This is a genomic window from Actinomadura sp. BRA 177, assembly GCF_013372625.1.
Classification (GTDB): domain Bacteria; phylum Actinomycetota; class Actinomycetes; order Streptosporangiales; family Streptosporangiaceae; genus Spirillospora.
In genome coordinates, this window is sequence record NZ_JABXFD010000386.1 from 1 (window position 1) to 48166 (window position 48166).

Annotated in this window: 33 protein-coding genes and 3 pseudogenes; 18 read left to right on the forward strand and 18 right to left on the reverse strand. The window is 71.9% G+C overall.

Annotation, left to right across the window (positions count from 1 at the left end; genetic code table 11):
* The 4 genes and pseudogenes from HUX53_RS22700 to HUX53_RS22715 all read left to right on the forward strand — a co-directional run.
* Nucleotides 1-190: pseudogene (locus tag HUX53_RS22700) on the forward strand (hypothetical protein); the annotation flags it as partial.
* Nucleotides 187-2826: a BREX-2 system phosphatase PglZ gene (gene pglZ, locus HUX53_RS22705; RefSeq protein ID WP_176405242.1), complete on the forward strand. Its 2640-nt coding sequence runs from the start codon at nucleotides 187-189 to the stop codon at nucleotides 2824-2826. The pseudogene HUX53_RS22700 and the gene pglZ, both read left to right, overlap by 4 nt.
* Nucleotides 2826-4175, forward strand: coding sequence for a BREX system ATP-binding protein BrxD (gene brxD, locus HUX53_RS22710; RefSeq protein WP_176405243.1), 1350 nt, complete (start codon nucleotides 2826-2828; stop codon nucleotides 4173-4175). Before pglZ ends, brxD begins: the two co-directional genes overlap by 1 nt.
* A 46-nt stretch (nucleotides 4176-4221) precedes the next feature.
* A complete protein-coding gene (locus tag HUX53_RS22715) occupies nucleotides 4222-6267 on the forward strand; it encodes a DEAD/DEAH box helicase (protein ID WP_309237376.1) in 2046 nt (681 codons plus the stop codon).
* 21 nt (nucleotides 6268-6288) lie between these two features.
* Here HUX53_RS22715 and HUX53_RS40115 read toward each other — a convergent pair whose 3' ends face one another.
* The 4 genes and pseudogenes from HUX53_RS40115 to HUX53_RS22730 all read right to left on the reverse strand — a co-directional run bounded on the left by HUX53_RS40115 (nucleotide 6289) and on the right by HUX53_RS22730 (nucleotide 10232).
* A complete protein-coding gene (locus HUX53_RS40115; protein WP_217919774.1) occupies nucleotides 6289-7971 on the reverse strand; it encodes a discoidin domain-containing protein in 1683 nt (560 codons plus the stop codon).
* A 342-nt stretch (nucleotides 7972-8313) separates the two neighbouring features.
* Nucleotides 8314-8433 (reverse strand): annotated as a pseudogene (locus tag HUX53_RS43120) (transposase); the annotation flags it as partial.
* A 182-nt stretch (nucleotides 8434-8615) separates the two neighbouring features.
* Entirely contained in the window at nucleotides 8616-8798 is a 183-nt protein-coding gene (locus HUX53_RS22725; RefSeq protein ID WP_176405244.1) for a hypothetical protein, read from the reverse strand.
* A gap of 642 nt (nucleotides 8799-9440) precedes the next feature.
* Entirely contained in the window at nucleotides 9441-10232 is a 792-nt protein-coding gene (locus HUX53_RS22730) for an SAM-dependent methyltransferase (RefSeq protein WP_176405245.1), read from the reverse strand.
* Nucleotides 10233-10451: 219 nt separating this feature from the next.
* On the opposite strand from HUX53_RS22730, the gene HUX53_RS22735 reads away from it, so the two are divergent.
* Nucleotides 10452-10868 carry an SRPBCC domain-containing protein gene (locus HUX53_RS22735; RefSeq protein ID WP_176405246.1) on the forward strand — a complete coding sequence of 139 codons (417 nt, stop codon included), beginning with the start codon at nucleotides 10452-10454 and terminating at the stop codon, nucleotides 10866-10868.
* Nucleotides 10869-10914: 46 nt separating this feature from the next.
* On the opposite strand, the gene HUX53_RS22740 is transcribed toward HUX53_RS22735, so the two are convergent.
* Nucleotides 10915-11694: an Fpg/Nei family DNA glycosylase gene (locus HUX53_RS22740; protein ID WP_176405247.1), complete on the reverse strand. Its 780-nt coding sequence runs from the start codon at nucleotides 11692-11694 to the stop codon at nucleotides 10915-10917.
* 22 nt (nucleotides 11695-11716) lie between these two features.
* Complete coding sequence (locus HUX53_RS22745; RefSeq protein ID WP_255205529.1) at nucleotides 11717-13012, reverse strand: salicylate synthase; 1296 nt, start codon at nucleotides 13010-13012, stop codon at nucleotides 11717-11719.
* A gap of 92 nt (nucleotides 13013-13104) precedes the next feature.
* Here HUX53_RS22745 and HUX53_RS22750 point away from each other — a divergent pair, with 92 nt between their 5' ends.
* The 4 genes from HUX53_RS22750 to HUX53_RS22765 all read left to right on the forward strand — a co-directional run bounded on the left by HUX53_RS22750 (nucleotide 13105) and on the right by HUX53_RS22765 (nucleotide 28019).
* Entirely contained in the window at nucleotides 13105-25410 is a 12306-nt protein-coding gene (locus tag HUX53_RS22750; RefSeq protein WP_176405248.1) for a non-ribosomal peptide synthetase, read from the forward strand.
* A 100-nt stretch (nucleotides 25411-25510) separates the two neighbouring features.
* Entirely contained in the window at nucleotides 25511-26530 is a 1020-nt protein-coding gene (locus tag HUX53_RS22755; protein WP_217919775.1) for an iron-siderophore ABC transporter substrate-binding protein, read from the forward strand.
* The gene (locus HUX53_RS22760) at nucleotides 26530-27822 is read left to right on the forward strand and encodes a lysine N(6)-hydroxylase/L-ornithine N(5)-oxygenase family protein (RefSeq protein WP_176405249.1); all 1293 of its coding nucleotides are present in this window, start codon (nucleotides 26530-26532) and stop codon (nucleotides 27820-27822) included. Before HUX53_RS22755 ends, HUX53_RS22760 begins: the two co-directional genes overlap by 1 nt.
* Entirely contained in the window at nucleotides 27822-28019 is a 198-nt protein-coding gene (locus HUX53_RS22765) for an MbtH family protein (RefSeq protein ID WP_303623176.1), read from the forward strand. Before HUX53_RS22760 ends, HUX53_RS22765 begins: the two co-directional genes overlap by 1 nt.
* 45 nt (nucleotides 28020-28064) lie before the next feature.
* On the opposite strand, the gene HUX53_RS22770 is transcribed toward HUX53_RS22765, so the two are convergent.
* The 4 genes from HUX53_RS22770 to HUX53_RS22785 form a co-directional block, all read right to left on the reverse strand.
* A complete protein-coding gene (locus HUX53_RS22770; RefSeq protein ID WP_176405250.1) occupies nucleotides 28065-28928 on the reverse strand; it encodes a PHB depolymerase family esterase in 864 nt (287 codons plus the stop codon).
* A 98-nt stretch (nucleotides 28929-29026) separates the two neighbouring features.
* Complete coding sequence (locus HUX53_RS22775) at nucleotides 29027-29527, reverse strand: MFS transporter (protein ID WP_309237377.1); 501 nt, start codon at nucleotides 29525-29527, stop codon at nucleotides 29027-29029.
* Nucleotides 29528-29657: 130 nt separating this feature from the next.
* Nucleotides 29658-30773, reverse strand: a complete 1116-nt coding sequence (locus HUX53_RS22780; RefSeq protein ID WP_176405252.1) for an RNA-guided endonuclease TnpB family protein — start codon at nucleotides 30771-30773, stop codon at nucleotides 29658-29660.
* A 121-nt stretch (nucleotides 30774-30894) separates the two neighbouring features.
* Nucleotides 30895-32580, reverse strand: a complete 1686-nt coding sequence (locus tag HUX53_RS22785) for an MFS transporter (protein WP_176405253.1) — start codon at nucleotides 32578-32580, stop codon at nucleotides 30895-30897.
* 324 nt (nucleotides 32581-32904) lie between these two features.
* Between HUX53_RS22785 and HUX53_RS22790 the strand changes: the two genes are divergently transcribed.
* From HUX53_RS22790 to HUX53_RS22800, 3 genes are all read left to right on the forward strand, one after another.
* Nucleotides 32905-33897 carry a phosphotransferase family protein gene (locus tag HUX53_RS22790; protein ID WP_255205532.1) on the forward strand — a complete coding sequence of 331 codons (993 nt, stop codon included), beginning with the start codon at nucleotides 32905-32907 and terminating at the stop codon, nucleotides 33895-33897.
* 322 nt (nucleotides 33898-34219) lie between these two features.
* On the forward strand, nucleotides 34220-34672 hold the full coding sequence (locus HUX53_RS22795) for a MaoC family dehydratase (protein ID WP_176405254.1): 453 nt from the start codon (nucleotides 34220-34222) through the stop codon (nucleotides 34670-34672).
* A 100-nt stretch (nucleotides 34673-34772) separates the two neighbouring features.
* Nucleotides 34773-36413: a long-chain fatty acid--CoA ligase gene (locus HUX53_RS22800; protein WP_217919776.1), complete on the forward strand. Its 1641-nt coding sequence runs from the start codon at nucleotides 34773-34775 to the stop codon at nucleotides 36411-36413.
* Between the two features lie 117 nt (nucleotides 36414-36530).
* Here HUX53_RS22800 and HUX53_RS22805 read toward each other — a convergent pair whose 3' ends face one another.
* Complete coding sequence (locus HUX53_RS22805) at nucleotides 36531-37136, reverse strand: TetR/AcrR family transcriptional regulator (RefSeq protein WP_176405255.1); 606 nt, start codon at nucleotides 37134-37136, stop codon at nucleotides 36531-36533.
* A 272-nt stretch (nucleotides 37137-37408) separates the two neighbouring features.
* Here HUX53_RS22805 and HUX53_RS22810 point away from each other — a divergent pair, with 272 nt between their 5' ends.
* The 5 genes from HUX53_RS22810 to HUX53_RS22830 are packed head-to-tail and all read left to right on the forward strand — an operon-like array spanning nucleotide 37409 to nucleotide 42152.
* Entirely contained in the window at nucleotides 37409-38152 is a 744-nt protein-coding gene (locus HUX53_RS22810) for an ABC transporter ATP-binding protein (protein WP_309237378.1), read from the forward strand.
* Complete coding sequence (locus tag HUX53_RS22815; protein WP_176405257.1) at nucleotides 38145-38852, forward strand: ABC transporter ATP-binding protein; 708 nt, start codon at nucleotides 38145-38147, stop codon at nucleotides 38850-38852. The genes HUX53_RS22810 and HUX53_RS22815 overlap by 8 nt, the downstream gene beginning before the upstream one ends.
* Complete coding sequence (locus HUX53_RS22820; RefSeq protein ID WP_176405258.1) at nucleotides 38852-39730, forward strand: branched-chain amino acid ABC transporter permease; 879 nt, start codon at nucleotides 38852-38854, stop codon at nucleotides 39728-39730. Before HUX53_RS22815 ends, HUX53_RS22820 begins: the two co-directional genes overlap by 1 nt.
* Nucleotides 39731-39733: 3 nt before the next feature.
* The gene (locus HUX53_RS22825; RefSeq protein ID WP_176405259.1) at nucleotides 39734-40918 is read left to right on the forward strand and encodes a branched-chain amino acid ABC transporter permease; all 1185 of its coding nucleotides are present in this window, start codon (nucleotides 39734-39736) and stop codon (nucleotides 40916-40918) included.
* A complete protein-coding gene (locus HUX53_RS22830; RefSeq protein WP_176405260.1) occupies nucleotides 40839-42152 on the forward strand; it encodes an ABC transporter substrate-binding protein in 1314 nt (437 codons plus the stop codon). The genes HUX53_RS22825 and HUX53_RS22830 overlap by 80 nt, the downstream gene beginning before the upstream one ends.
* Nucleotides 42153-42243: 91 nt before the next feature.
* Here the strand turns inward: HUX53_RS22830 and HUX53_RS22835 are convergent, their stop codons facing one another.
* Complete coding sequence (locus HUX53_RS22835) at nucleotides 42244-43005, reverse strand: DeoR/GlpR family DNA-binding transcription regulator (protein ID WP_176405261.1); 762 nt, start codon at nucleotides 43003-43005, stop codon at nucleotides 42244-42246.
* Nucleotides 43006-43026: 21 nt separating this feature from the next.
* Nucleotides 43027-43398 (reverse strand): annotated as a pseudogene (locus HUX53_RS22840) (putative PEP-binding protein); the annotation flags it as partial.
* 60 nt (nucleotides 43399-43458) lie between these two features.
* On the opposite strand from HUX53_RS22840, the gene HUX53_RS22845 reads away from it, so the two are divergent.
* Nucleotides 43459-44619 carry a transposase gene (locus HUX53_RS22845; protein WP_309237379.1) on the forward strand — a complete coding sequence of 387 codons (1161 nt, stop codon included), beginning with the start codon at nucleotides 43459-43461 and terminating at the stop codon, nucleotides 44617-44619.
* 97 nt (nucleotides 44620-44716) lie between these two features.
* On the opposite strand, the gene HUX53_RS22850 is transcribed toward HUX53_RS22845, so the two are convergent.
* Genes HUX53_RS22850 through HUX53_RS22870 form a run of 5 tightly spaced genes read right to left on the reverse strand, consistent with a single transcriptional unit; the run spans nucleotide 44717 to nucleotide 47443 of the window.
* A complete protein-coding gene (locus HUX53_RS22850; protein ID WP_176405262.1) occupies nucleotides 44717-45016 on the reverse strand; it encodes an HPr family phosphocarrier protein in 300 nt (99 codons plus the stop codon).
* 27 nt (nucleotides 45017-45043) lie between these two features.
* The gene (locus tag HUX53_RS22855; RefSeq protein ID WP_176405263.1) at nucleotides 45044-46084 is read right to left on the reverse strand and encodes a zinc-dependent dehydrogenase; all 1041 of its coding nucleotides are present in this window, start codon (nucleotides 46082-46084) and stop codon (nucleotides 45044-45046) included.
* Complete coding sequence (locus tag HUX53_RS22860) at nucleotides 46081-46560, reverse strand: PTS sugar transporter subunit IIA (RefSeq protein WP_309237380.1); 480 nt, start codon at nucleotides 46558-46560, stop codon at nucleotides 46081-46083. The genes HUX53_RS22855 and HUX53_RS22860 overlap by 4 nt, the downstream gene beginning before the upstream one ends.
* The gene (locus tag HUX53_RS22865; RefSeq protein WP_176405264.1) at nucleotides 46553-46852 is read right to left on the reverse strand and encodes a PTS lactose transporter subunit IIB; all 300 of its coding nucleotides are present in this window, start codon (nucleotides 46850-46852) and stop codon (nucleotides 46553-46555) included. Before HUX53_RS22865 ends, HUX53_RS22860 begins: the two co-directional genes overlap by 8 nt.
* Before the next feature lie 27 nt (nucleotides 46853-46879).
* Nucleotides 46880-47443, reverse strand: a complete 564-nt coding sequence (locus HUX53_RS22870) for a PTS transporter subunit EIIC (protein WP_309237381.1) — start codon at nucleotides 47441-47443, stop codon at nucleotides 46880-46882.
* Nucleotides 47444-48166 lie beyond the last annotated feature (723 nt).

The window sequence follows — 48166 nt, forward strand, 5'->3', positions numbered from 1 at the left end:
CGTCGCCCTCCTCATGGCCGACGGCCCGAAGCCGCCTCCGCCCCCGCCGCCTCCGAAGCCCCCGGCCCGCGTCTCGGGGGAGGCGCAGATCCTCGCCGAAGGGCTGGACCAGGTCGTCGAACGCATCCGGCAGGACATGGCGAACCACCCGGACGCCGAGTTCGAGATCACCTGGCGGAGCCTCCAGTGACCGGAACCGCGGCGGCCCCGGCACGGCGCCCCGCGCCGGTCGCCACCCCCGGGATCGTGACCGCCGAGATCCGGCGGGCCAGGCGCCGCCACCCGGACGGCGGCACCCTGTTCCTGCGCGCCGCCCCGCAGTGGCACGGCCCCGACACGTTCGAGGTCGACGGCGCGGCCGTTCAGGTCGCGCCGTGCGGGACGCTGCTCGCCGTCCTCGACGCCGTGTCGGCGAAGCACACCGACTACCTGGTGGTGCTGTCGCCCTTCGAACGGCGCGACCTCGGCGACTCCCTCCTTGCGCACGCGATCGGGCAGGACGTCGTCGCCGTCAACCGCTGGGACCTCGTCCGGCACGCGTTCGGGGCGAAAACGCTCGACCCGCGCCTCACCACACCCGACCACGGCTGGGTGTCGGACGCGCTGCTGGAAGCCCAGCCCGACGCCGGATGGCCCAAGATCAAGGGTGCGCTGCTCGACTACGACACCGCCCTCGGCGCGGCCGCCTCGGCGCGGCTCGGCACCGGCGGCGCCACCGACGCCGCGAGCCTGCTGGAGTGGGCCGAGGACATCGCCGCCGTGTCCCGCTTCACCGCGCTCGCCGCGGAAGAGCAGACCGGTATCGCCGACTGGCTCGCCCGCAGCGCCGGTCCCGTCGCGGACGTGCTGTTCCGGCTCGTCCGGGCCGGGCACGCCACCGATGCCGTCGCGGCCGGCCTCCTCACCGGGGTCCTGTTCGGCCGGAAGGAGCGGCGGCAGGCCGTGCTGGCCGCGCGGGTGCGGGCCGAGCGGCTGTTCGGCGGCGCGCTGCCCGCCGAACCGGCGCTGACCGCGTTCGCCGAGGCGTGCGAGTCGCTACTGCTGCGCCGGATCGAGGCCGACCTGGTCCGGGCCGACGCGGTCCTGGGGCGGGCCCAGGAACTGCTCGACGAACTGCAGGCCGGTGACCTCGCCGGGGCCAGCCGCGTCCTGGAGGCCGGATACCGGCTGCGGCTCCGGACCCTGACCGACGCCGTCTCGGCGGCCGTGCCCGACCCCCTGTCCGCCGACGTCGCGGAGGTGGACCGGGCGCTCGCCGAGCTCACCGACCACCATCTGCACCGCGCCCGCACCGACGAGACCCGGGCCGCCGAGATGGCGGCCCGCCTCGTCCGGTGGCTGGCGCGCGACCCCGAACCGGCCGGATCGCTGCGCGAGCACGTCGACCGTCACGTGCGCGACGGCTCCTGGGTCGACCGCGCCGTCACCGACATCCGCGACAACGGTGCCGACACGTACGGCGGGCTGCTCGACGCCGTGCAGGCCCGCCGCGACGCGTCCGACGAGGAGTTCGCCGAGCGGCTCGCCGCGTGGAGCGGCGTCTCCGGCGGCGCCGAAGAACTCGTCCTGGTGGAGAACCTCCTGGACGCCATCGCGCGCCCGGTCGCGGCGCGCGCCGCCCCGCTGATCGTCGTCGTGGACGGCATGACCGCCGCGATCGCGGGCGCGATCACCGCCGAGATCACCGAAGGCGGCCGCTGGACGGAGACCGGCCGGCACGCGCAGGGGCGGGAGGGGGCGCTCGCCGGCGTCCCGTCCATCACCGCCTTCTCCCGCACGACCCTGCTCAGCGGGGAGCTGCGCGCCGGGCAGCAGGCCGACGAGGAGCGCGGGTTCCGCGACTTCTGGGGCACCCGCCCGTCGCGGCTCTTCCACAAGGCCGACGTCCGGGACGGACTCAGCGGCGAGGTCCAAGCGGCCGTCGCCGACCGGGGCACCGTCGTCGGCGTCGTCCTCAACGCCGTGGACGACAGCCTCGACAAGGGACGCGCCGACGGCCGCGCCGACTGGCATCCGAGCGGCATCGCCGGACTCGACCGGCTGCTGGACGCCGCCTGGCGCGCCGGCCGCCCCGTCGTCCTCACCTCCGACCACGGCCACGTCCTGGACCGCGGCGACGCGGCGATCACCGTCCGCGCCGAGGCGGCCCGGTACCGGACCGGCGAACCCGGCGACGGGGAGGTCGCCGTCACCGGGCACCGCGTGCTCGCGCCCGGCGGCGCCGTCGTCGTGCCGTGGAACACGCGCATCCGCTACAACTCCCGCAAGGGCGGCTACCACGGCGGCGTCTCCCTCGCCGAGATGGTCGTGCCGATCGTGGTGCTCCTCCCGTCCGAACGGCTCCGCCCGGACGGGTGGGAGACCTACACCCCGGCCATGCACGAACCCGTGTGGTGGACCGCGTTCACCGCGCCCCAGCAGGCCGCGGCCCCGAAGCCGGTCAAGAAGCGCGCCGAGGAGCCACTGTTCGACGTCCCGGCCTCCGGCGGCCTTCCCGAGGCGGACAGGGCGGACGGCATCGGCGCCCGCGTCATCGCCTCCGAGCTGTTCGCCGCGCAGCGCGAGCAGGTCCCCCGCACGCCCGTCGACGACGCGGGACTCACCGCGCTGCTCGACGCGCTCGCCGGAGCCGGCGGGAAACTGCCGCTCCCGGTCGCCGCCCAGCGCGCCGGACAGCTGCCCGCCCGCATGCACGGATACGTTTCGACGGTGGCGAAACTCCTCAACGTCGACGGGTACCAGGTGCTCGCCGTCACCGACGGCGGCCGCACCGTCGCCCTCGACCTGCCGCTGCTGCGCGAGCAGTTCCTCGGAGGGGGAGGCTGATGGCGCCGGTCAGCGCCGCCCGGCGCCGCGAGGTCGTGGACGCGCTGCGCCGCGGCACCGTCCCGCAGGCCGGCCTCGACCTGTTCGCGGTCGGCCTCGGCCGGTTCGAGACCGCCATCGACGACGAACTCGCCACGGCCGTGTCCGGCGGCGCGGTGTTCAAGGCGGTCCGCGGCGAGTACGGGTCCGGGAAGACGTTCTTCGCCCGCTGGCTCGCCGAGCGCGCCAAGCGGCGCGGCATGGCCGCCACCGAGATCCAGATCTCCGAGACCGAGACGCCGCTGCACCGCCTCGAAACCGTCTACCGGCGGCTCGTCGAACGGCTGACCACCGCCTCCTACCCGCCGAGCGCGCTGCGCGACGTCGTCGAGGCGTGGTTCTTCACGCTGGAGGAGGAGGTCCTCGCGGCGGGCACCGTCCCTCTCGGAGCGGACGGCCAGCCCGACCTGGCGGCGCTCGCCGCCGGGGTCGACGAGTTGATGGAGCAGCGGCTCGCGGACGTCGCCCGCACCACCCCGCTGTTCGCGTCCGCGCTGCGCGGCTACCGGAAGGCGCGCCTCGCCGACGACCACGCCACCGCCGAGGCGCTGCTCGCCTGGGTGGGCGGGCAGCCCAACGTCGGCGCGTCCGCCAAGCACGCCGCCGGCATCAAGGGTCCCCTCGACCATTTCGGCGCGCTCGGCTTCCTGCAGGGGCTGCTGACCGTGCTGCGCGACTGCGGCCATCCGGGGCTCCTCGTCGTCCTGGACGAGATCGAGACGCTGCAGCGGGTGCGCTCCGACGTCCGGGAGAAGGCGCTCAACGCGCTGCGGCAGCTCATCGACGAGGTGGACGGCGGACGCTTCCCCGGCCTGTTCCTCGTCATCACCGGCACGCCCGCGTTCTTCGACGGGCAGCAGGGCGCCCAGCGGCTGCCGCCCCTCGCGCAGCGGCTCGCCACCGACTTCTCCACCGACCCGCGCTTCGACTCGCCCCGCGCGGTCCAGCTCCGCCTCGGCGGATTCGACCTGCCCAAACTCGTCGAACTCGGCGGCACCGTCCGCGACCTGTTCGCCGCCGGCGCCCGCCACCCGGACCGCGTCAGCGCCCTCGTCGACGACGCCTACATCTCCGAACTCGCCAAGGCCGTCACCGGCGGGCTGGGCGGGCAGGTCGGCGTCGCGCCCCGCGTCTTCCTGCGCAAACTCGTCGCCGACGTCCTCGACCGCGTCGACTATCTGGACGGATTCGACCCGCGCCGCGACTACCACCTGACGCTGGCGTCGTCCGAACTGAGCGAGGTCGAACGTAACGCCGCCGCGTCCACCGTCCGCGCCGGCAGCGCCGACGACGTGGAACTCGACCTGTGATGGACGGCCTGCACCCGTCCCTGACGCACCACATCGTCAACGTGCTGTGCTGGGCTGGCCGTCACTGCGCCCGCTCCAGGAAGCGGCGCTGGAACCCGTCCTCGACGGCTCCGACGCGCTGCTGCTCGCCCCCACCGCCGGCGGCAAGACCGAAGCCGCGGTGTTCCCGCTGCTGTCGGCGATGGCCGCACAGAACCGGACCGGCCTGTCGATCGTCTACGTGTGCCCGCTGAAAGCGCTGCTCAACAACCTGCTGCCCCGGCTGGAGACCTACGCCGCCTGGCTCGGGCGGCGCGTCGCGCTGTGGCACGGCGACGTCTCCCAGCCGCGCCGCCAGGCCATCATCGCCGACCCGCCCGACATCCTGCTGACCACCCCCGAATCACTCGAATCAATGCTGGTCAGCGTCAAGGTCGACCACGACCGCCTGTTCAAGGGCCTGCACGCCGTCGTCGTGGACGAGGTGCACGCGTTCGCCGGCGACGACCGCGGCTGGCACCTGATCGCCGTCCTGGAACGGCTCACCCGCGTCGCGGGACGGCCCCTCCAGCGCATCGGCCTGTCGGCCACCGTCGGCAACCCCGGCGACCTGCTGACCTGGCTCCAGGGATCGGGGACGCACCGCCCACGCCGGGTCGTCGCCCCCGAAGCCGGACCCGTCCCCGAACCCCACGTCGAACTCGACCACGTGGGCTCCGTCGAGAACGCCGCCAAGGTGATCTCCGCGCTGCACCGGGGCGAGAAACGCCTCGTCTTCTGCGACTCACGCCGGATCGTCGAGCAGCTCGGCGCCGCGCTGCGCGCCCTCGGCGTCACCACCTTCCTCTCCCACGCGTCCCTCTCCCTCGACGAACGGCGCCGCGCGGAAGAGGCGTTCGCGGAGGCGCGCGACTGCGTCATCGTCGCCACGTCCACCCTCGAACTCGGCATCGACGTCGGCGACCTGGACCGCGTCATCCAGATCAACTCGCCGCCCACCGTCGCGGCGTTCCTGCAGCGGCTCGGCCGCGCGGGCCGCCGCCCCGGCACCCGCCGCAACTGCCTCTTCCTCGCCCTCGACCGCGAGGACGCCCTGCGGGCCGCCGCGCTCCTGCTGCAATGGAGCCGCGGATTCGTCGAGCCGGTCGCCCCGCCACCCGAACCGCGGCACATCGCCGCCCAGCAGCTCCTCGCCCTCTGCCTCCAGGAGAACCAGGTGGGGGAGCGGCTATGGCCGGAATGGTGGGGCGGCCTCGGCCCGTTCGGCTCGGCCGCGGCACCCATCGTCCGCCACCTGGTGGAACAGGGCTACCTCGACTTCGACGGCGGCATGCTGTTCATCGGCCCGGAGGCGGAGAAACGCTTCGGCCGCATCCACTTCCGCGACCTCACCGCCGTCTTCACCGCCGCCCCCGAGTTCACCGTCCTCAGCGGACGGACCGAGGTCGGCCGCGCCGACCCCATGCTCCTCACCGAGCGCGTCGTGGGACCGCGCCTGCTGCTCCTCGGCGGTTACAGCTGGCGCGTCACCTGGATCGACTGGAAGCGCCGCCGCTGCCACGTCGAGCCCGCCGAGGGCGGCGGCAAGGCAGGCTGGATCGGCACGGGACCCGGCCTCGTCTCCTTCGAACTGGCCCGCGCCGCCCGCGACGTCCTCCTGGGGGCCGACCCGCCCGTCGCGCTGACCCGCCGCGCGACCGCCGCCCTCGCCGCCGTCCGCGACGACCTGGACTTCTCCGTCCATCCCGGCGGGACGGTGATCAGCCGCAGCCCGTCCGGCGACCTGCGCTGGTGGGCGTGGGCCGGTGACCGCGCCAACGCCACCCTCAAGGCGACCCTGGGCGACCTCGCCGACCAGTCCCAGCGCATCGACCCCGGCCTCATCCGGCTCCGCGGGGACCTGCGCCCCGACGGCTGGCGCGACGCCGTCCGGGAACTGGCGGAGCACCTCGTCCTGCCCGACGTGGACGACCGCGCCGTGCACGGCCTCAAATTCTCCGCCGCACTGCCCCGCCACCTGGCCGAGGCGACCCTCGCCGCCCGTCTCGCCGACCTCGACCACGCCGCCCAGGCCCTCACCGAACCGCACCGCTTCACAACCCTGGCGGGGTAGGCCCGGGCGGTGCGTCAGGTGTCAGGTGCCGTGGATCTGGAGTTCCCAGAGGGAGTAGCCCCATTGGGTGGCTCGGGTGGTGCCGTACATGCGCACGTATCGGCCTGAGCCGGTGACGGCGAGGGTTTGGGCGCCGCCGGTTCCGGATGCCGTGGAGTAGAGGGTCGTCCAGGTGTTCGCGTCGTTCGAGACCTGGATCCGGAATGCCTTTCCGTAGGCGGTTTCCCAGTTGAGCGTCACCCCGCAGATGGAGTGGGTGCCGCCGAGGTCGACCTGGAGCCACTGCGGGTCGCTGAAGGCCGATGACCAGCGGGTGCCGGTGTTCCCGTCGACCGCGTTGGGCGCGGGGAAGGCGCCGGATTCCTGTGACGACGCGGTGGCGGTTCTGCCCTGCGCGAGGTTGCTCGCCGAGCAGGTGTTTCCGCCGCCGCCGGACGGCAGGCTCCATTGCTGTTGCGGGGATCCGGTGCAGGTCTCGATGTCGAGTTGGGCGCCGGTGTTACCGCCCGGAACGGTCAGGCAGAGGCCGGAGTGCGGGTTGGCCAGTTCACCGTTGGGCTGAGGTTGCCAGACTTGGGCGTTGGTGCCATTACAGGCGTACCAGTCGACTTTCGTCCCGCTGGACGTTCCTGCGGCGACCACGTCGAGGCAGCCGCCCTGGACGCGCATGGTGTCGTCGCTATAGGTCGCCCAGGTCTGGCCCTCGGACCCGTTGCAGCCGCTGGCGCGGATCGGGTTGCCTTCGGTGTTCAGGGAGTTCTGGTTGGTCAGGCACTGGCCGTTGATCCCGGTGATCCGTCCCGTCGCGGTGGCCGTGGCGGTGGGTGTGGAGTTGCCGCCCTGCTCGTACACGGCCACGTAGTCCACGCTCATCGAGGCGCCGGAGGTGGTGGCTGACGTCGGCGTGGTGCAACCGCAGACACCGTCGGGGTAGTTACCGCCTACCGCCAGGTCCCAGATGATGAAGAACCCGTGGTCGATGGCCTGCTGCCAGGCGGACGTGCCGACCGACGCCTGGGCGATGGTGCTCGTCACCCTGCCGTCCATGAGGAACTGGAGCGTCTCGGCGCTGGTGTTGGTGCGGTCGATGATGACCGAGTAGGTGTGGTAGCCGGTCTGGCAGGACGAGGACGTGTCCGGGCACGCGATCAGCCCGTGTCCGGGGTTGGTGGCCGAAGTGTGCAGGGTCTGGGACGCCTGGTTCAGGCCGTTGACGTCCTCCATCATGTCGATCTCGCCCGAGGCGGGCCAGCCGCCGCCCGCACGCATCGGCGCGCCCAGTGCCCAGAACGCCGGCCAGTAGCCCAGGCCGTTCGCCGGATTCGGCTGCCTGATCGAGGCCGTCATCTCCATCTTGCCGCCGGGCGGGGCCTGGAAGTCGTCGCGCGTGCTCTCCAGCCGCGCCGAGGTCCAGGTGCTGCCGTTCTTGATGGCCTTGAGGACGAGGTTGCCGCTGCCGTCGAGGTAGGAGTTGGCGGTGGAGCTGGTGGTCTGCTCGATCTCGCCGGTGCCGTATCCGGTGCCGATGTCGTAGAACCAGTTCGCCGACGACGGCGGCGAACCGGCGGCCCCGGCGAAATCGTCGCTGAACACGGTGGTCCAGCCGGCCGGAGGCGGCGGAACGGTGGCGGCGCGCGCGGCGGGGGAGCCGATCGCGGACGCCGTCACCACCGCGGTCAGACAGGCGCCGAGCAGCGCCGTCACGGCGAGGAACGAAAGGCGTCTGAGCGAGTCCGATGAACGACCTAAGGGTGCTGGTGCTGCGGACATGAAGATCTCCAGAGCGGGGAGCGGGTGCCCCTCATGAGGGGCCTCTAGAGGCGTACAGTGATCTGATTCACACCTTATGTCAAGGCTAAATTTAAGCATCGGCATCCTGACCCGATCGAGCCGGTCGCACCCGCCGCCGCGAGGCCGAGTCCGGGCGCGGCCTGCGGACCGTGTCCCTCATGGCCGCCGGCTGGGGCTGGCTCGTGGGGCGGCGGTGGAGCATGAACCAGCCGAGGGTGCGCTCGACGACCCGGCGGCGTGGCAGTGGGGTGAAGCCAGGACTGTCAGCAGGAGTCCGAGGGTGTCGACCACGATGCCGCGTTTGCGGCCGATCTCATCGTCGCGCCAGAGGCTGAAGTAGCCGTACACAGTCTGCCAGGGTGGGTAGTCGTGCGGCCGCCTGCGAAATCAGACACGGGCGGCCATTTTGGAATGAGACAGAAGAACAGTCATAAACGTGGCCCCCGAGGTACTGCTCTTGCCTCGCCTGTCCCAACTGGCTCCTGTGTTGCTCTCCGAGTAAGGCCGCAGCACATAAGGATCCTCGCCTATCGCCATGCTTCAGGATCAAACGCTCTTTAGCGGCGACGCTGTCGCGCATATCTGGTCATTTTGTATCCGAGGTATGCGAGCCAGTATCCGCATATCGCCGAAATTCCGACGATGATGTCTATCACCACATTTGCGTGATGCGTCCAGCCGATGGCAGAGGCGATCAGGTAGCAGGTGAGCCCCACGGCGGCCAGGAGGAAGCCGGTCATGAAGATGGCGTACTGATAAGTAGGCATCAGCGCCGAGTCCGGCACATCCTGCCTAGCTCGCCGTAGGGGCATGACTCTGTCCTTTCGTCCGACGTCTGAACTGCTCGATCAGCCCAGCGGATTCACCCCGAGGGACAACGAGCCTGCGATGCCGATTCCACATCCGAGCGCCGCGGTACCAAGGAGGACCACGCCTTCGCCGACGCCTCCGACCGCGGCCCCCAAGGGTGCCTAGGGGCGGTGGTGAAGCCGCCGCTGATGCAACTGCTCGCGGCTCCGAGGGTCTCCGCCCAGGGGAACCGGCTGGTGGGGACGGTGAGTGCCTGGTCCTGTCGCATAATTTCGCCGGGTTGCCGGGCAGTTGCCGGGTGGCAAGGGAGCACGTCTGTGATCATGCGCCTCTTGTCAAGCCCGGTAAAGGCGTGCAGGGAACTTGCGGCGGGAATGTTCGGGTCGTGAGCGTGCGGGGCCTGCATGTCCTAACGGCCAACACTCACCAGTGGAGCGTGCGAATCGGCGGTCTGGCGCGCGACCGGCACACCAAGCCTGTCGGTCGTCGGGCGTGGCAGGCGGCTGGGTGCGGTGGCCGTGCGTCGTTCCGTGCGGGGACGCCGGCGCGCGGCTCGTGTTCCGGCGTGAGGCCTACGGTTTGCGGCCGATGGCGGCGTAGCCGTCGACCGGGGGGCCGGTCAGGTCGGGGTGGACGGGGCGCCACTGGGTGATCTCGACCAGGCCGGGGGCGACCAGGTCCAGGCCGTGGAAGAAGCCGGCGATCTGGGCCACCGGACGGGCCGTCATGGAGGCCGTGCCGTCCGCCTGGTTCCACATGCGGATCGCCTCGTCGGTGCGCTCGCCGTGTACCACGTTCGTGGTCGCATACAGCGCGAGGTGTGAGCCACGCGGTAGCGCAGACACGAGGTGGTCGATGATGCCGGACAGTTCTCCGTCGTCGGGGATGAACTCGGTGATGCCCATGAGCATTAGGGTGATCGGCTCGGTGAAGTCCAGGGTTCGGGCGGCCTGGTCCAGGATTGCGGCCGGGTCGCGCAGGTCGGCGTGGACGTAGTCGCAGGCGCCTTCGGGGGTGCTGGTCAGCAGGGCTCGGGCGTGCGCCAGCACCAGGGGGTCGCGGTCCGCGTAGACGACGCGGGTCCCGGGTGCGGACCGCTGCGCGACCTCGTGGGTGTTGTCGGCCGTGGGCAGCCCGGTGCCGATGTCGAGGAACTGCCGCATGCCCGCGTCCTCGACCAGGTACGACACGGCGCGGTTGAGGAACTGGCGGGACTCGCGGGCCAACTGGGCCACCTCGGGCAGCACCTCCATGGCCTGGTCGCCCGCCGCCCGGTCGACGGGGTAGTTGTCCTTGCCGCCGAGCAGGTAATTCCACACGCGGGCGGGGTGCGGAACCTCGGTGTCGATCTCTGGTTCGTCCATCGGGGCGGCCTCGATGCGGGGAGGGAGCGTGTCGGTTTCGACCGTACGGGCCGCCGGTGGCGCGCCGGTGCGGGAACGGGGATCGGGCGGCGGCCTAATGCGGCCGGGATGCCTGCCGGAGATGATTTAGTCATACTTCTTGACTGTCATTGATCGTTACTATAGCTTGAGTGCCAGTTGATCCCCCATCCGAGCGGGGATCGGACGAGGAGATCCGCCATGGGCACCACCGGTTTCGACTACGCCATCACCCGCACCCTGGACGCCCCGGTCGGCAAGGTCTGGGACGCCTGGACCGTCGCCGACGACTACGGCAAGTGGGCGAGCGCCGAGGACGTCGTCCTGGACGTCCGGCCCGGCGGTGCCTGGAGCGCGGTCATGGTCATCCCCGGCGGCGGCCGCGTCCCGCTGGGCGGCACCTACACCGAGGTCGTGCCGAACGAGCGGCTGGTGATGGGGATGAACGTCCCCGGCAGGGAGGAGCCCGTCCTGATGACGCTCGACCTGGCCGCCGACGGCGACCGCACCAAGGTCACGCTCTCCCAGACCTTCGACACCGCCGAGGACCGCGACCAGTCCGAGCAGGGCAGCAACATGCTCCTGGACGGCCTGACCGCCTTCCTGGCCTCGGCTTGAACCCGAGCCTGACGCCCGCGCGGACGTCCCGGTGTCCGCGCGGGCATCAGCGTTCCGGCTGGCAGTGGGGGCACCAGACGGTCCGGCGGCCGGAGACGCGGCGGCTGGACAAGGGGGTGCCGCAGCGGGGGCAGGGGCCTTCGGGGACGTCGCGGGCTCCGGTGAGCCAGGTGTCGCGGGGCGGGACGCGTTCGGCCTTAATCGAGTCGCGCAGGACGCGGCGCATCGCGCGGTGCAGGGCCGTGACCTCGGCGGCGTCCAGGTCGCCGGCGGTGCGGAGCGGGTTGATCCGGGCGCGCCAGCAGATCTCGTCGGCGAGGAGGTTGCCGAGGCCGGCGATGATCGACTGGTCGGTCAAGGCCGGCTTCAGGCGTCCGCGGCGGTGTGACAGGAGGTCGGTGAGGTCGGCGCGGGTGATCTCCAAAGCGTCTGGGCCGAGACCTTCTAGCGTCCTTTCGGCCTGTTCGTTGCTGCCGGCGAGATGGACGCCCTGGAGTTTGCGCATGTCGCGGTAGCGCAGTTCGCCCTCGCCGAGATGCCAGATGACGCGGTCGTGCCGGTGCCGGGGCTCGTCCGCCGCGTGCCAGGAGAGCGAGCCGGTCATGCCGAAGTGCAGCAGGAGGACGGGGCCGCCGGCCGGCGCGAGGAGCCACTTGCCGTGGCGGTGCGGCTCCTCGAACCGGTGGCCGCGCAGTGCGGTGCCCAGCCTTCGGGCGGTGACCCCGCGCAGGACGCCCGTGTCGAGCACGGACACCGAGGTGATCGGCTCGCCGGTGTGCTCGGCCAGCACCCGGCGGAAGCCCTCGACATCGGGAAGTTCCGGCATGGCGGGTTCCTACCCGCCGATATCAGCGGGGCACGACGTGGGGGGCGATGCTGGAGAGCTTCTCGCAGGTCTCCTCGTACTCGCGGTCGGGGGCCGAGGCGCTGACGATGCCGGCGCCGGCGCGGAGCCAGGCGCGGCCGTTCTCGCTGTAGAGGGCGCGCAGGACGAGGGCCGAGTCGAGGGCGCCGTCGTGGGAGACGGCCACCACGGCGCCGGAGTACATGCCGCGGCGGTCTTCGAGGCGGGTGATGGCCTCGATCGCCGCGGGCTTCGGGATGCCGGACGCGGTCACGCCGGGGAACAGGGCGTCCAGGGCGTCCCAGGGGGAGCGGCCGAGCGCGAGGGCGCCGGCGGCGCGGGAGCCCAGGTGCTGGACGCTGCCCCGCTCCTTGACCGTCATGAAGTCGGTGACCCGGACGGTCTCGGGGTCGCAGACGCGGTGCAGCTCCTCCACGGACGTCCGGACGGAGACGGCGTGCTCGAAGATCTCCTTCGGGTCGTTCTCCAGTTCGCGGCGGGTGCGGGCGTCCGCGTCGGCGCCCGCCCCGAACGCGCGGGTGCCCGCCAGGGGCTGGGTCATGACGCAGCCGTCGGCGTCCACGGTCGCGAGGACCTCGGGGCTGAACCCGGTGGCCTGGAAACCGCCGAGGTCGAGGAGGAACGAGCGGGCGGGGGTGTTGGCCTCGCGTCCGCGCGCGTAGGTCGCGATGACGTCGACGGGGTGCGGGATGTCCAGCCGGCGGGACACGATGACCTTCTGGTAGCGGCCCTCGTGGATCTCGGCGACCGCCTTGGCGACCTTGGCGCGGTAGGCGTCGCCGTCCACCCGGACGTCGACGGGGGAGGGGACGCCGGCGATCGGGGCCGCGCCGGCGAGGAGCTCGGCGACTTGCTCGGTGTCGGGGCCGGTGATGTGGGCGCGGCCGGCCTCGATGCGGACCTCGGTGCGCGGGACGATCAGGTGCGCGAGGCGTCCGGTGGGGCGGGTCGCGGCGAACTCGAACGCGATCCAGCCGTAGGCGTTCCAGGTGGGGAGCGGGGCCTCGGCGAAAGCGTCGCGGAGCGCGTCGGCGGGCCGGCCGGACCAGGGGCGGGTGGACGGGGCGCCGTCCGGCCAGCGGGTGCGGACGGTTTCGGAGTCGAGGACGACCTCGCCGAGCATCCCGCCCGCGAACGTCCACGAGCCGGGCCGCTCGTACACCACGTAGTCGCCGAACAGTCCGGATCCGGCGAGCCGGGCCATGGCGGCGAGCGGCTCCGAAGGGCATTCCAGCACGAGTTCTGTGGGGTTCGCATCAGTGCGCAGACCGATGGACAAGGCAGCCAACTCCCTTTCGCGACCGGAAGATCAAGTTAGGTAAGGCTAACCTTGTGCGCTTGTCATAGGCAAGGCTAACCTAACTCGCGATCATGAGGTCGGACGAGAGGGCGGGCGTGCAGACGACGGCGGAGCGGCGGCGCGAACTGATGCGGCGGATGATGGCCGAGGCCGGGCTGGGATCCGGTGATGCCGGGCTCGCTCCCCGAGAGTCGGACGGCCCGGCGCCGCTGTCCTACGCGCAGCAGAGCATGTGGCTGCACCACCGGACGTTCCCGGACAGCCCCGCCTACAACGTCTGTCTCCTCATCCGCATGCACGGTCCGCTCGACACCGCCGCCCTGCGGGATGCGCTGCGCGGGTTGATCCGCCGCCACGCCGTCCTCCGCACGACTTACTCGGACGCCGGTGACGAAATGGCGTCCGGTCCCTTGCTCAACGCGTCTGAGAGGACGGTGACCGGCACTCCTGCCCGGCCTCCGCAGGCCGCCACGGACGACGGTGCTTTCGGTCTCCTGCCCGTCGCGTCCCAGGACGCGGATGTGCGGGCGGTGCAGGTCGTTGGCGCGGACGACTCGGTGGGGCTTGAGCCCCGTGCGTGCGAGGACGCCGAGGCGCGGGCGGCGGAGTTGGCCGCAGTGCCGTTCGATCTGCGGAACGGGCGGCCGATCCGGCTTGAGCTGCTCAGGCTCGGTGCGGACGAGCATGCGCTGGTCCTGGTCGTCCATCACATCGCGTGGGACGGGATGACGTGGGGTTCGCTCTCGCGCGATCTCTCGGCGCTGTATCGCTCAGCCGTCACCGGGGAGCCGGACGGGCTGCCGGCGCTGAACGTCCAGTACGCCGACTACGCGGAGTGGGAGCAGCGGCGGCCCGCCGACGAGGGCGATCTCGCCTACTGGCGGGAGCGTCTGGATCCGCCGCCCGCGCCGCTCGACCTGCCCGCCGACCATCCGCGCGGCGCCGTCGTGGACGAGCGGGGCGGGCGGCGGTCGCGGCGGTTCGATGACGCCGTGACCGACGGGATGCGGAAGCTCGCCGCCGAAGAGAACCTCACCCCCTACATGGTCATGATGGCGGGCTACGCCGTCCTGCTGCACCGCTACACCGGCGCGGACGACGTTGCCATCGGTTCGGCGGTGATGAACCGGGAGCACGCTGGAATCGAGCGGCTCGTCGGCAACTTCGGCAACACGCTCGTGCTGCGCACCGACCTTTCGGGCTCGCCGACGTTCCGGGAGGCGCTGCGGCGCACCGGCCGGACGGTCACCGAGGGCTTCGCGCACCAGACGTTGCCGTATGACCGGATCGTCCAGGAACTGCGTCCCGCGCGTGGACGGGGACGGTCGGCGTTCTTCGACACGATGCTCCTGTTCCTCGCGCAGGAGATCGGCGAGCTCGACCTGCCCGGCGTCACGTCGAGCTGGACGCACATCCACAACGGGACGACACATTTCGACCTGTCGCTGGAGGCGTTCGTCCGGCCGCAGGGCATGACGGTCGAGGCCACGTTCCGGCGCGAGCTGTTCGACGACGAGCGCATTGACGCGCTGCTCGTCCACCTGGAGACGCTGCTCGGGGACGCGCTCGCCGACCCGGACCGTCCCATCGGCGCACTGAATATCCTGGACGACGGTGAGCGCGCCCTCATCGAGGACGCCAACGCCACCGACCAGCCGGTTCCCGACACGAACGTCGTCGCACTGTTCGCGGAGCAGGCCGCCCGCGCACCCGCCGCAACTGCCGTCGAGGCCGGGGCGCAGTCCCTCACCTACGCCGAACTGGACGAGCGGTCGTCGGCTCTCGCCGCGCACCTTCGCGCCCGAGGCGCCGGGCCCGAGACTGTCATCGCACTCGCGCTGCCGCGCACGCCCGATCTCGTCGTGGCGCTGCTCGGCGTCCTCAAGGCGGGGGCCGCCTATCTGCCACTCGACCTCGACCATCCCGCCGACCGGCTCGCCTACATGCTGGACGACGCCCAGCCCCTCTGCGCGATCGTCACACCGGAAACCGCGCGAATCCTCCCGGAGGAAACGAGCCTTCTCCTCCTCGACGGCCCCTTGGACTCAAGAACCGCGCCGCCGGTGGAGGTAAGTGCAGACCAGCTCGCCTACGTCATCTACACGTCGGGCTCGACCGGACGTCCCAAGGGTGTGGCGATCCCGCACGGCGCGCTGACGAACTTCCTGCTCTTCACCCGGTCCCAGCTGCGCCTGGATGCCGATGATCGCCTGGTCGCGGTGACGACGATCGCGTTCGACATCGCCGCACTGGAGCTGTTCGCGCCCCTGATCAGCGGCGCGACGATCGTCCTCGCGGACCGGGTCGCCGTCCGCGACCCCGCCGCGCTCGCCGGGCTGCTGGAGGACGCCACGATCGTCCAGGGCACCCCGTCCCTGCTCGGCACGCTAGACCCGGCCGCGCTCAAGCGACTCCGGGTGCTGGTCGGCGGCGAGGCGCTGCCCCCGGCGCTCGCCGAGACCCTCCAGGCGGAGGCGGCGCTCGCGACCAACATGTACGGTCCGACCGAGGCGACGATCTGGGCGACGTCCGCCGACCTTCCCGCGTCCGGCATCGGCGGCCCGTTCTGGAACACCCGCGCGCACATCCTCGACGCGAGCCTCCGCCCCGTTCCGCCGGGCGTGCCCGGTGAGCTGTACCTGGCGGGCGCGCAGCTCGCCCGCGGCTATGCCGGCCGCCCCGACCTCACGGCGGAGCGCTTCGTCGCCGACCCGTCCGGGCCGCCCGGTTCCCGCATGTACCGGACGGGCGACCTCGCGCGGCGCGCCCGCGACGGGTCGATCGAGTACCTCGGACGCACCGACGACCAGGTGAAGATCCGCGGATTCCGGATCGAGCCGGCCGAGACGCAGGCGGTGCTCGCCGCGCAGCCGGGCATCGCGCAGGCCGCGGTCGTGGTCCGCGAAGACCGTCCCGGCGAGCCCAGGCTCGTCGGCTACTACGTCCCATCGGACAACGCGGACGAAACGGCCCTCCGGAACGCGCTCGCCGAAGCACTGCCCGAGTACATGGTGCCGTCCGCCCTCATCGCCCTGGACGCGCTGCCCCGCACCGTCAACGGCAAGCTCGACCGCGCCGCGCTGCCCGCGCCCGAGGCCGAGGTGTCCGGACGCGCCCCGCGCGACGCGCGCGAGGCCGCCCTCTGCGCGATCTTCGCCGAGCTGCTCGGCGTCGAGGGGATCGGCATCGACGACGACTTCTTCGCGCCCGGCGGGCACTCGCTGCTGGCGACCCGCGTCGCGGCGAAGGCCCGCGCCGTCCTGGGCGCGGAGCTGTCCATCGCGGACGTGTTCGAGGCCCCGACCGTCGCCGCGCTCGCGCCCAGGCTCGTCACGACCGACATGGTGCGCGTTCGCGACGTCGGACGTTCCGACATCGTCCCGGCGTCGGCGGCACAGCGCGGGCTCTGGCTGGAGGAGCGGCTGCGCGGCCCGTCCGCGTCATACGCGCTGCCGCTGGGCCTCCGCCTCCATGGGCCGGTGGACGACGAGGCCCTCGGCCAGGCGTTCGCCGACGTCGTCGCCCGGCACGAGGCGCTGCGCACGCTGCTCGTCGAGGGGCCGGACGGCCTGCCCGTCCAGCGCGTCCTGGAACCGGACGCACCCGTGCACCTCTCCGTCATCGACGCACGGGGCGAGACCGGGCAACGGCAGGCCGACATCGAGCGGGACGCCACCGCGCACGTCTTCGACATCGGCCGCGACCTGCCCGTCCGCGGCACCCTCATCCGCACCGGCGACGACGACTGGTCGCTGATCCTCCTCCTGCACCACGCCGCCGCCGACGAGTGGTCGTTCACGCCGCTGCTCGCCGACCTGGCACGCGCCTACGAGGCCCGGCGGGACGGAAACGAACCCGCGTGGGAGCCCCTGCCCGTCCAGTACGGCGACTACGCGACTTGGCAGCGCGAAGCCGCGCCCGACCCGGCGCCCCAACTCGACTTCTGGGCGGAAACGCTCGCCGGCCTGCCCGAGGAGACGGTCCTCCCGTTCGACCGGCCGCGCCCGGCGGAGGCCACCCACCGGGGCGGGCTCGTGCCCTTCCGGCTTCCCGCCGCAGGGGTTCGGGAGCTGGCCCGCGATACGGGGACCAGCGTGTTCATGGTTCTGCACGCCGCCGTCGCCGCGCTGCTCCAGCGGTCCGGCGCGGGCGACGACATCGCGCTCGGCTCGCCCATCGCCGGACGCGCGGACGAGGACCTCGCCGACCTCGTCGGAGTCTTCGTCAACCCGCTCGTCCTGCGCACCGACCTGTCCGGCGACCCGACGTTCGCCGAGCTGCTCGACCGGGTGCGCGCCGCCGACCTCGCCGCGTTCTCGCACGCCGGCGTCCCGTTCGAGCGGGTCGTGGACAGGCTCGCCCCCGAACGCTCGCTCGCCCGCAGCCCGCTGTTCCAGGTGATGGTCGTCCACCAGCGGCTGGACGACGTGCGCCTCACGCTGCCGGACGTCCGCGCCGAGCCGTTCCTGCCGGAGACCGGCGGCGTGAAGTTCGACCTCGACCTCTACTTCGCCGAGGGCGCCGACGAGGTCGAGGGCTTCGCCGCGTTCGCCACCGACCTCTTCGACGCCGCCACCGTCGAGGGGCTCCTGGACGGCCTGAACGAGCTGCTCACCCAGGTCACCGCCGACCCCGAGCGGCGGCTCTCCTCCCTCGGCGCACCCGTGGAGCACCCCGACACCGCCCGCGAGTTCCCGATCCGGACGGTCGCCGCGCTTATCGAGGAACAAATCGCCCGAACTCCCGGCAAGACGGCCGTCGTCTTCGGCGACACCGCCCTCACTTACGCCGACCTCGACCGCCGCGCCGAGCTGCTCGCCGACCGGCTCGCCGCCGCCGGCGCCGGCCCGGAAGAGATCGTCGCGCTCGCCCTCCCACGCTCCGCCGACTTCGCCGTCGCCCTCCTCGCCGTCCTCAAAACGGGCGCGGCCTACCTCCCGATCGACCTGTCCTATCCGCCCGCCCGCATCAAGAAGATGCTGGAAACGGCCCGCCCCCTGCTGGTCGTCCACGCAGACGATCCGCCGGACCTCACGGGGACGGCGATCGGCGTGAACGCCCGGCTCGTGCGCGCACTGCCCGCACCAGGCCGGGACGAGGCGCCCGCGTCCCTCCCAGGCCTCACGGGGACGGCGATCGGCACGGACGCCCGGGCGCTGCCGGCATCCACCCGCACGCCTGCCGTCTCCGGCCGCGACGAGCCGCCCGTGGTGGCCCCACCCCGGCAGCGGGCCGGCATCGACCCGCGCCATCCCGCCTACGTGATTTTCACGTCGGGCTCCACGGGGACGCCGAAGGCCGTCGTCGGCACCCAGCGCGCTCTCGCCAACCGGCTTTCCTGGGGAGCGGACCTCGCGGCCCCCGGCGTGCGCGTTGCGAAGTCGTCGCCCGCGTTCATCGCCGGCACGACCGAGCTGCTCGGCGGCCTCGTCGCCGGTGACACGGTCCTCATCGCCGCCGACGCGACCGCGCCCGACGCCGTCGCGCTCGCCGAGTTCATCGAACGGCACGGCGCTGGCCTCGTCACGCTCGTCCCCAGCCTGCTCGCCGCGTTCGCGGAGAACGGGCTGCCGTCGTCCGTCACCACCTGGATCAGCAGCGGCGAGGCGCTGCCCGCCGCGCTCGCCGAGCAGGTCCCGACTCGCCTGGTCAACCTGTACGGGTGCTCCGAGGCAGCCGGCGACAGCCTCATCGCCGAAGCCGGCGGGCTGACGCCGATCGCCAACACCCGCGCCCACGTTCTGGACGCCGCGCTCCGTGAAGTCCCCGTCGGCGAGCTGTACCTGGCGGGGGACGGGCTGGCGCGCGGCTACCTCGGCGACCCGGCCCGCACCGCCGAGCGTTTCGTCGCGGACCCATTCGGCCCGCCCGGCTCCCGCCTCTACCGGACCGGTGACCGCGTCCGCCGCCGCCCGGACGGCGGCCTCGACTTCCTCGGCCGCACGGACGACCAGCTCAAGGTCCGCGGGTTCCGGATCGAGCCGGGCGAGGTCGAAGCCGTGCTCGGCGCGCTGCCCGGTGTCCGGCGGGCCGCCGTCGCCGCCCACGGATCCCGGCTCATCGGATACGTCGTCGGCGATGCCCGAACCGAAGCCCTGCACGAGTCGCTGCGAAGCCTGCTTCCCGACTACCTCGTCCCGGCCGAACTGGTCGTGCTGGACGAGTTGCCGCTCAACCCGAACGGGAAGGTCGACCGCCGCTCGCTCCCCGAGCCGGGGCGCCCCGCCGGCGGACGCGCACCCGAGACGGAGGCGGAACGCGTCCTGGCCGCGCTCGCTGCGAGCGTCCTCGGCCGCGACGCCGTGGGCGCTGACGACGACTTCTTCCGGACCGGCGGCGACAGCATCAGCGCGGCGCTCCTCGTCGCCCGCGCCCGCCGCGCCGGCCTGTCGTTCACCGTCCGCGACGTCTTCCGCCTCCGGACGGTCGAGGCCCTCGCGCGGACGGCCGCGCCCGCCACCGAGGCGGCCCCCGCCCAGCAGGCCGAACCGGCCGGTGAGCTGCCGCTCTCGCCGCTCCAGGAGGGGCTGCTCTTCCACCTGATGCTCGCCGGCGAAGGCCGCGACATCTACGTCCAGCAGGCCGTGGTGAAACTGTCCGGCCCCATCGACCACGGGCGCATGGCGGGCGCCGCACGGGCCGTCCTGACCAAGTTCCCCAATCTACGCGCCGGTTTCCGGACGGACGGCGACCGCGCCATCCAGTTCATCCCCGACGAGTTCGACCTGCCCTGGACGCACGCCACCGTGCAGCCAGACGAACTCGAAGCCTTCATCGACGCCCAGCGGGCCGAGCCGTTCGACCCCGGCGAGCCGCCGCTGATCCGGTTCGCACTGGCCAGCCTCGCCGCCGACGACCACCGCCTGATCCTGACGTCCGAGCTGATCCTCCTGGACGGCTGGTCAGGCGGCCTCCTCGTCACCTCCCTGCTTGACTCGTACACCGACGCCGCGGCGGAGGAGGCCCGCCCCGTCCGGCCGTTCGGCGCCTTCCTCGACTGGGTGAACACCCGCGACAAGGCCGCCGCCGTGGACGCGTGGCGCCGCGCGCTCGACGGTTTTGACGAGCCCGCCCTCGTCCGTCCCGGCCTGGTCGACAAGCCCGCCGACCTCGCGAACGCCGGCGAAGTGCACCGTCCGCTCCCGCCCGCCCTCGCCGAACGCCTCGACGCCGTCGCCCGCGACCAGGGAGTCACCCCGAGCACCCTCTTCGAGACCGCGTGGGGCCTGGCCCTCATGGGCCTCACCGGACGGGACGACGTCGTCTTCGGCGCCTCCGTCTCCGGACGCCACCCCGACGTGGACGGCGTCGAATCCATGGTCGGCCTGCTGTTCAACACCATCCCCGTCAGGGTCCAGGCAGGCCCGGCGGACGCGCTCGCGGCCGTGCTCGACCGCGTCCAGGCCGCCCAGTCCGAGCTGTTCGACCACTCGTACGTCGCGCTCGCCGACGTCCAGCGAGCCACCGGCCTCGGCACGCTCTTCGACACGCTGTTCGTCTTCCAGAACTTCCCCGGCATGCCGACCGACCGCGGCTTCGGACCGGACGGCGATCTCCGCGTCCTCGGCCGCGAGGTCCGCGACGCCACCCACTACCCGATCACCATGGTCGTCGAACCGGGCACCGGGCTCCGCGTCATGTTTCGCGGGGACGCGTTCACCGAGGCCGAAGCCGAACGCATCACCGACCGCTACCTCAAGGTTCTCCACCAGCTCGCCGACGACCCCGGCACGCCGTGCCACCGCCTCGACCTCCTCGTCCCCGAGGAACACGACCGGCTCCGCCGCGACTGGGACGAGGCGTGGCATCCCGTCCCCGAACTGACGGTCGCCGAACTGCTCGCCGAACAAGCGGCCGACCAGCCCGATGACCTCGCGCTGGTCTCCCTGCCCGACGTCCGCCTCACCTACGGGGAGCTGAACGCCGAGGTCAACCGCCTCGCCCGTCTCCTCATCGCGAACGGCGCCGGCCCCGAACGGGTCGTCGCCCTCGCGCTGCCCCGCTCCGCGCAGATGGTCGTGGCGCTGTTCGCCGTCCTGCGCACCGGTGCCGCGTACCTGCCGCTCGAACTCGACTATCCGGCCGACCGGCTCGACTACATGCTCCAGGACGCCGCCCCCGCCTGCCTGGTGTCGCACCGAGACATCGCCGCCGGCCTCACCCACTCCGGGACGACCCTGGCGCTGGACGATCCGGACACCGCCCGAACCCTCGCCGACCTCCCCGGCACCGACCTGACCATGGACGAACTGGGAGATTTCGCCCCGGGCACTCCCGGCCGGCTCGACCATCCCGCCTACGTCATCTACACGTCCGGCTCGACGGGGCGCCCCAAGGGCGTGGTGACGCCGTACCGCGGCCTCACCAACATGCAGTTCAACCACCGCGCCAACATCTTCGACCCGGTCGTCGCCTCCGCGGGACGGCGCCTCCGGATCGCGCACACCGTCTCCTTCTCCTTCGACATGTCGTGGGAGGAACTCCTCTGGCTCATCGAAGGCCACGAAGTGCACGTCTGCGACGAGGAACTGCGCCGCGACGCCGAAGCGCTGACCGCCTACCTCCGCCGGCACCGCATCGACGTCATCAACGTGACCCCGACCTACGCCCAGCAGCTCCTGGACGAGGGACTCCTGGACGGCGACCACCGCCCGCCGCTCGTCCTCCTCGGCGGTGAGGCCGTCCCGACCTCCGTGTGGGACAGGCTCGCCCAGGCCGACGGCGTCCTCGGCTACAACCTGTACGGGCCGACCGAGTACACGATCAACACGCTCGGCGGCGGCACCGGGGACAGCGCCACCCCGACCGTCGGCAAGCCGATCTGGAACACCCGCGGGTACGTCCTGGACGGCTGGCTGCGGCCCGTCCCGCCGGGCGCGCCCGGCGAGCTGTACATCGCGGGCGCCGGCCTGGCGCGCGGCTACCTCGGCCGCGCCGACCTGACCGCCGAGCGCTTCGTCGCCGACCCCTTCTGCGGCGGCCGCATGTACCGGACGGGCGACCTCGTGCGCGTCCGCGCGGACGGCAACATCGACTTCCTCGGCCGCACCGACGACCAGGTCAAGATCCGCGGCTACCGGGTCGAACTGGAGGAGATCGAGACCGCGCTCGCCGCAGAACCCGGCGTCGGGCAGGCCGCGGTCGTCGCCGCCGACACCGGCGTCCCCGGCGTGAAACGCCTCGTCGGCTACATCGTCCCGGACGGCACCCGCGAGAGCGCCGCCGACGAGCAGCTCGCCGAATGGCGGCAGATCTACGACGCCGAGTACACCGAGGTCGGCACCGTCGTCCACCACGAGGAGTTCGCCGGCTGGGACAGCAGCTACGACGGCGCCCCCATCCCGCTGGACGACATGCGCGAATGGCGCGAAACGACCGTCGAACGCATCCGCGCACTGCGTCCTCGCCGCGTCCTGGAAATCGGCGTCGGCGCCGGACTCCTCCTCACCCGCCTCGCCCCCGAAAGCGAGGAGTACTGGGGTACCGACTTCTCCGAACCCGTCATCGACAAGCTCCGCGCCGACCTCGGCCCGGACTCGCCCGTCCGGCTGAGCTGCCGCCCCGCCCACGACACCGCCAGCCTGCCCGAGGAGTACTTCGACACGATCGTGATCAACTCGGTCGTCCAGTACTTCCCGGGCGCCGCTTACCTTCAGGACGTCATCGCCAGGGCGATGCGCCTACTCGTCCCCGGCGGGATGCTGTTCATCGGCGACGTCCGCGAGCTGCGCACCGTCCGCTGCCTGCACACCGCGATCCAGCTCGGACGCGGCTCCGCCGACCTGGACACCATCGAACGAGCCGTCCGGATGGAAAAGGAACTCCTCCTGGACCCCGCCTTCTTCACCGCTTTGGACGGTTGCACCCGCGTGGACATCCTCACCAAACGAGGCACCCACCACAACGAACTAACCCGCCACCGCTACGACGCCATCCTCCACAAAACCACCCAACCCACCACCACCCCACCCACCCCGACCATCGACTGGACCACGCTCGACGACCTCGTTGACTTGCGGCGTGTTGTGGCTATGGAGGCTCCGATAACAACAACACGCCGCAAGTCAACGGGGGGGACCCTGCGGGTGCGGGGGATTCCCGACCCGAGGCTGGCTGGTGAGGTCGCCGCTTTGCGCATGCTCCGCGAAGGGGGATCGGCGGACGAGGCGCGGGAGGCGCTCGACGTCCTGGACGGGATCGAGCCGGAGACGCTCTACGCGCTGTTCCCGGATGTCGTTCTCACTCCGTCCGAGCAGGTCGGGTGCTATGACGCCGTGTTCGGTGGGGGAGTGGCGTGCCTTCCGGCGGAGCCGGGGCGCGCGCCCGCCTCGTATGCGAACAATCCGGTCGCCGCGCGTGATCACGGGGTGCTGGCGGCGCGCGTCCGGGAGAGCCTCAAGGGCAGGCTGCCCGGTTACATGGTGCCTAGCGCGATCATGACCCTGGACGCGCTGCCGCTCACGGTCAACGGCAAGCTCGACCGGCGTGCCCTGCCCGATCCCGGCCAGGACGGTCCGCGCAAGGCGGGCCGCGCGCCCCGCACACCCGTCGAGCGGCTGCTGTGCACGCTGTTCGCCGAGGTCCTGGACGCGCCGGGCGCAGGCATCGACGACGACTTCTTCGACCTCGGCGGGCACTCGCTGCTCGCGACGCGGCTGGTCGGCCGCGCGCGGGCCGTGCTGGGCGCCGAGCTGGCGATCCGCGACCTGTTCGAGGCGCCGACGGTCGCGGAGCTCGCGGAACGCGTGCACCGCAACGCGGACGCGGAGCCCCGGCCCGTCCTGGAGCCGAAGGAGAGGCCCGAGCGCATCCCGCTGTCGTCCGCGCAGCGCCGGCTGTGGCTGCTCGACCAGCTGCTCCGCGAGGACGACGGGCCGCGCGGCGCCTACCATCTGCCGCTCGCCGTGCACCTGCGCGGTGACCTCGACCTCGCGGCGATGGAAGCGGCGATCAGGGACGTCACCGCGCGGCACGAAAGCCTCCGGACGGTCTTCGCCGAGCACGACGGCACCCCCTACCAGCGGATTCTCGACCCGGAAGAGGCGCGTCCCGTCCTGGAGGTCGCCACCTGCGCGCCCGCGGACGTGATCGCCAGGCCGTTCGACCTCGCCAAGGACATCCCGCTGCGGGTCGCCGTGTTCCCCGAGGGTGAGCGCGAACATCTGCTGCTCGCCGTGTTCCACCACATCGCGTTCGACGAATGGTCGTTCGGGCCGTTCGCCCGCGACGTCGCCGAGGCTTACGCCGCCCGGCTGGACGGGGAGGCCCCGGCCTGGGAGCCGCCGCCCGTCCAGTACGCCGACCACGCGCTGTGGCAGCGGGAGCTGCTCGGCGACCCGCTCGACCCCGGCAGCGTCCACGCCCGGCAGCTCGACCACTGGGCCCGGACCCTCGCCGGCCTCCCGGAGGAGATCCCGCTCCCGGTGGACCGGGCCCGCCCCGGCACCGTCGGGCAGCGCGGCGGGACGTTCACCGCCGACCTGCCGCCCGGCCTGACGCGGCGCCTCCGCAAGGTCGCGCGCGACGCGAACGCCAGCATGTTCATGGTGTGCCAGGCCGCCGTAGCCGCGCTGCTGCACCGGACGGGCGCCGGCGACGACATCCCGCTCGGCAGCCCCGTCGCCGGGCGCACCGAGGAGGCCGCGCGCGACCTCGTCGGCTTCTTCGTGAACACGCTCGTCCTGCGCGCGGACGTGTCCGGCGACCCCGCGTTCGCGGAGCTGCTCGGCCGCGTCCGGGACGCCGACCTCGCCGGGCTCGCCCACCAGGACCTGCCGTTCGAGGCGGTCGTCGAGGCGTTGCGCCCGCGCCGCGTCCCCGGACGCAACCCGCTGTTCCAGGTGATGGTCGGCTACGAGAGCCAGGGCGTCGGCGACGTGCGGTTCCCCCGCCTGGAGCAGCGGGAGGCGCTGTTCGCGCCGGGCGCGGCGAAGTTCGACCTGGACTTCATCTTCCGCGAGGCGGCGGACGACCTCCGGCTGATCGTCGACTACTCCGCCGACCTGTTCGACCGGGACACCGTCGCCGCGATGGCGGACGGGCTGATCCACCTGCTGGAGGCCGTCGCTGACGATCCCGGTGTGAAGGTCGGCGTGCTCCCCGCCGTGCTGACCGCCCGCGCCGTGACGGAGGAGACCGCCCCGGCGGAGGCGAGAAGGGACGACGACCGGGAGGCGGTGCTGTGCCGCATCTTCGCCGAGGAACTCGGCGTCCCCGGCGTCGGCCCGGACGACGACTTCTTCGACCTCGGCGGCCACTCGCTGCTCGCCATGAGACTCGTCCGCCGGATCAGGAGGGAGCCCGGCTGCGCGGGACTGAAGATCGCCACGCTGATGTCCGCGCCCACCGTGGCGGGGCTGCTGGCCCGGCTCGGGTGAGAGGGCTCATACCGCCGCACCCATTGCGTGGTTAGGTGAGCCTAACCTAAGATCCTTGATCAGTAATCCCCCGAAGATCCTGGAAGGACACCGGTCCTCTATGCGCACCATGATGCGGCGCCTGGCCATCACCGCCGCGCTCGTCCTGAGCCTGGGCACGGTCGCCGCCTGCGGCGACGACGAACCCGCGGGCGGCTCCTCCGGCGGCGGCACGGCCGGCGGGGCGTTCCCGGTCACGATCACCCACAAGCTCGGCACCGCCACGATCGAGTCCGAGCCGAAGCGGATCGTCGCGCTCGGCGAGGTCGACCAGGACACCCTGCTCGCCCTCGGCATCACCCCCGTCGGCATGGCGGAGCTGACCGGCGTCCAGCCCGACGGCCTCGCCCCGTGGACCGCGCCCAAGCTGACCGGTGAGAAGCCGAAGCTGCTCAAGGCCGGCGAGGCCGGGTTCAACCTGGAGGAGATCGCCGCGCTGCGGCCCGACCTCATCCTCGCGGGCGGCGACTTCTACATCGACAAGGAGTACGACAAGCTCTCCAAGCTGGCGCCGACCGTCGCCTACGAGACGGGCCCGGCCGAGGACTCCTGGCAGAAGATCGCGATCCAGACCGCCAAGGCCGTCGGCAAGGAGGCCGAGGGGCGCAAGATCGTCGCCGAGGTCGACGGGGCGATCTCCGGAGTGCAGACCAAGTACCCGCAGCTGAAGGGCACGGGCTTCGCGTTCACCAGCGTCTTCCCCAACGGCAACATCGGCGTGATGAAGTCCAAGGACGACACCAGCGTGAAGCTGCTGGAGCAGTTCGGCCTGAAACTGCCCGAGCAGCTCGCGAAGCTGCCCGGTGACGGGTTCGCGGCCGAGCTGAGCATGGAGAAGATCTCCGTCCTGGACGTGGACGTCCTGATGAGCTACTACAACGACGACCCGGCCACGCAGAAGAAGATCGAGGGCAACAAGCTGTTCGAGGGCCTCGACGTCGTCAAGCGCGGCTCCTACGTGCCGCTCGACCTGAAGTCGTTCTGGCCGCTGCGCACCCCCACCCCGCTCGCCGTCCCGTACGTCATCGACAACGTCGTCCCGAAGATCGCCGAAGCCGCCGCCAAGGCGAAGTCGGCCTGATGCCGGAGGAGCGCATGCAGCCCCGCGTCCACGACGTGGTCGGGATCGGCTTCGGCCCGTCCAACCTCGCGCTCGCCGTCGCCCTCGACGAAGAGCACGAGGAGAACGGCACCGGCGTGGACGCGGTGTTCTTCGAGAAGCAGCCGGAGTTCGGCTGGCACCGGGGCATGCTGATCGACGGCGCCACCATGCAGGTCCACTTCCTCAAGGACCTGGTGTCGCTGCGCAACCCCGCCAGCAGGTACTCGTTCCTCGCCTACCTGCACGCACGGGGCCGGCTGGTCGACTTCGTCAACCACAAGACGATGTTCCCGACGCGGGTGGAGTTCCACGACTACCTCGAATGGACGGCCGCCGCGTTCGCCGACCGCGTCCGCTACGGGACGGAGGTCGTCGCGCTCCGCCCGCACGACGACGAGACCCTCGAAGTCGTCGTGCGCCAAGACGACCGGTTGGAGACGCACCTCGCCCGCAACGTCGTCATCGGCGTCGGGCTCGAACCCGTCCTGCCCGAAGGCGTGCAGGCGGGCGAGCGCATCTGGCACACCGAGGACCTCCTCACCCGGCTGGACGAGCGCGAGGAGTGGAACCCGCGCCGGGTCGTCGTGGTCGGTGCCGGGCAGAGCGCCGCCGAGGCGGTCGAGTACCTGCACCGCACGCTCCCGGACGCCGAGGTCTGCGCGGTCTTCGCCCGGTACGGGTACTCGCCGGCCGACGACAGCTCGTTCGCCAACCGCATCTTCGACCCGCAGGCCGTCGACCACTACTATGCGGCCCCCGACGACGTGAAGCGGATGCTGTTCGAGTACTCGCGCAACACCAACTACTCCGTGGTGGACCTCGACCTCATCGACGAGCTGTACCGGCGCGCCTACGCCGAGAAGGTCGCGGGCGCCGAACGGCTGCGCATCCTCAACGTCTCCCGCCTGCTGGACGTCCGCGACGGCGCCGGGGGAGTGCGCGTCAAGGTGGGCTTCCTGCCCACCGGCGAGGTCGCCGACCTGGACGCCGACGCCGTCGTCTACGCCACCGGGTACCGCGAGCGCGACCCGTTCGGCCTGCTCGGCGAGGCGGGCGGCGACTGCCTCGCCGGACCGGACGGGCGGCCCGTCGTCGAGCGCGACTACCGCATCGCCACCGTCCCCGGCCGGTCGTGGGGCGTCTACCTGCAGGGCGCGACCGAGCACAGCCACGGCATCGCGTCGTCGCTGCTGTCCATGACCGCCGTCCGCACCGGGGAGATCGTCCGGTCCATCGCCCGGCGCTCCGCACGCATCGCCCAGGAGGCCTGATGACCAACCCGTTCGACGACGCGGACGCGCAGTTCCGGGTCCTTGTCAACGCCGAGGGGCAGCACTCGCTGTGGCCTGCGTTCGCCGACGTCCCCGCCGGATGGACGACCGTGTTCGGGCCCGAGTCGCGGTCCGACTGCATCGGCTACATCACGTCCAACTGGAAGGACATCCGCCCGCGGAGCCTCGCCGGATGACCCGGGGCGGGCGGCGTCCCCCGCGCCGCCCGCCCCTCCGGCTCGTCAGCTCTTCGGCAGCGACGGCCGTTCCGCGAAGAACCTGCCGATCATCTCGCTGGCGTAGGGCGGCCATTCGTGCCCGCCGCGCTGCTCGGTGCACAGCGCGACCACGAGCCGGCCGGGCCCGGTGCCGACGCAGCCCTCCGGGCCGCCCGGGACCGGCCACGACAGCGGGCCCAGACCGTCCACCCAGCGCCAGAACTCCATGACGACCTGGACGGCGATGAACGGGAAATGGACGTCGGCGTCCATGTCCCCGCCGCCCGTGTAAGGGACGGACGGGTCCCAGGTCCCGTGGAAGGCCAGCACCGACATCGGCTTCGACGGCGTGCAGCCGATGGCGAGCGCGCCCGACACCACGGCGATCCCGGCGAGCCGGTCCGCGCGCTGGCACGCGTACCGGTAGGCCATGCCGCCGCCGTTGGAGAAACCGGTCATGAACACCCGGCGGCGGTCGGCGATGCCCTGTTTCACCAGCGTGTCGATCAGCGTGTCGAGGAAGGCCATGTCGTCGATGCCGGCCCAGCGGGCGAACGAGCAGCAGGCCCCGGCGTTCCACGTGCCGAGGAAGCCCTCCGGGTAGGCGAGGACGTAGCCCTGCTCATCGGCGACCTTGTCGAGCCCGCTCTGCCTGCGGACGTACTCGGGATCGTTCAGGCCGCCGTGCATGACCACGATCAGCGGCAGCGGTCTCCCGGCCTTGGCGCCGGGTGGGACGTGCAGGAGGTAGGGGCGGTCCCAGTCGCCCATCGCGATGGTGTGCTTCGTCGTTCCTGGGGCGTCCTCGGACGCCCCGGCGGGCAGGGGGTGGGCGACGAGCGCGGCGAGCAGGGCCACGATCGTCGCCGCCCGCGCGGCGATCTTCATAGCGCCGATCTAACGCCCGCCGCGCTCCCGCGGCTACGCATCCGCGAGCGGAAAAGATCAGCGTCTTTTGGCGCCCGGGTGCGTAGTAAGTGAACGTTCTACGACCCCGATCCGGAACCCGCCTCCGCCGCCTCGGTGACCTCGGCGTCCACCTCGCCCTTGCCGGCGTGCGCGTCCACCTCGGCCTGCCTGCGCTCCGCGTTGGCGAGGTCACGGTGCCCCGTGGTCAGGATCGCGATGCCGAGGACGATCACGCCCGCGCCGATGGCGAACGGGACGTGGATGTTCGTGTGCTCGACGAGTCGTCCCGCCGCGTAGGGGGCGAGGCCGCCGCCGATGAACCGGACGAACCCGTACGCGGCCGACGCCACCGGGCGCTCCACCGGCGAGACCATCATGACGGCCTGCGTGGTCACCGTGTTGTTCACGCCGATGAAGACCCCGGCGACGATCACCGCGACGACCAGCACCGTCTGCGAGTTCACGAAGATCGCGATCACCGCCGCGGCACGGTGAAGAAGCCCCAGTTTTGACGCGCTCCCCGCCCTGAAGTGAAGGGCGGGGATTCGGCCTGCGCCGCGCCGCTGTGGGCGGGGCACTTCCGTGGCTTCCTGCTTCAACGAGCCAGCCCCCGAAGGCCGGGGGTCTTACCTGCCCTCCATCAGGCGTTTAAGGTCTCCGCCTCCCCCGAACGCCCGGGGGTTTCCGTCCAGCGGCGACCAGCAGGCATCACCTGGTGGTGATGCGGCGTCCTTCGTTCAGGATGTTGCGTGCTGCGTTGACGTCCCGGTCGTGGGCGGTCCCGCACTCGCTGCAGGACCATGCGCGGACGTGCAGGGGTTTAGGGCCGTCGAGGTGCCTGCAGTGCGAGCACAGTTGCGAGGACGGGAAGGCTCGGTCCACGCGCGCGAACGTGCGGCCGTACCGGGCCGCCTTGTACTCCAGCATCGCGGTGAAGGCCGACCATCCGGCGTCGTGCACCGATTTGGCCAGCCGGGTGCGCGCCAGTCCCTTCACGCACAGGTCCTCGACATAGACCGCTTGGTACTCGCGGACCAGTGCCGTGGACAGCCGGTGGTGGAACTCGCGGCGCGCGTCGGCGACCCGCGCATGCGCACGGGCGACCTTGGTGCGGGCCTTGTCGCGATTGCTCGAGCCCTTCTGCTTACGGCACAGGGCCTGCTGCGCCTTACGCAGCTTCTTCTCGGCGCGGCGCAGGAAACGCGGCGAAGCGATCTTGCGGCCGTCCGATAGCACGGCGAAGTGCTCCAGCCCCAGATCGATCCCTGTTTCGGTGCCGGGCTCTGGGAGCGGTTCGTCGCCGGTCTCGACGACGAAGGAGGCGAAGAACCTCCCGGCGGCGTCCTTGACCACGGTCACCGTCGAGGGGATTGCCGGCAGCCGCCGCGACCAGCGCACCTTCACCTCGCCGACCTTGGGCAGCGCGAGCTTGCCGCCCGGCGTGATCGACCAGCGGGCGTTGGCGGTGAACCGGACCGACTGCCGGTTGTCCTTGCGGGACTTGAACCGCGGCGCCCCCACCTTCGGGCGTCTGCCGGCCAAGCCTTCAAAGAACGCCCGGTAGGCCGTCTCCAGATCCCGCAGCGACTGCTGCAGCACCACCGACGACACCTCACCCAGCCAGCAGCGCTCCGGCGTCTTCTTCGCCGCCGTCATCGCCGCCGACAACGCGGCCGCCGTCGGGAACGGCAGCCCGGCCTCGTGAGCGTCCCGGCGCGCTGCCAGGGCGTCGTTGTACACCACGCGCGCGCACCCGAACGCCCGCGCCAGCGCCTGCCGCTGACCGGCGGTGGGGTAGAGCCGGAAGGAATACCGAAGCTGCACATGACCACCCTATTACCGTCCGGAGGTGAATGTGCGCACAACGTGAAGGCCGCTTGGGACGCGGCGAGCCCCCGGCCGGGGGGAGGGCCCGGCCGGGGGCTCGTGATCCGAGATGGTCTGATCAGTCCTTGCCGAGCGCGGCCAGCTCCTTCTCGATCGCCCGCTGGTGCGCCTCGGCGTCCTCGCGGGCCCGCTTCGGGCTCCAGCGCCCCGTCATGATGAAGATGAACGGCAGGAAGACGATCTGGCCGCCCAGGCAGACGTACCACCACGTCCGCCACTGGCCGGGACCCTCCTCCGACGCCTTCTGCACCTCGGCGCCGTGCTCCTTCAGCACCGCCAGCTGCGGCTGCGCCTTCTGCACGGTCGCCAGGCCGGGCAGGCCGACCTCCTTCGCGGCGCGCGCCTGCAGCTCCTGCGGGGCCTGGCCCGGCGGGTACTTGCCCAGCTCGGCGAAGATCTGCGGGTGCTGGTTCACGATGGCGAGCGCGGGGGCCGCCTCCTTGGACGCGACCTGCACCTCGTGCCCGTGCTCGACGAGCGGGGTCACCGACGTCACCACCAGCGGGACGAAGGCCGCCGAACCCGCCACGACCAGGCGCAGGATCCAGCCCCACACCGCGAGGCCGGTCGCCGTGGCCGCCGGGTTGTGCTTCTCGACGGTCTCGGTGAAGCCCGCCATCCACGGCGCGTAGGCGAGGCCGCCGAACACGCCGATGGCGATGAACAGCCAGGCGAACGTGTAGTAACCGGTGTCGGGGTGGACGGCCAGTTGCGCGAAGTACGCCGTGGCCGCGACCGAGCCGATGCCGCCGACGAGCATCAGCGGCTTGCGGACGCCGAGCCGGTCCGACAGCAGCCCCGCCACCACCAGCGCGATGGCGTTCGCCGCCCAGTACCAGTTGGCGAGCCCGTTGGTGCGCTGCTCGCTGTACCCGAACGTGGCGGAGAAGTAGATGACGAAGTTGCCTACGGCCGCGTAGTACAGCAGCAGGTAGACGCTGATCGCGAAGGCGGACCCGACGACGTCCAGCCGCATCCTCTGCCGCCAGTGGCCGGACGCCTGCGCGGCGGGGTCGATGCCCTTCGCCCGCGCCTCGATCAGCGCGCGGTCGCGCATGCTGACCATGATCTGGTCGCGCAGCGCCGGGGACAGCTCGCGCAGCCCGAACAGCGCGATGACGAACACCACCAGCGCGGTGTAGCCGGAGTAGCGCAGCTCGTCCTGCCAGCCGGAGGTGTCGAGCGTCGCGCTGGTCACGGTGGTGACGACGAGGCTGCCGAGGACGGGGCCCATCGTCCAGAAGCCCATCGCGGTGGCGCGGCCGAGCTGCGGCGAGAAGTCGCGGATCAGCGCCGGGGTCGCGACGAGGACGATGCCCTCGATGAAGCTGAGCGCCGCGAACAGCACCAGGAAGACGTGCTTGCCCGGCGAGTGCGGCAGCGCCAGCACCAGCAGGCCGGCGATCAGCAGGCCGTACACGACGAGGTTCGCGCGGCCCCACCGGTCGGCGAGCCCGGCGAGCAGCGACGCGAACGCGCCGATCACGTTGCCGATCACCGACAGCAGGATGAAGTACGCGAACGACATCGAGTAGTGCGTCATGATCGACGTCGCGACGGCGTACTGGATGTAGAGCAGGTAGTACAGGACGATCGTGGTGACGACGACGATCGCGAGATATCCGTAGCGGCGCCCCGTCTCGGGATAGTGCGGGAGGTCGCGGCGCCACAGCCGGGCGGCGAGGCCCGGTGCGGGGCCGCCCGCGGCGGCGCCGGCGTCGGTGGACGACGAGGAAACAGACATTCTAGGGACTCCTCCGGGCGCTGTTCTCCCCCGAGAACCGGTCCTGGCGAGAGCGGTGAAGTGCGCCTTCACCGTCCGCCGTGCGGTCACGGTAATCCCGCTCCACCATGAATGGCAATAACTTCCGCCATTGAAACCGACCAGTCGGTATGGTCTCCTCTACGTGTGGATACCTGCCCGGGGACGGGTGCGGTCCAGGACTTCGCCATGCGCGCCCGGCGCCGCGTCCCCACGGCATCCTGCGCCATACCGACCGGACGGTACAAGGCTTTGGACGGCTGAGGAGATACGGTGCGGGCATTCGAGGAGAACGACGTCCCCGGGCTGGCGCTCGACCGGTTCGGCGAATTCTTCGAGCGGGTCCGCCCGGGTATGTCCGCCGGGCCGCTGCGCGCGCGGCTCGTGGACGGCGGGCGCTCCAACCTCACCTACGAGGTGACCGGCGGGCGCGGCTCCTGGATCGTCCGGCGGCCGCCGCTCGGGCACGTGCTCGCGACCGCCCACGACATGGCGCGCGAGTACCGGGTGATGACCGCGCTGGCCGGCACCGCCGTCCCCGTCCCGGAGACCTACGCCCTCTGCGAGGACCCGGACGTGATCGGCGCGCCCTTCTACGTCATGGAGATGGTCGAGGGCACCCCGTACCGGAGCGCGGCCGAGCTGGCCGCCCTCGGCCCGGACCGCGTGGCGCGGATCGCCGACCGGATGATCGAAACGCTCGTCGCACTGCACGGCGTCGACCCGGCGGAGGTCGGCCTGACCGATTTCGGCCGCCCCGAGGGGTTCCTCGCCCGCCAGGTGCGGCGCTGGAAGAAGCAGCTCGACGCGTCCCGCAGCCGCGACCTGCCGGCCGCCGGCGAGCTGCACGCGCTCCTGGAGGCGAACCTGCCGGCCGGGTCGGCGCCCGCGATCGTGCACGGCGACTACCGGCTCGACAACCTCCTCGTCGACTCCGGCGACCGCATCGCGGCCGTCCTCGACTGGGAGATGGCGACGCTCGGCGACCCGCTGACGGACCTGGCGCTGCTCCTGGTCTACATGGGACGCGGCGCCCCGGTGCCCGGCGCCCGCGACGCCGCGAGCGCGCCCGGCTTCCCCGCGCCGGACGAGGTGGTGGCCCGCTACGCCGAGCGCAGCGGCCGGGACCTGTCGTCGATCGGCTTCTACGTGGCGCTGGCCTGCTTCAAGCTGGCCGTGATCTCCGAGGGCATCCACTACCGCTACCTCCACGGCCAGACCGTGGGGGAGGGGTTCGACACCGTCGGCGCGGCCGTCGAGCCGCTGCTGCGCTCGGGCCTGGCCGCCCTGGGCCGCTGAGGCGCTGGTCCTCGGAAACCGCCGCAACGCATCGCGCCTGGTAGACCACCATACCGCCTGCGTGTGTGACACATCACGGGCTGTATGCGCTGTGCATGATGGAGCCGGTTCGCGGCGGTGCCGGCGGGCGAGGAGGGGAGCCCGCGCGTCCCGCGTCCGCGCCGGCGACCTGCCGGCGGGCTGGACGGTTCCGCGGTGCCGGGGCGGACGCCGCGGAACCGTCCCGTCCGCCGGCCTCCGTCCCACCGTTGCATACCAACCGGTCGGTATGTTGTCATCGAGGCGTGCGCCCGGCGGGCGGGCGCCCGGACGGAGGTCCCCCATGCGGACGTTCAGCGGCGTGGACGAGTACGAGAAGGCGGTCGGCACCCATCTCGGCCACAGCGAGTGGCACACGATCACGCAGGAGCAGGTGGACCTGTTCGCGGACGCGACCGGCGACCACCAGTGGATCCACATCGACCCGGAACGCGCCGCCGAGGGGCCGTTCGGCGCGACGATCGCGCACGGCTACCTGACGCTCTCGCTGATCCCGATGCTCGCCGCGGAGATCTACCGCGTCGAGGGCCTGCGGATGGGCGTGAACTACGGCGCGAACAAGGTCCGCTTCCCGGCGCCGGTGCCGGTCGGCTCCCGGGTCCGCGCGGGCGCCGAGCTGCTGTCGCTGGACCGCGGCCCCGCGGGCGCCCGCGCAACGGTCCGCGTGACGATCGAGCGCGAGGGCGGCGAAAAGCCGGTCTGCGTCGCCGAGATCCTCTCCGTCCTCGTCGGCTGATTGACGGCGCCGACCCGCTGAAATTATCGTGAACCGACCGGTCGGTATGTGCGGTATTCCGCCGACCGGCCCTTCCCTCGCGCGTCTTCGGAGAATTGCCATGATCCCCAGCACGATGCAGGACTTCCCGCTGTCGGTCGCCGCGATCCTGCGGCACGGGGCGCGCGTCTACGGCGGCAGCGAGTGCGTGACCTGGACCGGCGGCGGCCCGCCCCGCCGCGCGACGTTCGCGGAGATCGCCCGCAACGCCGAGCGGCTGGCGTCCGCGCTGGCCAGACTGGGCGTCCGCCGCGGCGACCGGGTGGCGACCTTCTGCTGGAACAACCAGGAGCACCTGGAGGCGTACTTCGCCGTGCCGGCGATGGGCGCGGTGCTGCACACGCTGAACATCCGGCTGTTCCCCGAGCAGCTCTCGCACATCATCAACCACGCCGACGACCAGGTCGTCATCGTGGACGACAACCTCGTCCCGCTGCTGGCGCGCGTCGTGAACGAACTCCCCGCCGTCGAGGCGTTCATCGTGGTGGGCGACGGCGACGCCTCGCCCCTTGAGGCCAACGGCGCCCCCGTCCTCCGCTACCACGACCTGCTCGCCGCCGAAGAGCCCGGCTACGCGTGGCCCGACATGGACGAACGCTCCGCCGCGTCCATGTGCTACACCAGCGGCACCACGGGCGACCCCAAGGGCGTCGTGTACTCGCACCGCTCCACGTTCCTGCACGCGATGGCCGTGCAGTCGGCCTCCATGGTCGGCATCACCGAGGCCGACCGCGTCCTGACGATCGTCCCGATGTTCCACGTCAACGCCTGGGGCCTGCCCTACGGCGCCTTCCTCTCAGGCGCGACACTGCACATGCCGGGCCCGTTCATGCAGCCGGAGCACCTGACGAAGTTCATCGCCCAGGAAAAGAGCACACTCGCCTCCGCCGTCCCCACCATCTGGAACGGGATCCTGGCCTACGGCGAACAGCACGAGATCGACCTGTCGTCGCTGCGCTCCGGCACCTCCGGCGGCGCCGCCGCGCCCCGCGTCCTGCTGGAGCGCTTCGAGGAGCGCTACGGCCTGCGCATCATCCAGGGCTGGGGCATGACGGAGACCAGCCCCCTCGGCGGCATGGCGTTCCCGCCGCCCGGCGTGGAGCCCGGCACCAGCGAGGACATGGACTGGCGCCTCAAGTCCGGCCGCGTCGCCGCCGGCGTCGAGATGCGCATCGTGGACGACTCCGGCGCCGAACTCCCCTGGGACGGCGAGGCCGTCGGCGAGATCGAGGTCCGCGGCCCCTGGATCACCGGCTCCTACCACCGCGACCCGGCACCGCAGAAGTTCGACGACGGCTGGCTCCGCACCGGCGACATCGGCACCATCGACGACCGCGGCTTCTTCCAGATCACCGACCGCGCGAAGGACGTCATCAAGTCGGGCGGCGAATGGATCTCCTCCGTCGAACTGGAGAACCACCTGATGGCCCACCCCGCCGTGGCCGAGGCCGCCGTCATCGGCATCCCCGACCCCCGCTGGGACGAACGCCCCCTGGCCTGCGTCGTCCTCCGCCCCGACACTACGGCGACCTCCGACGAACTCGCCGCCTTCCTCGCCGGCAAGGTCGCCCGCTGGCAGGTCCCCGAGTACTGGACGTTCATGGACGAGATCCCCAAGACCACGGTCGGCAAGTTCGACAAGAAGCCCCTCCGCGCCCACCACAAAGACGCGACCCTGAAGATCGAACACATCGAGCGCTAAAAATGGCGGTCTCCTCGGTGGCCCGGCGCCTGGCGGCGGCGGGCCACCGAGGGAACCGCGTAGATCACTGCTCCCGCAGGGGGACGCGATCGCTCGGCCGTTCGGGGGCGAGCCGGGTCAGGCCTCCTTGAGGCCGTTGAGGAACAGGTCGACGTAGTGGTCGCTGATGGCTTCGGTTTTCAGGGTGCCGCCGGGGCGGTACCAGACGCCGATCTGGTGGACGGTGCCGAAGAAGAAGTGGACGGCGATGTCGGCGGGGGTGGCGGTGCGGAAGGTGCCTTCGCGCTGGCCCTCCTCGACGAGGGCGCGGAAGCGCTCGTGGTAGCGGCGGCGTTCGGCGCGGACGGCCTCGCGGCGGTCGCGGGGGAGCAGGTGCGTGGAGCGGAAGAAGACCGTGAAGTCGTCGAGGTAGAGGAACGAGGTGTTGAGGACGTCGACGGCGGCGGCGCGGAGGCGGTCCTCGGCGGTGCCGGGGCCGCCGGCGATCTGCTCCAGGCGTGACATCTGCAGGCCGAGGAGCCGGTGGTAGATCTCGTAGAGGAGATCGTCCTTGGAGCCGAAGTAGTGGTACATGGCTCCCTTGGTGACGCCGGCGGCGTTCACGATCTCTTGGACGGAGGTGTTCTCGAAGCCCTTCTCGGCGAACATGCGGGTCGCCACGGCAAGCAGCCGGTCGGGCAGCGGCAGATTGCCGGGCAGCCGACCTGCGGGCGCCTGCGTCATCACTCCTCCTCGTGCCGGGAATGCCCCCGGGGTCGCGCCGCCCCGGCACGGCCGCCCGCAGTCCGCCGATCAGCCTACCGGCCGCCGGATGGTTCGGCGCACTAGGTAATCGGGCCTGCGGATCGGCTGTTGACCGGAGCCGCCCGATGATTCTATCTTCATGGAATCCGACCAGTCGGTATGTGTATTTCGGCCCCGGCGGATTTCACGCCGATTCATCGGCGAGGTGAGGCGTTGTGTCCGGCCCCTCCGCAAACCTGGAACTACGAGAGGTGACCGTCCGATTCGCCGGGCTGGTCGCACTGGACGGCGTGTCGCTCTCCGCGCCGAAAGGCCGGGTCACCGGCGTGATCGGCCCGAACGGCGCCGGCAAGACCACCCTGTTCAACGTGGTGTGCGGGTTCGTCCGGCCGGAGTCGGGCGAGGTGCGCTGGCGCGGGAAGGTGCTTGGCCGGCATCGGCCGCATGATCTGACCCGGCTCGGCATCGCCCGGACGTTGCAGGGGCTCGGGCTCTTCCCCGGGCTGACCGTCCTGGAGAACGTGATGGTCGGGGCCGACCGGCGGGCCAGGGCCGGGTTCTGGTCCGGGCTGCTCGCGCTGCCGCGCGCCGACCGGGACGAGGCCGCGCTGCGGGAGCGGGCGATGGCGCGGCTGGCGGAGCTGGGCGTCGAGGGGGAGGCGGGGCGGCTGCCCGGCCAGCTGCCCTACGGCGTGCAGAAGCGGGTCGCGCTGGCGCGGGCGCTGGTCGCCGAGCCCGAGCTGCTGCTGCTGGACGAGCCGGCCGCCGGGTTGTCGGCCGCGGAGATGGACGAGCTCGCCGAGCTGATCCGCGGCCTGCGCGGCGGGCCGGCGGTCGTCCTCGTCGAGCACCACATGGACCTCGTGATGAACGTCTGCGACCAGGTCGTCGTGCTGGACTTCGGCAAGGTCATCGCCGGCGGCGCGCCCGCGGACGTCCGCGACGATCCGGCCGTCCTCGACGCCTACCTGGGCGAGGAGGTCGCCGGTGCTTGAGGTGAAGGACCTCACGGTCCATTACGGGGCGGTCCGCGCGATCGGCGGCGTGGACCTGTCGGTGGACGAGGGCTCCCTGACCGCGGTGCTGGGCGCGAACGGCGCGGGGAAGACCACGCTGCTGCGCGCGATCTCCGGGCTGCTGCGGCCCCGGGCGGGACGCGTCGAGCTGGACGGCAAGGACCTCACCAGGCTGGCGGTCGAGGACATCGTCCGGCGCGGCGTCGCGCACGTCCCGCAGAGCGGCGGCGTCATCGTCGAGCTGACCGTCGAGGACAACCTGCGGCTCGGCGGCCTGTGGCGGCGCGACCGGGGCGCGCTCGCGCGGCGGGTCGGCGAGATGTACGAGCTGTTCCCGCCGCTCGCGGAACGCCGCGCGAAGACCGCCGCCACCCTGTCCGGCGGGGAGCGGCAGATGCTCGCGCTGGCGCGGGCGCTCACCGGCGCGCCCCGGCTGCTGCTGGTGGACGAGCCGTCCCTCGGCCTGGCGCCGCGCGTGGTCGCCCAGCTCATGGCCGTGCTGCGGCGGCTGTGCGACGAGGACGGCCGCACCGTGCTGCTCGTCGAGCAGAACGCCCGCAGCGCCCTGTCGGTCGCCGACCGCGCGGTCGTGCTCGACCTCGGCGCGGTCGTGGCGGCGGAGGCCGCCGCGACCATCGCCGCCGACGACCGCCTCCGCCACGCCTACCTGGGGTTCTGATGGTGCGCTTCATCAATCTCACGCTCGCCGGCATCACCTCCGGCGTGGTGTTCGCGGCGGTCGCGCTCGCGCTGGTGCTGATCTGGCGGGCCACCCGCATCGTGAACTTCGCGCAGGGCGGGATGCTGATGTTCACGACGTTCCTCGCCTGGAGCGTCATCGACGCCGGCGGCTCCTACTGGCTCGCGCTCGGCGTCGCGCTGGCGTCCGGGCTGGTGCTCGGCGCCGTCATCGAGCGGGTGGTGGTCCGGCCGGTGGAGAACAAGCCGCCGCTGAACGCCGTGATCGTCACGCTCGGCCTGTACGTGCTGCTGCAGGCGGCCGCGGGCATGATCTGGGGCGACACGCCGCACTCCTACCCGCCCGCGTTCACGATCAAGGGCCTGTCGGTGGCCGGGACGCGGCTGCTGCTGTCCCCGTTCGACCTGTTCGTCATCGGCGCGGTCGCGGCCGTCATGGTGCTGCTGACGCTGCTGTTCGTCCGCACCGACCTCGGGCTGCGGCTGCGGGCGTCCGCGTTCGCCCCGGAGATCGCCCGGCTGCAGGGCGTCCGCGTCGGCCGGATGCTGACGCTTGGGTGGGCGCTCGCCGCGCTCGTCGGGTCGCTCGCCGGGGTGCTGATCGCGCCGTCGGTGTTCGTCGGGCCCGCCCAGTTCGACGTGATGCTCGTGTTCGGGTTCACCGCGGCGGTGATCGGCGGGCTGGACAGCCCGGCGGGCGCCGTCATCGGCGGGCTGCTGCTCGGCTGCGCGCTCAGCTACGTGTCCGGCTACGTCAGCTCGGACCTGGTCACGTTCGGGGCGCTCGCCGCGCTCATCACCATCCTGATGATCAGACCCAACGGCCTGTTCGCGGCGACCACGGGACGGAGGGTGTAGAGGGTGGACACCGTTCTGAACGTCCTGCGCCGCTCCACGCTGACGCGGCACACCGCCGGGGCCCTGGTCGCGATCGTCGCGCTGTACTTCCTGACGACGGCGGTCGGCCCCTACCGGGACCTGCAGATCGCGCAGGTCGCCTACCTCACCTGCGCCGTCGCCGGCCTGACCGTGCTGACCGGCCTCGGCGGGCAGATCTCGCTCGGGCACGGCGCGTTCATGGCCGTCGGCGCCTACACGGCCGCGCTCGTCATCGGGCACTGGGGCTGGCCGCTCGCCGCCGTCCTCGCCGCGGCGGCCGGCGTCACCGCGCTCGCGGGCGTGCTGGTCGGCGCGGTCGCCGCCCGGCTGCACGGCCCCTACCTCGCCGGCGCCACCCTCGCGTTCGCCGTCGGGCTGCCCGGCCTCGCCAACTACGAGCCGCTCACCGACCTGCTCGGCGGGCAGAACGGGCTGACGCTCGTCCCGCCGATCCCGCCCGAGTCGCTCGGCGCGACGTTCCCGCTGGAGCGCTGGCAGGCGTGGATCTCCTGCCTCGGCGCCGTCATCACGCTGTTCCTGCTCGCCAACCTGACCCGCGGCCGGTTCGGCCGGACGCTGCGGGCCAGCCGCGACGACGAGATCGCCGCCGCGCTCAGCGGGGTCCGCGTCGCCCGGCTGCGGATCGCCGCGACCGTCGTGTCGGCGGCCTGCGCCGGACTCGGCGGCGGGCTGCTCGCCGTGGTCGCCACGCTCGCCGCGCCGGGCGCGTTCCCGCTCACCCCGTCCCTCCAGCTGATCGCCGCGATCATCATCGGCGGCCTCGGCAGCCTGGCCGGCGCCGTGTGGGGTTCGCTGATCCTGGTCTACGTGCCGACGTGGGCGTCCGACCTGTCGTCCTCGTCCGGCCTGTCGCACAACATCGCCTCCAACCTGCCCCTCGCCATCTACGGCCTCGTCCTCATCGTGGTGACGCTGGCCTTCCCGCGCGGCCTCCAGGGCGGGCTGCGCGGCATCGGCGGCGCCGTCCGGCGCCGCGCGCGCACGAGGCGCGACCGGGCTCCCGGGCCGCGCGGTTCCGCATCGACAGCCACATCGGGGCCCACTACCACGCACCCAGGAGGAGCAGATGAAGCGATTGCGGACCAGGGCGCTCGCCCTGATGACCGCGGCGACGCTGGCGGCCGCGGCGAGCGGCTGCGGAGGTGACGGCGGGGACGGCGGCGACTCGGGCGCGCCCGGCGTCACCGCCACCACCGTCACCATCGGCAGCCACCAGCCGCTGACCGGCCCGGCGGCGCCCGGCTACAGCGCCAACTCCGCCGCGTCCAAGGCGTTCTTCGACTACGTCAACGCCAACGGCGGCATCCACGGCCGCAAGATCATCTACAAGTACGTGGACGACGCCTACAACCCGACGCAGACCGTCAGCGTCGTGCAGAAGCTCGTCCTCCAGGACAAGGTCTTCGCGATCTTCAACGGGCTGGGCACGCCCACGCACTCCAAGGTCGTCGACTACCTGAACGCCCAGCGCGTCCCCGACCTGTTCGTCGCGTCCGGCTGCGGCTGCTGGGACCAGCCCGAGAAGCACCCGCAGACGTTCGGCTGGCAGGTCGACTACATCCGCGAGGGCAAGATCCTCGGCGACTACATCGAGAAGAACTTCGCCGGCAAGAAGGTCGCCTACTTCTACCAGAACGACGACTTCGGGCAGGACGGGGTGAAGGGCCTCGACAAGTACGTTCCGAAGGGCGACGTCGTGTCGCGGCAGTCCTACCAGCCGGGCAGCACCGACATCGGCGCGCAGGCCCAGGCGATCGCCCAGTCCAAGGCCGACGTCGTCGTGCTGTTCAGCATCCCCACCTACACCGCGCTGTTCCGGCTCGCCGCGCTCAAGCTGAACTACAAGCCGACGTTCGTCGTCAGCAACGTCGGGTCCGACCCGATCACGCTCACCGGGCTGCTGGAGAGCTTCGCCAAGAAGGGCGGCAACGAGGTCAAGGGCAACCCGCTCATCCAGGGCATGATCACCGACGGGTACCTGGCGGCGCCCGGCGACGCGTCCAACAGCTGGACGCAGCTGTTCAAGAAGGTCCACGACCAGTACATCCCGGACCTGCCGTTCAACGGCAACATCGTCTACGGGATGTCGGTCGCCTACACCTTCGTCCAGGCGCTGCAGGCGGCCGGGAAGGACCCGACCCGCAAGGGCCTCGTCGAGGCGCTGGAGAAGTCGCACTTCACCGGGCCGGGCGTCGTCCCGTTCGCGTACAGCGCGGACTCGCACGCCGGGTACACCGGGGCGGTGATCGGCAAGATCCAGGGCGAGAACGTCGTGCCCGAGGGGCAGCCGATGACGACCGACGACGGTGACGGCCCGATCCAGCCCTACACCACCCCGCAACCGCAGGCGCCCGCCAACGGCATCCCCTCGGCCGGCTGACGGGGACCGCGCCGCCGTCTCGCGTGACCGCCCCCGTGGCGCGGGACGGCGGCCCCTCCCGCTGCTCAGGCCCGCTGCTCAGGCCCGCCGCTCAGGCCCGGACGACCTCCGGGCCGGCGGCGGCGAGGTCCGCGGCGAGGTCGGTGTCCAGCCCGGTGTCGGTGATCAGCACGTCGATGTCGGACAGCCCGCCGAACCGCACCAGGTGGTCGTGCCCGATCTTGGTGCGGTCGGTGAGCAGCACCCGCCGCCGGGACGAGGCGATCATGGCCCGCTTCACCGCCGCCTCCGCCTGGTCGGACGTGGTCAGCCCGCGCTCGACCGAGCAGCCGTTGGTGGCCATGAACGCCACGTCCACCCACAGGTCGGCGAGCGGGCGCAGCACCCAGTCGTCCACCGTGGCGAGCGTCCGGCCGCGCACCCGGCCGCCCAGGATGATCACGGTCAGGTTGGCGCGGGTGGCGAGCACCGACGCGTGCGGCGGCGAGTTCACGATCACGGTCAGCTCGCGGTCGGTGGGCAGCAGCTGGACGAACCGGGCCATCGTGGTGCCCGCGTCCACGATGATCGACCCGTCGGCGGGCAGCTCCTCCAGCGCGGCCTTGGCGATGCGCTGCTTCTCCTCGGTCATCACCGCGTCCCGCGCGGCCAGCTCCGGCTCGAACCCGAGCCGCTCGACCGGCATCGCGCCGCCGTGCACCCGCCGGACCGTCCCGGCCCGCTCCAGGACGGTCAGGTCCCGGCGGATCGTCTCGGTCGTGACCGAGAACTCCTCGGCCAGCGCGACCACGTCCACCCGGCCCTTCGAGCGCGCCAGCGCAAGGATCGCCTGCTGTCGTTCCTCGGCGTACATGACCGTCCCACCCGTCCCGCGTCAGCTCAGTCCGCGTTCATTGTGGCGGTTCCGGGCGGTCTCCCGCGCCTCCGCCGGATCATCGGCGGCGAGGACGCGCTCGGCCAGCTCCGCGCACTCGGCGAACGTGCACCGCAGCAGGGCGGCGCGGACCGCCGGCAGCGCGCGCGGCGACATCGACAGCCGGGTCACGCCGAGCCCGGCCAGGACGGGCGCCAGCAGCGGGTCGGCGGCGGCCTCGCCGCACACCCCGACCGACTTGCCCGCCGCGCCGCCCGCCTCCGCGCAGCGCGCGACCAGGTCGAGCACGGCCGGCTGCCACGGGTCGAGCAGCTCGGGCAGGCCGCTGTGCTGCCGACCCACCACAAGGGTGTTCTTGGCGAGGTCGTTCGTGTCGCTACTGTGGGTCCGGTCCCACCCACAGTGGGCAATGTAATGATACGGTAACGGACTGTGAAACTGGTGGTGCAGGTGAAGCTGCTGCCGACGCCCGAGCAGGCGGCGGCGCTGGCCGACACCCTCCACCGGGTCAACGCAGCCGCCAACCAGGTTTCCGCCGTGGCTTTCGAGCAGTTCGGGCTCCGGGGCCGCGAAACACCGCTGCGCCGATTGTGCTACGGCGACCTCAAGGCTGGTGGGCTGGGAGCGCAGGCCACCCAGCACGTGATCAAGCGGGTTGTGGATGCCTACAGCACTTTGCGCGGCAACATCCGGGCCGGTCGTCTTGGTGGCCCGGCATCTCGGCGCCGACGTAAGGCTGAGTCCAAAGCCGTCGTCTTCCGTCCCGACGCCGCGCATGCCTTTGACGATCGCAATCTTTCGTGGCAGCTGGACGCGGGCACGGTCAGCATCTGGACCACGGCCGGGCGGTGCAAGAACCTGCGGTTCGTCTGCTCGCCCGAGCAGGCCAAGACACTGGCCGCCCACCGGAAGGGCGAATCCGACCTGGCCTACCGGGACGGGAAATGGTTCCTGATCGCCACCTGCGACATCCCCGAACCCCTGGTGCGTGAGCCCGCCGACTGGGTCGGCGTGGACCGCGGCATCGTCAACCTGGCCACCACCAGCGACGGCGACAACCACCAGGGCCGCCGCCTGGACCGGTACCGGCGGTGGCAGGCACACAAAAGGGCGGAGATACAGGCCGAGCGGACCCGGTCGGCGGCCAGGCTGCTGAAGAAGCGGGCCCGCCGTGAGGCGCGGCACGCCCGGCACGTCAACCACAAGATTTCCAAGCAGGTCGTCGCCGTCGCGGCACGCACCGGACGCGGCATCGCACTCGAAGAGTTGAGTGGGATCCGCGGACGGGTCACGGTTCCTCGCGACCAGCGGGCACGCCTGTCGTCCTGGCCGTTCCACCAGCTGGGCGAGTTCATCGCCTACAAGGCCCGCCGCCAAGGGGTGCCGTTCATCGAGGTGGATCCGGCCTACACCTCGCAGCGCTGCCCGCGCTGCGGCCACACCGAGCGGGCCAACCGGCCCGCCCGGGACCATTTCTGCTGTCGCCGGTGCGGTCTCGCTGGACCCGCCGACGTCGTCGCCGGGGTCAACGTGCGCGACCGCGCACGCTCGGCGTGGGTATTCGTCAACATGCCCCAACCCGCCCCCGCCTAGCAGCGGGCGGGTGGATGCGACCCGTGACCGCCCCTCCGTAACGGGCAGTCGGGAGCGCGAACAACGCCCATGAGGACCCAGCAGACAAGCCGGGTCCTTAGGGTTGAGTAGTTGACGCATGGTCGGGCTCCTCGGCGTCCAGGTCGCGGGAGAGCAGGTCGGCCAGCTCGTCCAGGACCTCGGCGGCGCCGTCCCCGTCGGCGGACAGCGTCACCTCCGTCCCCTGCGCGGCGCCGAGCGACAGCACCCCGAGGATGCTGTTCGCCGGGACGGGGGCGCGGTCCCCGACCCGGATGGACACCGGGACGGGCTGCTGCGCGGCGATGTGCACGAAGATCTTCGCGGGCCGGGCGTGCAGGCCCTGCGCCGAGCCGATGATGACGCTGCGTTCGGGCACGGCTGCCTCCTTCGGGGTGGGACGGGGTCAGGGTTCGATCGTGACCTTGATGGCCGCGCCCCGGGTGACGAGGTCCAGGGCGTCGTGCAGGGCGTCCAGCGGCAGCCGGTGGGTGATGAGGTCCTCGACCGGGACCTGCCCCGAGCCGATCAGCTCCAGCGCTCGCGCGTTGTGCGCCGGGCTCGACCCGTTCGCGCCGACCAGCGACAGCTCCCGGTGGTGGACGCGGTTGGCGTCGACGGAGATCACCGGGTCGTCCTTCGGCAGCCCGCCGAACAGGCTGACCCGGCCGCCCGGCGCCATCAGCCGCTGCGCCTGCTCCTGCGCGGCGCCCGACGCGGCGGCGGTGATCGCGACGTCGGCGCCCCGGCCGCCGGTGCGGGCGAGGACCTCCTCGACCACGTCGGTGACGCTGCCGTCGATCGCGGCGTCCGGCTTGACGATCGCCGCGGCCTGCGCGAGCCGCTCGGCGTTGACCTCGACGAGGAACACGCGGGCGGCGCCGCGGGCCCGCGCCACCCGCACGTGCAGGCAGCCGACCGGGCCGGAGCCGAACACCACGACGTCGTCGCCCTCGCCGACGCGCGCCAGCTCCTGGCCGTTCAGGACGCAGGCGAGCGGCTCGGCGACCGACGCCTCGGCGAACGACACGCCGTCCGGGATGCGGTTCACGCCGTCCACGGCGAGGACCTTCGCCGGGACGATCATGTACTCGGCGAACGCGCCGTCGTAGTGGTACCCCATCGACTCCTGCGCGGTGCAGACCGTCATGCGGCCGCGGCTGCACTCCGAGCACGTCCCGTCGGGGATCGCGGCGATGACCTGGACGCGGTCGCCCGCCGTCCATCCCTCGACGCCGTCGCCGGCCGCGGCGACCTCGCCGGCGATCTCGTGCCCCATCACCCGCGGCGGGACGATGTGGTGGTGCCCGAAACGGGAGATCTTGACGTCGGTCCCGCAGGTCGAGCAGTTCCGGACGCGGATCTTCAGCTCGCCGGGGCCGGGCTCCGGCTCCGGCGCGTCCTCCAGGCGGATGTCGCCGGGTGCATAGAAACGGGCGACCTTCATACGGTGTGTCCCTGTTCTGTTGGTTCCTGGGTTTCTGTCTGCGGGGCGAGCAGCGCGAGGACCTGCGCGGGCTCGGTGGCCTCGCGCAGCGCGCGGGCCCGGTCCGGGTCCATCAGGATCTCGGCGAGCTCGGCGAGGATCGCCATGTGCCCGCCGCCGCGCGCGGCGATCGCGATGCACACGGCGACCTCGTTGCCGTTCCAGTCCGCCCCCTCGGGGAACCGGACGACGGCGAGGGCGTCCCGGTGGATGAGGTCGCGGCCCTCGTTCGTGCCGTGCGGGATCGCCACGCCCTCGCCGAGGTAAGTGGAGATCGAGCGCTCCCGCTCCAGCATCGCGTCGATGTAGCCGGGCTCGACGGCGCCGACGTCCACCAGGACCTGCCCGCACAGCCGGACGGCGTGGTCGCGGCCGGTCGCGCGCGCGTCCAGCCGGATCGCCTCCGGCGCGAGCAGGCCGGCGGCCCGGTCAGGCACCGACCTCACCGCCGTCCTTGATCGCCTTGACCAGCCGGTCGACGGCGGGGTCGCCGATGTACACCTCGAAGGTGATCACCGGGATGTCCCCGGCGCCGCGCCGGGCGCGCTCGGCGAGCCCGGTGTGGGTGACGACCACGTCGGCGTCGCCGGGGATCGAGTCGACGGGCGTGTGCTCGACCGTCACGTCGTTCTTCTTCAGCGCCTTGCGCAGCTGGCCGGCGAGCATGACGCTGCTGCCCATCCCGGCGTCGCACGCGATGACGATTTTGCGGATGTCCTTGCCGTTCATCGTGCCTCCCTAGGAAGCGGTCGTGGTTCAGGAGGCGGGCGTCTCCTGCGGGGTGCCGCCGGCCGCCTTCTTCGCGGCCGCCTTGTTCTCGGCCGACTTCTCCGCGGCCTCCTTCAGCTCGTCCTCGGCCGTGGACTCCTCGTCCTTGGGCTCGGCGAGCTTGCCGAAGCCGAGCAGCGCCGCGCCGACCCCGAAGGACACCGCCGCGGAGGCGAACACGCCGACGTAGACGCCGATCCAGTTGCCGACGCCGCGCGGCGTCTGCGCGAGGTAGGCGAAGATGCTGCCGGGGGACGGGGTGGCCACCAGGCCGACGCCGGTCGCGACGAAGATCGCCACACCGGTCATGCCGCCGGCGATCGCGGCGAGGATCATCCGCGGCTTCATCAGGATGTAGGGGAAGTAGATCTCGTGGATGCCGCCGAAGAAGTGGATGATCGTGGCCGCCGGGACGCTCGGGCGCAGCCGCCGCGGCCCGAAGAACCAGTAGGCGAGCAGGACGCCGAGGCCGGGCCCGGGGTTGGACTCCAGCATGAACAGCACCGACTTGCCGTGCTCGGCGGCCTGCTGCACGCCGAGCGGCCCGAGCACGCCGTGGTTGACGGCGTTGTCCAGCCCTGTTCTTACGAGGGACCCCAGGATTGATCTCCGGGAAGAATTGCGTCCTTCGCCTGCGGACCGTCGATTCGATTCAGTAACCTCTCGATGTCCGTCCGTGAGCTTGGAAGGCACGAACCGGCTTGCCGGGGATACGGTTCAGATGGCGTTGAACGGTCGGATGTCGCTGGGCTCGCACCAGCGTGGGGCTGAGTCAACGGTCCCGCACCGCACATGTGTGGTGGATGCGACTCCGTCGCGGCGGCCAGCCGTGAGCGGAGAGCGTAAATCGGTGGAGACGATCGAGTTAGCAAGCTCGTTCGTTCACGGCCGAGAAGCTGACGAAGAGTACCTTCGCGCCGCCGGCATGACCGATTACCAGCGGGCCAGAATTTGATCACCGGGCCGACCGGCTCGCCCAACTCCTGTCGGGCGAGCCGGTCGGAGTTGACAGCACGGTCGATTAAACCCCCAGGTGACGTTCCGCATCACCATCCCGACTATCTTGCCGCCGACGCGCTGGACGTTCGCCCGGAGCCCGCTCCCGGTGGGCTCCGGTGTGTACGTGTTGGCCATCTCTGGCCTCCTGTCGATCGGGGGTGGGTACTGCGAGTCGTCAGGTGAGGAGGGGCCGGGTGAGGTCCGGCCGGGGGTGGATGCGGACGATGTCGCGCCGGACGTCGGCCGCGCCGGGCATCCGGCTGGCCGGCATCCGCA

Coding starts and splice junctions, on each gene's coding strand:
- brxD (WP_176405243.1), top strand. CDS start 2,826: ATGGCGCCGGTCAGCGCCGCCCGGCGCCGCGAGGTCGTGGACGCGCTG.
- HUX53_RS22725 (WP_176405244.1), bottom strand. CDS start 8,798: ATGACCGGCTTCCTCCTGGCCGCCGTGGGGCTCACCTGCTACCTGATC.
- HUX53_RS22730 (WP_176405245.1), bottom strand. CDS start 10,232: ATGGACGAACCAGAGATCGACACCGAGGTTCCGCACCCCGCCCGCGTG.
- HUX53_RS22735 (WP_176405246.1), top strand. CDS start 10,452: ATGGGCACCACCGGTTTCGACTACGCCATCACCCGCACCCTGGACGCC.
- HUX53_RS22740 (WP_176405247.1), bottom strand. CDS start 11,694: ATGCCGGAACTTCCCGATGTCGAGGGCTTCCGCCGGGTGCTGGCCGAG.
- HUX53_RS22750 (WP_176405248.1), top strand. CDS start 13,105: ATGAGGTCGGACGAGAGGGCGGGCGTGCAGACGACGGCGGAGCGGCGG.
- HUX53_RS22755 (WP_217919775.1), top strand. CDS start 25,511: ATGCGCACCATGATGCGGCGCCTGGCCATCACCGCCGCGCTCGTCCTG.
- HUX53_RS22760 (WP_176405249.1), top strand. CDS start 26,530: ATGCCGGAGGAGCGCATGCAGCCCCGCGTCCACGACGTGGTCGGGATC.
- HUX53_RS22765 (WP_303623176.1), top strand. CDS start 27,822: ATGACCAACCCGTTCGACGACGCGGACGCGCAGTTCCGGGTCCTTGTC.
- HUX53_RS22770 (WP_176405250.1), bottom strand. CDS start 28,928: ATGAAGATCGCCGCGCGGGCGGCGACGATCGTGGCCCTGCTCGCCGCG.
- HUX53_RS22785 (WP_176405253.1), bottom strand. CDS start 32,580: ATGTCTGTTTCCTCGTCGTCCACCGACGCCGGCGCCGCCGCGGGCGGC.
- HUX53_RS22795 (WP_176405254.1), top strand. CDS start 34,220: ATGCGGACGTTCAGCGGCGTGGACGAGTACGAGAAGGCGGTCGGCACC.
- HUX53_RS22800 (WP_217919776.1), top strand. CDS start 34,773: ATGATCCCCAGCACGATGCAGGACTTCCCGCTGTCGGTCGCCGCGATC.
- HUX53_RS22805 (WP_176405255.1), bottom strand. CDS start 37,136: ATGACGCAGGCGCCCGCAGGTCGGCTGCCCGGCAATCTGCCGCTGCCC.
- HUX53_RS22820 (WP_176405258.1), top strand. CDS start 38,852: ATGGTGCGCTTCATCAATCTCACGCTCGCCGGCATCACCTCCGGCGTG.
- HUX53_RS22830 (WP_176405260.1), top strand. CDS start 40,839: ATGAAGCGATTGCGGACCAGGGCGCTCGCCCTGATGACCGCGGCGACG.
- HUX53_RS22835 (WP_176405261.1), bottom strand. CDS start 43,005: ATGTACGCCGAGGAACGACAGCAGGCGATCCTTGCGCTGGCGCGCTCG.
- HUX53_RS22855 (WP_176405263.1), bottom strand. CDS start 46,084: ATGAAGGTCGCCCGTTTCTATGCACCCGGCGACATCCGCCTGGAGGAC.
- HUX53_RS22865 (WP_176405264.1), bottom strand. CDS start 46,852: ATGAACGGCAAGGACATCCGCAAAATCGTCATCGCGTGCGACGCCGGG.